This window comes from Streptomyces coerulescens (assembly GCF_042657965.1).
GTDB classification, from domain to species: domain Bacteria; phylum Actinomycetota; class Actinomycetes; order Streptomycetales; family Streptomycetaceae; genus Streptomyces; species Streptomyces coerulescens.
Genome location: NZ_JBHSKM010000046.1, coordinates 111439 through 166242, shown reverse-complemented (window position 1 = coordinate 166242; position 54804 = coordinate 111439). Strand labels below are relative to the sequence as shown.

The following is a 54804-nucleotide window of genomic DNA, read 5'->3' as shown; positions in this document are numbered from 1 at the left end:
ACCGATGCCCGAGAGGCCGCCATGGCCGACCGCGATCTCATCGTCCGGCTGGCGTTCGGGAGCATGGCCGCGCAGACCCTGCGCGCGGCGATCCGGCTGAGGGTGGTGGAACTGCTCGGCGAGACCGCCCGGCCGGCCGTCGCCGTGGCCGCGGACGCCGGTACGGCGCCCCAACCGATGACCCGGCTGCTGCGTGCCCTGGCCGCACTCGGCCTGCTCGAGGAGTATGCGCCCGGTTCGTTCTCGGTGACGCCCGCCGGTGCGCTGCTGCACTCCGGCCGTCCGGACTCCCTCGCCTCGTTCGTGGGGATGTTCACCGAGCCGGCGATCGTACGCGCCTGGGAGCACCTGGACGACAGTGTCCGTACCGGCGAGGTCGCGTTCGACACCGTATTCGGCACGGACTTCTTCAGCCACCTCGCCCAGCGTCCCGAGCTGTCGGCGGCGTTCAACGCGGCGATGAGCCAAGCCGTAGCAGAGACCGCCGCCGTGCTGCCGTACGCCTTCGATTTCGGCCGGTTCTCCGGGGTCACGGATGTCGGCGGGGGTGACGGGACGCTGCTGAGCGCGGTGCTGGACGCCCATCCGGGGCTCACCGGCGCCGTGTTCGACACGGAGCAGGGCCTGGCCGAGGCGCCGAAGACGCTGGAGCGGCACGGGCTCGGCGAACGCTGCTCCCTGCTCGCCGGAGACTTCTTCCGCTCCGTGCCGGGCGGTTCGGACGTCTATCTGATGAAGAGCATCCTGCACGACTGGACGGACGAGCAGGCGGTGACGATCCTGACCCACTGCCGTGCGGTGCTGCCGCCGGGCGGTCGCGTGCTGATCGTGGAGCCGGTGCTGCCCGAGGTCGTCGACCCGGTCGCGGAAGCCGGGGTGAGCGACGGCGGGATCACCTACCTCAGCGACCTCAACATGCTGGTGAACGTGGGCGGCAGGGAGCGCACCCGCCAGGACTTCGAGGATGTGTGCCGGCGTGCCGGCCTGACCGTCACCTCCGTGACCCCGCTGGCGGATGCCGAGCCGTTCTCCCTGATCGAGGCCGAGGCCGACTGACGTCCGGGGGCGCCGGAAGTTCCTAGCGGCGGCTGCGGACCAGCAGATGGAGGAAGTACGGCGTTCCGATCACCGCGGTCATCAGGCCGGCGCCGAGCTGGGCCGGCGCGATCACGGTGCGGCCCAACAGGTCGGCGGTGCACACGAGTACGGCGCCGAGGAGCACGGAGACCGGGACCACCCGGGCGTGTTGGCGGCCCACGAGCGCGCGGGCCGCGTGCGGGGCGACGAGTCCCACGAAGCCGATCGTGCCGGCGGCGGCGACGGCGGTGGCGCTGAGCAGGACGCTCAGCAGCAGGAAGCCGAGGCGGCCGCGTGCCAGGCTGAGCCCCAGCAGTCTCGGGGTGTCCTCGTCGAGCGAGACGAGGTCGAGTTCCACACGTCTGAAGGCCGCGACCGCCACGCCCACGGCGAGTACGGCCGCGAGCGGGGCGACGTCGGACAGGGATCGCCCGTAGGTGGAGCCGGACAGCCAGGTCAGGGCCTTCGCCGCGTTGAACGGGTCGGTCAGGACGATCAGCAGGCTCACCAGGGCGGTGGTGCCGGTGGCGATGCCGATGCCGACGAGGACCAGCCGGTTCTGCTGGAACCCGCCGCGCGCGGCGAGCCCGAAGACGACGACGGAGCTGATCGCGGCGCCCATGAAGGCCGCGCCCGCCACGCCCCACGAGCCGGCCGACGGCACGGTCGTCACGAGGAGCACCGCGCCGAGCGCAGCCCCGCCGGAGACGCCCAGGACGCCGGGCTCCGCGAGGGGGTTGCGCGTGACGGCCTGCACGAGGGTGCCTGCCAGGGCGAGCGCGGCGCCCGCGAGGAGCGCGGCGAGCACCCGGGGCACCCGGGTGTCCAGGATGAACGCGACGGTCCGACCCGCCCTGCCCTGCGCCCAGTTCACGACGTCGCCCAGCAACAGCTTGCTGTCGCCGAGCAGTACGGCTGCGATGGTGACGCCGACGAGCACCGCCACCAGGACGACGGTGGTGGTGAGGAAGACGGCCCGGCTGCGGATGCGCAGCCGGTCGGGGGCGGTGGACGCGGCCGTGTCCTTCAGCCGTGTGGCCATCACGACGAGGAACACGGCGCCGACGAGGCTGGTGACGACGCCCGTCGGCACGGCGACCGCCAGGTCCGACGGCACGAGGGCCCGCAGCAGCACGTCCGAGCCGAGGACCAGCGCCGCACCGGCCAGGGCGGTGACCGGCAGGTTCGCCCGCGACCGCACGAACCCGCGGAACCTGCGGGCCAGGGCACGTACGAGGGCGGGGGCGCACAGGCCGACGAAGCCGATCGGGCCGGCGAGGGTCACGGCGGCCGCGGACAGCAGCGTCGCGAGGACGACGGCGGTGACCCGGGTGGCCCGCACGGGGACGCCGAGCCCGCGGGCGGCGTCGTCGCCCAGGGCCAGTGCGTCGACCCGGCGGGCGACCAGCAGCAGCCCGAGGAGTCCGGCGACGCCGAGGGGCGCGATCTGGAGCACGCCGTCGAAGCCGTTCTGGGCGATGCTGCCCTGGTTCCACCGGTAGAGGCCCTGGGTCTCCTGCGGGAAGAGCAAAAGCAGCGCCTCCGTCACGGCGGTGAGGCCGAGGGCCAGGGCGCTGCCGGCGAGCACCAGGCGGACGGTGCCCGCGCCGAGCCCGGACAGTCCCAGCACGACGGCGGCCGCCGCGAGGCCGCCGACGAACGCGACGCCGGAGGAGGCGAGCAGCGGCAGCGACACACCGGTGACGGCGACCAGTCCGAGCGCCATGTAGGAGCCGGCGTTCACGGCGAGGGTGTCGGGCGAGGCGAGCACATTGCGGCTGACCGCCTGCAACGCGTTGCCGGCCATGCCGAGGAGGGCTCCGACGAGGAGTCCGGCGGTCATTCTCGGCAGCCGGGAGGCGATGACGACGGAGGCGTCGGCCGTGTCGGCCCGGCCGGTGAGGGCCTTGAGGACCTCACCGGCGCCGACGGCGGCCGTGCCCTGCGTGATGTCGACGACCGCGAGGGCCGCGACCAGCAGGACGAGAGCGGCCGTCACCGCGGCCGCGCCGGTCCGGGAAGGGACCGTCGGCGGACGGGTGGCGGGAGGTGTGGCGGTGACGGCCATGGTGTTACTTCGTCAGCTCCTTGACGAGGGCGTCGATGTAGGCGCCCATCGACTCCTGTCCGCCGAACATCCAGATGCCGTCGGGCAGTCGGTGGACGTTGCCCTTCTTCACGAACGGCAGCGAGGTCCACACCTTGTCCTTGGCGAGGGCGTCGGTGAAGGGCGTGCTGCTCTTGTCGCCGTCGTTGCCGATGTAGGCGAACCGCACGTCGTCGGCGAGCTTGGTGAGGCCCTCGACGTCGGTGGTGCCGAGGCCGTAGTCCTTGTCGCCCTCGACCTTCCAGGCGTTCTTCAGGCCGAGTCGCTCGTTGACCGCGCCGATGAGGGAGCCGTCGGTGAAGGGCCTGATGGAGATCTGGTTGGAGATGTCGTAGCCGTCGGCGAAGGCGATCGGGGCGCCGTCGAGCCCGGCGTCCGCGAGGGCCTTCTTGCCCTCGGCGACCTTCTTGTCGAAGGCGTCCTTGAGCTCCTCGGCCCGCTCGGTGGTGCCGGTGGCCTCGGCGATGACGTCGAGGTTCTTCGTCATCTGCCCGATCGGGTCGGCGGCGCTGGCGGAGCGCACCTCCAGGACGGGGGCGACCTTGCGCAGCTGCTTCACTGCGGCCGGCGGCAGGTCGGTGCTGGCGACGATGAGGTCCGGCTTGAGGGCGGCGATGGTGTCCATGCTGGGCTCGCCGCGGGTGCCGATGTCCTTGGGCTCGTTCTTCAGCGGGACCGCCTGGTCCCAGGTCTTGTAGCCCTTGACGTCGGCGACGCCGACCGGGTCGACGCCCAGCGATATCAGGAGCTCGACCTCGTGCCACTCGGTGCCGACGACCTTCTTCGCCGGTCCGTCGAGTTCGACCTTGGTGCCGGAGGCGTCAGTGAGGGTGATGCCTTCGCCGACCTTCTTCGCGTCGTCGCCGTCGGCGGCGGGCTCGGTAGTGCCGCATGCGGTCAGGGCGAGCGCCGCGGCGGTGGCGGCCGCCGCGGTCATCATCAGGCGTCTCATGAGGGTGTGCTGAGCCTTTCGCTTCGGGTGTGGTGGCGGCCGATCGCGCGGGTGCGCAGCCGTCCGGTCAGCGGGTCGGTGCCGACTTCGATGCGGATGCCGTAGACGTCGGTCAGCCGCTCGGCCGTCAGTACGTCCTCGGGGAGGCCCTCCGCGACGATGCGCCCTTCGTCGAGCAGGACGATGCGGTCGGCGAGGGCGGCGGCCTGGTCGAGGTCGTGCAGGACGGCGCCGACGGCGATGCCGTGGTCGTCGGCCAAGTCACGGACGAGATCGAGGAGTTCGATCTGGTAGCGCAGGTCGAGGTAGGTGGTCGGCTCGTCGAGGAGCAGCACCCCGGTCTCCTGGGCGAGGCAGCCGGCGAGCCACACGCGTTGGAGCTGTCCGCCGGAGAGGTGTTCCGCGCCGCGCTCGGCGAGGTCGGCGACGCCGGTCATGGCGAGCGCCCGCTCGACCGCGGTCGGGCCGTCCGGGTCGGCCCTGCCCCAGCGGCCCCGGTACGGGTAGCGGCCGAACTCGACCACGTCCCGTACGGTCAGGCCGCTGGGGGTGGGGCGTCCCTGCGTCAGCAGCGCGACCCGGCGTGAGAACTCACGAGGGGTCAGCGCCAGCCCGTCGGTGCCGTCGACGACGAGCGTGGCGGTCCGGGGTCGCTGCAACCGCGCGATGGTCCGCAGCAGCGTCGACTTGCCGCTGCCGTTCGGTCCGACCAGCACGGTCACTTCGCCCGGCCGCAGCGTCACGGACGCGTCGTGGACGACGTCGACGCCTTCGTAGGCCACGGTGACGTCCGTGGCCGACAGTTCATGACCGCGGGATCTCACCGCGGAGGTCTCTTCGCCTGCCTGCACGCGGCACAGGTTAGCCTAACCTAAATCCGATCTGTGAGGGGGTGGTGGTGACCGCCACAAGGGGAACTTCGGCCAAAGGCGACTCGCGCTACGAACCGTCCGCCGGCGTCACGTCGGTCACCTTGCCCTGGGGGGTCGCCTCCAGGTAGCCGGAGTCGCCGTACTCGTCGGACAGGTAGACGGCCAGGTGGGCCGGCGTGTCGAAGACGCTGTTGTCCGACTTCGCCAGGATGTAACGCATCTCCGGGTTCTTGACGTTGAGCTTTTTGTCGGCTTCGGCGAGCAGCGCGGGTACCGCGTCCCAGTCGAACCTGTCGAGGGTGAAGGGCTGGTCGCCGCCCGACAGGGTGCTCTTGATGATGCCCTTCTCGACTCCGCGCCCCGGGTAGTAGGTGTAGGAGTCGTACTTGCTGTCACTGCCGTCGACCATCACGTCGGCCGACACGAAGCCCTCGTAGACGCTGAAGGCTCCGTACCTGTTCCGGCCGGTCTCATTCTCCAGGGCCTTGATGGCGGCGCGGATGCCGTCCGGGGTCAGCACGGCGCCGGTGTCCGTGTCCTGCGACCGCTGGTCGTCCGGGGCCCCGGACGACCCTTGCGACGAGGTCGTGGAGGACGAGGTCGGCCTCGACGCCGAGGTGGTGGACGAGCCTCGCGCGCCGTCACCCGAGTCGCCCGCGCCGCCGCCCAGGGGCAGCAGCCACCACAGCAGCACCAGTGCGCCGGCGAGGGACGTCCCCGAAACGCTCAGCAGGACCGGCAGGTTGGGCGTACGCCGACTCCCCGCCCGCACGGGAGCGGTGATCGGCTGGGGCGTGCCGTACGCGGGGCCGGGGTGGATCGGCGGCCCGAACCCGGCGGGGGCGGGCACCGGCGTCGGGGCCGGGGTGGGCGCCCCGAACGGGACGGACGTGGTCGACGAGGCCGAAGTCCCCGGATATGAGGGGGAGATGGTGGTGGAAGGGGCCGGCGGGTCGAGCGGATAGGAGGTGTACGGGTCCGGCACGGCCGCCGCACCGGTCGGCCACGACTCGAACTCGGCCAGCCTGCGGTCCAGTTCGGCGGCCGACGGCCGTGCCGACGGGTCCCGGACGAGTACGGCCATCAGCGCCTGGCCCAGGGCGCCGCCCCGCACGGGGGCCGGAACGTCGTCGCTGAGGACGGCGGCGAGGGTGGCCAGGGGCGTGCCGCGGCGCAGCGGGTGGTGGCCCTCCAGGGCGGTGTACAGCATCATCGCCAGCGACCACAGGTCGGAGGCCGCACCTCCCTCGTGGCCCGATATGCGCTCCGGGGCCATGAAGTCGGGCGTTCCGATGATGGATCCGGTGGCGGTGAGGTGGGTCGTCGTCTCGCGGATCGCGGCGATGCCGAAGTCGGTGAGGACGGGCCGGCCGTCGGACCGCAGCAGGACATTGGCGGGCTTGACGTCCCGGTGCTGGATACCGGCGTCGTGCGCGGCGGTCAGCGCGGCCAGCACACCACGGCCGATCCGGGCGGCCTCGGCGGGCGGCATCGGGCCCTGCGCCAACCGGTCGGCCAGCGAGCCGCCGCTGACCAACTCCATGACGATCCACGGGTAGGTGGCTTCACCGCCGTCGACTATGTGATGGATGGTCACGACGTTCGGATGGTCGATCCGGGCCAGCGCCCGCGCCTCGCGCAGCACACGCTCGCGCAGCATCCGCGCGCCCTCGGGGTCGTACTCGGCCAGGTCCCGGTCGGGCGGCCGGACTTCCTTGACCGCCACCAGCCGGTGCAGCACCAGATCCCTGGCCCGCCAGACCGTCCCCATCCCGCCGCCGCCGAGACGGGCCTCCAACTCGAAGCGCCCGTCGACAACCCGTCTGCCGGGGCCTCTGTCTCCCTCACTCATGGGCGGGAGCTTAATGGCCGCCGCCGACACCGTTCGCCGGGCCCATGACGGCCCACATGACGCGGGTTGAACAGGGCGGTTGACTCGGCTGTGTCGCCGGCTGAGCAGGGGCCGAGCACCTCTCGGTACGCGGCCCCCCTTCGCATCCACCGGGAGATGGACTCGCCCGTCGCGTCCGGTGCCTAGCGGCCGACCGCCTGTGCGCCCGCCTGCGCGAACTTCTCGTCCAGGGCGCCGGACGGGGCGCCCGCGACGCCGATGCCGGCGATCGGGGTGTTGCCGGCGGTGACGGGGACGCCGCCCGCCAGGAACAGGGTGCCGGGGATGTCCTTCAGGGTCGGGGCCTGCTGGAGTCGCTCGGTCAGCTGGGACGTGGGGGCGTTCCAGGAGACCGCGGTGTACGCCTTGCGCTCGGCGGACTCGTAGGACTGCGGGCCGGCGCCGTCGCCGCGCAGGGTGACGATGGTGTTGCCGTTGCGGTCGACGACGGCGACCGTGACGCGCTGGTTCTCCTTCTCGGCGGCGTCGAGCGCGGCCTGCGCGGCCTCGGTGGCGGCGTCGATCGTCAGGTGGGTGGAGGTGGTGGTGGCACGGGCCGGGACGGCGGCCGAGGCGGCGGCAGCGGAGGTCGTGGCCGGCGCCGAGGCGTTCGCGTTCACCGCGCCGAAGCCCGCCAGGGCGACGACGGCGAGCACGGCACCGCCGGTGGCGACGCGGGCACGGCGGGAGAACTTCTTGTGCACGGGGTTCATGGGTCGGTCGACTCCTTCGGTGGGCGGGCGGCCCGGTTGCCGCCCCGCTTCGTCCGCTCTCCACCCTCGGCCCGGCAACGGCCCCGGACGGTCGACGTTCCGGCTGCCATAGGGCGACGGAACGGACGACACGGGGGTCATCCGATCGGTTGACACGCCCGGGGCCGCACCGGGCCACAATGGAGGTGTTTGCCCAGTTCAGCGCCCACGAGCAGGGAGGGAGGCGGCCCCGGATGGGGAACCGGTCGTACGAGCCGAGCACCGTGGACACCAGGTGGCTCGGGGTCGTGATGGACGCGGCGTTCTTCCTGCTGCTCGGCGGGGCGCTGGCCCGTTTCCTGCTGCGTCACCCCGGTGAACCGCGTACGCCGTGGATCATCGCGCTGTCCGTGGTGCTCGCGGCGCTGCATCTGCTGGGGCCCAGGGCCGGGGACTTCGGGCCACGGCCCACCCGGCGGCACACGGCGTGGCTGGCGCTGACCGTCGTGGTGTGGATGATCCTGGTCGTGCTCGCGCCCAGCTTCGCGTGGTGCGCGGTGCCGCTGTTCTACACGGGCCTGCGCACGCTGCCGCCGCGTGCGGCCCTGGCGCTCGTGGCGGTCCTGACCGTGTTCGTCGTGGCCGCTCAGGTGGAGCTCGCGGGCCGTTTCGACCCGAACCTGGTGCTGGCGCCGCCGGCTGTCGCCGCCCTCGCCACCGCCGTGTTCCTGCAGATGGAACGGCACACCGCACGCCAGCGCGTCCTGATCGACGACCTGATCCGCACCCGGCACGAACTCGCCGCCTCCGAGCGCCGCGAGGGCACCCTCGCCGAACGGCAGCGGCTCTCCATGGAGATCCACGACACGCTCGCCCAGGGCCTGTCGAGTCAGCGGATGCTGCTCCAGGCCGCGGACCGGGTGTGGGAGACCGAACCGGACAAGGCCCGCGTCCATGTCCGCACGGCCGCGTCCGTCGCCGAACACAACCTCGCCGAGGCGCGGCGCTTCGTGCACGACCTGGCGCCCGCCGACCTGGCCGGCGGCGAGGGCCTCGACGAGGCGCTGCGTGCCCTGGCCGCGCGGGAGTCCGGCGCCGATCTGGCCGTACGCGTCCACATCGACGGCGACGGCCGGCTCCCGCAGCTGCCCGACCGGGTCCGCTCGGCCCTGCTGCGGGTCGCCCAGGGCGCCCTGGCCAACGTCCGCGAGCACGCCGGCGCGGGCAGTGCCGCCCTCACCCTGACCGTCCTCGACGACGAGGTCGTCCTGGACGTCGCCGACGACGGCCACGGCTTCGACGCCGACTCCCTGCCCGACTCCCCCGACGGCGGACGCGGGCACGGGCTGCCCGCCATGCGGGCCCGGCTGCGCGCGCTCGGCGGCACGCTGACCGTCGAGTCCACGCCCGGCGAGGGCACCGTCCTGTCCGCAGCCGTCCCCCTGGAGGCGCCCCGATGACCCCCGACCCCGCTCCCGTGCGCATCCTGGTCTGCGACGACCACGCCGTCGTACGGGCCGGGCTGCTCGCCCTGCTCGACAGCGCCCCGGACATCGAGGTCGTCGGCGAGGCAGGCACCGGCGAGGAGGCGCTCGCGCTGGCCGCGAAGCTCGCCCCGGACGTGGTGCTGATGGACCTGCAGCTGGGCGAGGGCATCGGCGGCGTGGAGACCACCCGCCGGCTCACCTCCTCCCCCGGCGCCCGCACCCACGTCCTGGTCCTGACGACGTACGACACGGACGCCGACATCACCCGGGCCATCGAGGCGGGGGCGACGGGCTATCTGCTCAAGGCCGAGCGCCCCGACGAGCTCTTCGCCGCGATCCACGCCGCGGCCCAGGGACGGACCGCCCTGTCGGCCCCGGTCGCCGGCCGTGTCATGGCCGGTCTGCGCCGGCCCCGGCCCGCCCTCACCGACCGCGAGCGCGACATCCTGGCCCAGCTGGCCCGCGGCATCGGCAACCGTGACATCGCCCGCGCCCTGTTCATCAGCGAGGCCACGGTCAAGACCCATCTGCGCCGCATCTACGACAAACTCGGTGTCGACACACGCGCGGGCGCGGTGGCCGTGGCGAAGGAACGGCGACTGCTGCCCTGAGGACGGCACGGCCCGGAAAAGCTGTCGGTGTGCCTGTCGTATCCGCCGGGCCGCCGATCGTCTTCCTGGCAGCAGGGCATTCCCGCCCTGCGTACGCGTCGCACAAGGAGGCGAATCATGTCATCGACATCCGCGCCGAAGCCGATTCCCGATACCTATCGCCGGGTCACCCCGTGCCTGGTCGTCGAGGGCGCCGCGAAGGCGCTCGAGTTCTACCGCGAGGTGTTCGGGGCCACCGAGCGGATGCGGTTCCCGGGGCCCGGCGGGGCCATCGTGCACGCCGAGATCGAGATCGGGGACTCGGTCGTGATCGTCGAGGACGCCCTGCCCATGATGGGCACCGAGGCACCGCCGGCCGGCGGTCTGCCGGGCAGCCCGGCGTTCCTGTTCGTGTACGTGGAGGACGTGGACGCGGTCGTCGCCCGTGCGGTGGAGCTGGGGGCGACGCTGAAGCGGGCGCCGCAGGATCAGTTCTACGGGGACCGGGACGGGTCGATCGTGGACCCGTACGGGCACTGGTGGACCCTCGCCACGCATGTGGAGGACGTGGCACCCGAGGAGATGGAGCGGCGGATGGCCGCCATGCTCGACCAGGAAGAGGGCCAGGCGTGAAGTACGTGCTGTTGTTCGTGGACGACGAGAAGTTCTCCCGGGAGCTCCAGGCCATGGGCCCGGCGGAGCGGGCGCGGGCGTACGAGCGGGCCAACCAGTGGTTCGCCACGCACGCCGACAAGATCACCGGTGGGCAGAAGCTGCGCGATCCGCAGACGGCGACGACCGTGCGGCTGGGGGACGGGGAGCCGGTCGTGGTCGACGGGCCGTTCGTGGAGGGCAAGGAGATCGTCAGCGGATACGCCGAGATCGACGTCGCCGACCTCGACGAGGCGCTGCGCATGGTGCGGACCTGGCCCGGCTGCCCGATCGTCGAGATCCGCCCGGTGGAGACCGAACCCCTGAAGTGAGCGAGACGTGACCGCATCGCCGATTCCGGCGGCCGAGTCGCACGACCGGCTGGCCCGCGTGGTCCGGGAGCACGCGGGCCGGCTGGCCGCCGCCCTGATCCGGGTGACCGGCGACTTCGACACCGCCGAGGATCTGGTGCAGGACGCGGTGCTGGTGGCGCTGCGGACCTGGCCGCAGGACGGCATTCCGGAGCGGCCGGACGCCTGGCTGTTCACGGTGGCCAAGCGGCGCGGACTCGATCACCTGCGGCGGCAGGAGAACTACCGGCGCAAGCTCGCGCAGCTGCGGTGGCCGCCGGACGAGGGCGAGGCGTCGGTACCGGACGAGCGGCTGCGGCTGATCTTCACCTGCTGCCATCCGGCGCTCACGCGGGAGGCTCGGATCGCGCTCACCCTGCGGGTGGTGTGCGGGCTGACCACCGCGCAGATCGCCCGCGCGTTCCTGGTGCGGGAGTCCACCGTGGCCCAGCGGATCACCCGCGCCAAGCAGAAGATCACCAAGGCCGGGATCCCGTACCGCGTGCCCGCCGACGAGGAGCTGGGCGACCGTCTCACCGAGGTCCTCGCCGTCATCTATCTGCTGTTCAACGAGGGCTATCTCTCCACTGCCGGGCAGGCGCAGTCGCACGACCTCGCCGACGACGCCGAGTGGCTGGCCGCCCTGCTGCACCGGCTGATGCCGACCGAGCCCGAGGCGGCCGGGCTGCTGGCGCTGATCCGGCTGCACCGGGCCCGCACCGCAGCACGCTTCACCCCCGAGGGGACGCTGGTGCGGCTGGCGGACCAGGACCGTTCCGTGTGGGACCACGACGCGATCGCGGCGGCGGGCGGGCTGCTGGCGCGGGCCATCAGACGGCAGCGGCCGGGCCCGTACCAGCTGCAGGCCGCGATCGTCGCCTGCCACGCGGAGGCGCCGCGCTGGGAGGACACCGACTGGGAGCAGATCGTGCTGCTCTACGACATGCTGCTGCACCTGGCCCCCTCGCCGGTCACCCGTCTCCACCGGGCGGTCGCCCTGCGCTACACGGCGGGCCCGCGGGCGGCTCTGGCCGATGTGGACGCGCTGGCCCCGGACCTCGCCCGCTACTACCTGTTCCACGCCACGCGAGCCGACCTGCTGCGCGCCCTCGACCGCCCGGAAGAGGCCCGTACGGCGGACGGGCTGGCGTTCGATCTGACCACCAACCCGGCCGAACGCGTGCTGCTCCAGGACCGGGCTGATCTGTAGGCCGCCCTCGCCGGTCGCTCACCAGGGTGCGGGCCTGCCCTTGAGCTGCTGCCAGTACCGTCGATGGGCGTGCCGGGCCCGGTCGCCCGTCATCCCGGCGGGCAGTTCCTCGTCGAGGGGATCGGCGAGGGCAGCGATGTCCCGCAGCGCGGCGGCCTGGCAGGCACGCTTGGTGAAGGCGTACTGGTCGAGGCAGTCCTCCGGTGTGGTCCCGGCGACCTCGACGGCCCGGTCCAGCACCTCCTCGGCCGGCGCCAGTTCGTGCAGCATTCCCAGCGCGTACGCCTGCTGCGGGTCGAAGATCTCGCCCAGGAGGCAGGTGCGGGCCGCGACCGGCTCGCCCCACGCGTACGCGAGCATGCGGACGTACACCGCGGGCATCGGGATCCCGATGGGCACCTCGTTCAGCCCGAACCCGGCGCCTTCCGCGACCGCGACCCGGTAGTCGCACACCGCCGCCGTGATCAGGCCCCCGGCGAAGGCGTGCCCGTTCACGGCCGCCACGGTCGGACGGGGGTAGGTGAACAGCCGCACGTTGGTCGCCCGGTAGTCCGCGAACCATGACGCGACGGCCGACGCGTCGCCCGCGAAGAGCGGGAAGTGCTCGCCCAGGTCGAGCCCGGCGGAGAACCGGCCGCCCGTGCCGGTCAGCACCACGGGGCACTCTGCGTGATCGCGCTCGAGCCGGTCGAACGCCTCATGGAGATCGGCGAAGAACGCACGCCCCTGCGCGTTGACCGGATTGGTCGCCATGGTCACCACGGCGACCCTGCCACGCCGCTCGATCGTCCAGCTCATTCCGTCGCCCTCCGCTGGTCCCCGGGGACACCGGCCTCCGGGGAGTCCGGTTCCGTCCTTGCTGCGTGGCCGCCCGCTGTCCGGGCCTCCAGCGCATGGAGTACGGCCACCATGTCCTCGCCGCCGTGTCCCTGGTCGACGGTCTCACCGAACAGGGCGTGGCAGACGTCGAGCAGCGGGGACGCCATGTCGGCCTTGCGGGCGGCCTCGGCGATCAGCCGGTTGTTCTTCAGGACGTCGGCGGCGGCCGCCTGGACGGCGAAGTCCCGGCCCAGCAGCTTGGGCGCCTTGCCCCGGGAGACCGCGCTCGCCATGGGTCCGGCGTCCAGGACCTGCCGGAGGAGGCGCTGGTCGAGCCCGTACCGGTCGGCGAAGTGGAACGCCTCGGTCAGACCGGTGACCAGGGTGATCAGGAACAGGTTGACCGAGAACTTCATCAGCAGGGCGCCCGGGACGCCGCCGCACGCGAACATCTCGCGGCACATGGGCGCGAGGAGGGGGCGTACGGTCGCCACGGCGTCGCTGTCCCCCGCGAGCATCGCCACGAGTTCGCCCTGTTCGGCGGGGACCCGGGAGCCGGAGACCGGGGCCTCGACATAGCGGCCGCCCACGGCTCGTACGGCGTCCCGGAGGGCGGCCGAGTACTCGGGCGCGGTCGTGCCCATGTGGACGACGGTGCGGCCGACGACGTGGGCGGCGAAGTCCGGCGTGCCGCGCCCGAGGACGGTGTCGAGGGCGGTCTCGTCGGCCAGCATCAGGATCACGGTCTCCGCCCGCTCGAAGACCTCCGCGGGGCTCGTGGCGATCTCGGCTCCGGCGGCGCGCAGCGGTGCGCAGCGGTCGCGGCTGCGGTTCCACACGACGAGGGGCGTTCCCGCACGGGCCAGGTTGAGCGCCATGGGCTGTCCCATGACGCCGAGGCCGATGAAACCCACGTACACGATGCACCGCCGCTTCCGTTTCCGTCGTGGTCACGGCCACCGCCGCTATGACAGCGGTCATAGTACCGGCCGATATGACCGCTGTCATAGGATGGGGTGGGTAGCTTCTGGATCGCGGGTGGACGGGGACGGAGGTCGGGATGGCGGTGTCCGAACGGGGGCCACGCGAGCGGATGGTCTTCAGCGCGGCCCAGCTCATCCGGCGGGACGGGGTCGCCGCCACGGGAATGCGCGAGGTCGCCGCGCACGCTTCGGCACCGCGCGGTTCGCTCCAGCACTACTTCCCCGGCGGCAAGGAGCAGTTGGTCAACGAGGCCGTCGGGTGGGCGGGCCGGTACGCCGGCAACCGGGTCGCCCGCTTCCTGGCCGCACTGCCCGAGCCGACGCCGAGCGGGCTGTTCGCGGAGATGGTGCGCCAGTGGACCGACGAGTACGAGGCCGTGGGGTTCGCGGGCGGCTGCCCCGTGGCGGCGGCCACGGTGGACTGCGCGGAGTCCACGGATTCCACCCGGGAGGCGGTGGCCGCCGCATTCGCCACCTGGACCGGCCCGGTGGGCCGCGCCCTGGTGGAGACGGGCGTGCCCGAGGAGCGGGCCGCGGGGCTCGCCACCTTGATGATCAGCGCCTTGGAGGGGGCGATCCTGATGGCACGGGCGGAGCGGGACGTACGGCCGCTCACGACCGTGTCCCGGGAGCTCGGTCCGATGCTCGACGCCGCGGTGAGCAAGGCGGGTTGACCACCCGCGGACGGGGCATCGGGGCCATGCGGGCGCCCGGCGCCGCGAAATGACGGCACGTCGGTTCGCGGCCGTTCGGCATCCCCTCGCAGTCGAGCCGAGCGCCTCGGCCGTCACGTCCCTTGCTGATGATGCGACGTCCGCGCGTCTGTCGCAGACTGGACGGGTGAGTGGCACGTCTCCAGGGCGTGGCGGGACCACGTCCGTATCCCGGTCGGGACCACGACAGACCGTGGCGCTCGCGGCGATGATGTTCGCCGTGGCGATGACGTTCATCGATCAGACCATCGTCTCCATCGCCGCCCCCGACATCGTCCGCGAACTGGGTCTGTCGGCTTCCGGCATGCAGTGGGTCGTGAACGCCTATCTGCTGTCCCTGGCCGCGTTCTTCGCGCTGGGCGGCCGGCTGGCGGACCTGTACGGGCCGCGCCGGGTCGTCGTGGCCGGCACTCTGGTGTTCGTCATCTCGTCGGTGCTGTGCGGCTGTGTCCCCAAGGGCGACGCGGCACAGGGCTGGCTGATCGCCTTCCGGGCGACTCAGGGATTCGGTGCGGCCCTGCTCTTCCCCGCGGCGCTGGCCGTGGTGGTGGCGGTGTTCCCGCCCGAGCGGCGCGGCCGTGCCCTGGCGCTGTTCTTCGGGCTGTCCGGCGCGTTGACCGCCCTCGGCCCGCTGCTGGGCGGCTGGCTGACGGCGTGGACCTGGCGCGCGGTGTTCTGGGTCAACGTTCCCGTGGCGATCGTGGCACTCGCCCTCACCGCCTGGGCACGTATCGCGGACCGGCGCCGCCCCGGCACCCTCGACGTACCGGGCGCCGTACTGATGGCCGTCGGCATGGGCCTGTGTGTCCTGGGCTTCCAGCAGGCCTGGGCGTGGGGCTGGGACAGCGCCGCGACTTGGGGGTGCATCGCGGGTGGCCTGCTGATTCTCGCCGCGTTCGTCCGGTACGAACTGGGCGTGCGGAACCCGTTGATCGATCTGCGGGTGTTCCGGGACAAGGCGTTCACCGTGGACGCGGCGGTGCTGTTCTTCGCGATGCTCGCCTTCGTGCCGCTGTTCTTCTTCGCGTCCGTGTACGCCCAGGTGTCGCTGAGCGCCTCGCCCAACCAGGCGGCGCTGTTCCTGCTGTACTTCTTCGCCGGGTTCGCCATCGCCTCGCAGTGGGGCGGCCGGATCCTCGACAAGCAGGGCGCGCGCCCGGCGCTGAAGATGGGCACGATCGTGGGCGCCGTCGGATTCGCCCTGTGGGCGGGCAAGCTCACCGACCTCTCCATGCACGACCAGTGGCCGTACGCCGCCCTGGCCGGCGCGGGCATCGGCTTCATCCTGGCCCCCGCCTCCACGGACGCCGTGAACCGGGCCATCGGTCCCTCCTACGGCGAGGTCACCGGAGTCACCCAGACCGTACGCAACTTCGCGGCGAGCGTGGGCCTTGCCGTCTTCGGCACGATCCTGACCCACGTCACCAACAACAACGTGGTGAACACCCTGGAGTCCCGCGGCCTGCCCTCGAACGTCGCGCACGACGTCGCCCACGACATCACCGAGTCCATCACGGGCAACGGCGATTCCAGTGCGCCCACGGGGACGGGGCCCGCCGCGACGGCGACGCGGAACGCGATGAACGCGATCCGCATGGACTTCGCCGAGGCCAACCAGTGGGTGTTCTACGGCATGGCCATCGCCCTGGCCGTCGGCTTCCTGTGCGCCGTTCGCCATCCGGGTGGGCGCGCGGTGACGCCGAAGGAGGCGGAGGAGCCGGAGGGGACAGGGACGTTCACGGGGAGCTCGGAGCAGCGAACGTCCCCGGGGTCCGAGCGCCGGTCGCACCAGGCGGGTTCCTAGGCCCCGCGGCGAATTCCGGATGCGTTGCATGCCCGGTCGTGACAGGCTCCGCGCATGTCTGTCGTCGACGTGTCTCCCGAGGTGTCCCTCGCATACGAGACCTTCGGCGACCCCGGGGACCCCCCGATCCTGCTCGTGATGGGTTTCGGGGCGCAGATGCTCGCCTGGCACGGGGACTTCTGCCGGGCGCTGGCGGACCGCGGCCGTTATGTGATCCGGTACGACAACCGCGACTGCGGGCTGTCCACCAAGTTCGACGATCACCCCGTCGACATGGGCGAGTTCATCGCCGCCGTCAGCTCGGGGGACCTTCCCGCCGCCCTCGCGATGGTGCCCTACCGGCTCGTCGACATGGCCGGCGACGGACTCGGCCTGCTCACCGCGCTCGGTATCGAACGCGCCCATGTGGTCGGCGCCTCGATGGGAGGGATGATCGCCCAGACGATGGCCCTCTCCTGCCCGGAGCGGGTACTGACCCTGACGTCGATGATGTCCTCGACCGGCGAGAGCGAATACGGCCGCCCCAGCCCGCAGGCCCAGGCGGTGCTGTTCGGTCCGAGGCCCGCGGACCGCGCGGGCTACGTCGAGGCGGCGGGGAAGGAGCTGGTGTGGGCCTCCAAGCGGTACGGCGACGCTGCGAGGCTGCGTGAACCGGCCGCCGAGAGCTACGACCGCTCCTACTACCCCGCGGGGACAGGACGACAGCTCGGAGCGATGATCCTCAGCGGTTCACGCGCCGACGCACTCCGCGAACTGCGGGTGCCGACGCTGGTGATCCACGGCCTGGACGACACGCTCATCGACCCCAGCGGCGGGAAACGCACAGCGGAGCTCGTTCCCGGTGCCGAACTCCTGCTGATCCCCGACATGGGCCACGACCGCCCACGCGAACTGTGGCCCCGTCTCATCGACGCCGTGGTGACCCACACCGGTTGAGCGGCGGTCCGAGAGTGGCCCCATCGGCGTCCGTGCTCCTGAGCGCCCCCGGCCCCACTGCCACCAGGCGTGTCCGCTCCCGTACAGTCCGTGGCGTCGGTGCGCGCCGTCGCGCCTGACTCCAGCTGCTCACCCAGGAGATGGACCATGGACACCGAAGCCGGCCCCGGCTCCCTCCCGCACCCGCCCGGCACGGTCCGGCCGGTGCCCGAAGCCGAACCGGAGCTCGTGGAGCGGTGGCGTTCGACGGGCGGCGAACTGATCGAGCTGCTGGCCCAGGTGCGCGAGCGGGTCGGCGGGGTCGCCGCGTTCCGTATCGGGCCGGCCCGCACCGTTCTCGTCACCGAGCCGCGGGCCGTCCAGCATGTGCTCGCCCGCCACCCGGAGCAGTACGTCAAGCGCTCCCACCGCGCCCGGCTGCTGGTCGGCGACGGTGTGCTGTCCGCCGAGGGCGAGGCGTGGAAGCGGCAACGCCGGCTGCTTCAGTCCCAGTTCACCGGAACCGGGATGCGCCGCTACGACCGGCGGATCACCGCGGCGGCCCGGGTCACCGCGGAGCGCTGGGCCGGGTTCGCCCGTACCGGACAGACCCTGGACGTCGGGCGGGAGATGCACCGCTTCGCCCTGGACGCCATCTGGCGCTCCCTCACGGGCCACCCCCTCGACGACGAGACCCAGCGTGAGCTGGAGGCCGTGGAAACCGTGGGGGCCGCCCTGCCGGCCCTGCCCGCCGACGCGGAGGAGGCCAGGGCGGCCGTCGCCGCCGATCTCGCCCGGATCGACGCGGTGGCCCGGCACACGATCGAGGCCGCCCGCGGCGGGAAGGCCGGCCCCGACGGGCCGGGCCTGCTGCACGTCCTCACCGAAGCCGCCGCCGAGCGGCCCGAGTACACGGACCGGCTGATCCGGGACGAGCTGGTGACGCTGCTCGCGGCCGGTCATGAGACCACGGCCAGCACGCTGACCTGGCTGTACCTGCTTCTCGACCGGCATCCGGCGGCCCGCGAAGAGGCGCTCGCCGCCGGCGAGGAGGACTCCGAGGAACGCCGCCAGGCCATCCAGGCACTGGTCCACGAGACGCTGCGGCTGTACCCGTCCGCGTGGATCCTGCCCCGGCACGCCGCCGAGGACGACACCCTCGACGGCTACCGGGTCGAGGCGGGCACCGACCTCCTGGTGTGCCCGTATCTCACCCACCGCGATCCCGAACTGTGGCCGAATCCGGAGCACTTCGACCCTCGGCGCTTCCGCACCCCGGACGGCCGGCCCACCCACACCGGGGCCTACTTCCCCTTCGGCATCGGTCCCCGCACCTGCCTGGGCATGCAGTTCGCGCTCCGCGAATCGACCGTCCTGCTCGAACATCTGCTGCCGGCCCACGTCGTGGCGTTCTCCGCCACCCCCGCGAAGGCGACGTACGGCATCACGGTCCGCCCCGACGGCCCCACGCCCGCGACCCTGCGACCGCCGCTGGTCTGAAGCCCTCAGCGGCGCCCGCCGAACTCCCAGTCGTGGACCTCGACCTCGGCGTACAGGTCGGGCTTGAGTACGGTGCGCGCCGTCTCCGCGTCCGGTGCACGCACCAGTGCAGCCGTACCGAGCCAGGCGGTGCCGTCGTCGGACAGCAGCGGTCCGTACGCGATGAGTTCGTCGTTCTCGGGTGGTTCGGCCGGGTCGGCCGCGCGGTCCGGGCCGAGGCCCAGCACCAGGTACCGGTTGCCTTCGCTGCGTCCGCCGGGGAAGTCCCACATACTGCGGCCCAACATGTTGCGCCACCTGCGCAGCAGTACGTCCCGGTACACACCGGCCTGGTAGTTGGGCTCGTCGAAGGCGAACGCGCGGGCGGCGGTGGGGTCGGGCAGGTCGACGATGTGCACGCTGCCGGTCGGCGTCTCACCGTCCGACGCGAACGTCGGACCTCGCGCGATCAGCTGCTCCGCGAACAGGTCCATGTACGACCAGTGCTCCTCCACCAGCCGCTCGCGCAGAGGCAGTGAGTCGGGCCGGTCACGGTGGTAGCAGAAGAACTCCATTCCCCCAGTCTGGGCCAATACTTCACGCCTTGTGGCATGATCGGCTGCCATGCCCTCGTTACCGGCGTGGACTCCAAGGACCGTTGCCCGTCTGCTCGTTGTCCTGTTGGCGCTGCTCGTGACGCAGAGCGGAACCGGGTCCGAGGCCCGTACGACGGCCAGGACACAGGCCGACGGCGGCGAGCGGACGACACCCGATCGACCCCGCTACGACGTGACCCTGCGCGGCAACGCGGACGGCTCCCGCTGGACCGGCCGGCAGCGGATGTCCTTCCACAACGCCGCCACCGACCCGCTGCGGGAGGTGTACGTACGCCTGTGGGGCAATGGCGTGGACAAGTGCGGCACGACCAACGGCACACCACCCGCGGTCCGGGTGTCCAAGGTGCGCGGAGGCACCGCGGGCCGGCCGACGGTCGACTGCACGGCGCTGCGGATCGCCCTGCCGAGGCCGCTCGCGCACGGCGAGCGTGCCTCCGTCTCCTTCGACGTGTCGATCACCGTGCCCGAACGCAACGACCGTTTCGGCCGCGAGGGCGCCTTCCGCTTCCTGGGCAACGCGCTGCCCGTGCTCGCCGTGCACGACGCCGAGGGGTGGCACCTCGATCCGTATGTGACGACGGGCGAGAGCTTCTACACCCTGGCGAGCGACTTCCGCGTGGCGCTCGACCATCCCTCGCACCTCAAGATCCCCGCGACCGGCCGCACCTCGACCCGTGCCGTCACGCCCGGCCGCAGCCTGACGGTGAGCGTCGCGCGGCAGGTCCGGGACTTCGCCTGGGCGGCGGGCCCCTTCCGCACCGCCCAGGAGACCACGCCCGGGGGCGTGCGGGTGAAGTCGTACTGGGCGCCGGGGACCTCCGTGACGGGCGTACGCCTGTCTCGTGCGGACGGCGCAGCCGCCGTGGACCGGTTCGGCGAGGAGTTCGGCCGCTACCCGTACGGCGAGATCGATCTGGTGATGACCAGCGGGTTCGGCGGCGGCATGGAGTACCCGGGACTGGTCCTGCTGGGCACCACCGAGGAGGGCAGTGCCGTCGTCCACGAGGTGGCCCACCAGTGGTGGTACGGCATCGTCGGCAACGACGAGTACGGCGCGCCCTGGCTGGACGAGAGCTTCGCCCAGTACGCCAACGCGCGCTTCTACGGCTGGGACACCCGCGACTGCTGGTCGGAGGCGGACTGGCCGAACGACGGTGCGGCGCTGACCGACTCGATGGCGTACTGGGCCGCGCACCGGGGCGAGTACCACTTGGTCTACACGGCCGGCTCCTGTGCGCTCGCGGACCTGGAACGCACGCTCGGCGCGGACACCATGACCCGGCTCCTCGAGCGGTACGCCCGTGACCACTGGTACGGCGTCTCCACCACGGCCGCCTTCAAGAAGGCCGCTCAGTCCATGACGGACCAGGACCTCAAGCCCTTCTGGAAGCAGCACCGCATCCGGTGACGTCGGCCGGCTCCCGTCACTCCGGTGCGAAGCGGCGTCGCACGTCGGGCCGGGACCTGAGCCGCTCCGGGTAGCCGGGGCCGAGCCGGGCGACGGTGTCGTCGGCGTGCAGCGGTTCGCCGCAGGCGGAGCAGACCACCTCGGCGTGCGCGTCGTGGCCGCATGCCTCGTGGTGCAGGGTGATCGGCGGCCCCTCGGAGCCGGCGAGCCAGCGATCGCCCCAGTGGGCCATCGCGGCGAGCACGGGGAAGAGGTCCCTGCCCTGCTCGGTCAGCAGGTACTCGTGCCGGGGCGGCTCGCTCTCGTAGAGCCGTCTCTCCAGCAGCCCGGCCTCGACGAGCCGGCGGAGCCGGTCGGTGAGCGTGTTCCGGGCGATCCGCAACTCGCTCTGGAACTCGTCGAATCGGCGGCTGCCGTAGAACGCCTCCCTGAGGACCAGCGGGGTCCAGGCGTCGCCGACCACGTCCAGGGTCCGCGCGATGGAGCACGGCCAGTTCGCGAAGGACGTACGCGCGCTCATGCCCGCTCTCCGATCTCGTGGACCAGTTCGATCGCGCGGCCCAGGGTGTCTAGGCGGGCGGTCAGGTCGGCACCGGCCGGGTACAGGCGGACGGTGTCCACGCCGGCGTCGCGCCAGACGCGCAGCCGCTCACGGACCATGTCCTCGGTGCCGATCAGGGTCGTCGCGAGGACCATGTCGTCGGTGACCTGCGCGGCTGCGCCGTCCCGGTCCCCGGCCTGCCAGCGCTGCCGTACCTCCGCGGCGACGTCGGCCCAGCCCTGGCGGCTGTAGGCGCGGTTGTAGAAGTTGGTGGACGCCGAGCCCATGCCGCCGAGGCTGAAGGCGAGTTCCTTCTTGCGGCCGGCCACCATGGCGCCGAGCGCCTCCTCGTCGGGGGCGAAGGCCACCTCGGCGCCCTGGCAGACGTCCAGTTCGGCGCGGGTGCGTCCGCCGCGGGCCAGTCCCTCGTCCAGCGGGGCGAAGTAGGCGTCCGCCGCTCCCTCGGGCACGAAGCTGGTGCCGAGCCAGCCGTCGGCGACCTCGCCCGTGAGCCGGAGCATGGCCGGTGACAGGGCGGCCAGGTAGATCGGCACGGGGTGTTCGGCCCGCATCGACAGCTTCATGGGTACGGCGTCCCCGCCGGGCAGCGGGATGCGGTACTCCTCGCCGGAGTGGTCGATCTTGCCGCCGTCGAGGACCTGCCGCACGATCTCGACCGTTTCGCGGACGCGGGCCAGGGGGCGGGCGAAGGGGACGCCGTGCAGGCCCTCCATCACCTGGGGGCCGGAGGGGCCGAGGCCCAGCAGGAAGCGTCCCTGGGACAGGTTGGAGAGAGTGATCGCCGTCTGTGCGAGGGACACGGGTGTCCGGGTGCCGACCTGCATCACGCCGGAGCCCAGGAGCATGCGCTCGGTGCGGGCGGCGTAGTACCCCAGGGCGGAGGGCGCGTCCGAGCCCCATGCCTCGGCGACCCAGCAGATGTCGAGGCCGAGCCGCTCCGCCTCCGCGACGAAGTCCGCCTGCTGCCGCCAGGAGCCGAGACCGGACGCCTCGATCGTCGTCGCGGTCCTCATCGCTCCTCCGCCAGCCGCTTGATACGCCCCAGGGTGATGGTCATGTTGCGCTCGAACTCCCGCATACGCACGAACACGATCTTCTGCTCCTTGTCCGGCATCTCGTCGATGGCGAAGGACAGGCCGGACCGGCCGGGTCCCAGCTGCATCCACTCCGACAGTTCGGTCCCGTCGTCCTTGCCCTCGAGCCGGAAGCGCCATACGGCGGCGGGCCGGGACGGGTCGTCGACGGCCCAGGCGATGACGCGCGGGGACTCGCACTCGATGACGTGCGAGGTGGTCTCCCACTCCCCCAGGGCCTCGTGTCTGCTGCGGCCGACGAAGCGGGCGCCCACGGCGGGCCGGGACTCGCCGTCGAGCCAGTGGACCGACTGGAGCTCGTCACTCATGCCAGGCATCAGCGACACATCGGAGACGATCTCCCACACCCGCTCGGGCGGCGCGTCGATCCATGCCCGGACCTCGACCGTGGGCTTGTCCGCATAGCGTGCGCCCGTCCACTCCACCCCGCACCAACCCCTTCTTCATTGAAGGCCATTGACGTCCAGAGTTGCGTAACGAGACTGACTGCGTCAAGAGGAGGGACGGCGGGCGCCGGGAGCCCGCTCCGCTACGCCCCGGCGCCGCCCCTGTCCGTCTGCAGGACCGCCTTGTGCACCTGATCCTCGACGTCGCTGCGCGTCTGGCCCCGCTCCCTGGCGTAGTCGGCCATCGCGACCTGTACCTCCCGGGCCAGGTCCCGCCAGGCCCGCAGGGCGGTGTTGTAGGTCTCGGTCTGCCGGGGACTCCAGCCGCCCTGCTGGGTCGGCGGCCCATACATACCGCGCAGTTCCTCGACGCGGCTGTGGGCCTGCTCCGCCGCGCGCTCCTTCGCCACCAGCTCTTGGAAGATAGTCGTCACACAAATGGAGCATAGGCGGGCGAATCATCTGTCGCGCGCCGAGCGGCGGGGAGCTCAGGCCGACGGCGCCACCCGCGCGCGTGCCGCCCACTCCCGCGCGGACAGGGCGAGCAGTGCCTCCGTCTCGGCCGGGTCGGGCAACGGGCCGTGGTCTCCCGTCACTTGGAGGGCGGACGCGGCGGTGATGTGGCCCAGCCGCAGGGCCCCGGTCGTGCCCGCGCCCCGCAGGAGACCCGCGAGGAAGCCCGCTGCGAAGGCGTCGCCGGCGCCCACGCTCTCCACCACCGTCGCGCGCGGTGCCGGCACGATGACGGTGCCCTCGCCGGTGAACGCGGTCGCGGCGTTCGCCCCGTCCTTGACGACGAGGATCCGCGGATGCGGCAGCTCCTCCCGAATGGCCTGTGCGGTCAGATGCTCGCCCCACAGCGCCTGCGCCTCGTCCAGGCCGACGAAGACGATGTCGGCCCGGTCGGCCAGTTCCCGCAGCACCTTCGGGGCGGTGCCGTCAGGCCAGAGGGCGGCGCGGTGGTTGACGTCGAAACTGACCGCGTACGGGCGACCGCCGGGCCCAGCGGCCAGCGCCCGGTTCACCAGGTCGCTGCAGGACGCGGACAGCGCCGGGGTGATGCCGGTCAGATGCACCAGCGCGGCCGTACGCAGCGCCGGGCAGTCCAGCAGGCCGGGGCCGAGAGCGGAGGCGGCCGAGCCGCGCCGGTAGTAGTGCACGCGCGTTCCGTCGGGGCCCGGGTCCTTCACCAGCAGGCCGGTCGGGCGGCGGGGGTCGGTACGCACGTACGACACATCGACGCCCGACGCGGCGACCGTGGCACGGACGCGGTGGCCCAGCGGGTCGTCCCCGAGAGCGGAGAGCCAGGCGACGGGTATGCCGTGATCGGCAAGGTACATGGCGACATTGGATTCCGCACCTGCCACCGAGAGCCGCAGCTCCGGCGCACTCTGCAGGGGGCTCGGCGGGTCGGGGGCGAGGGCCGCCATCGTCTCCCCGACACAGACGACGGGGCCGGGTGCGGGGCGCCAGGGCGCGGTGGTCGGTGTGCCGGTCATGCCGACTCCCCGTGGGGCGAGCGTGGCCGGACCGTTTCGAGGCGCCACGCAGGCGTCGAAGCACCGGGCACCTCCATGCGGGTCGGCTTGACAGGCGCTGCGCCGGTCATGCCGGCTCCCCGAAAACCGAAGGGTGCCGAACCGTGTCCAGACGGCATGCGGGCGTCGGCGTACCCGGGGCCTCCACCCGGGCCGTGAACAGGGCACCGTCGTCCTCGGCAGGCGTCTCCAGTCCCACGCGGGCCGTAGTGATGTGCAGGACGTCGTGGGCCAGGCACACGCCGGCCGGTTGTCGTGCCGGCAGCCGCAGGATGCGGTCCGGCGTGCCGTCGGGCAGGTGGCGGCGTACGGTGCCGGTGCCCCAGACCGCGATCCACACGGCGCCTTCGGCGTCGACCGTCATGCCGTCGGGGCTGCCGTCGCGGATCGTCACGAAGTCCTCGGGCGCGCCGAGGTCGCCGGTGGCCGGGTCCACCGGATAGCGCCGGACCACGCCCCGGGCGCTGTCCGCCAGGTACATCACGCCGCCGTCGGGCGTGAACGCGGGCCCGTTGGGGACGGTGATGCCGTCCAGGACGCGTACGACCGTGCCGTCCGGGTCGACGCGATACAGGGAACCGGCGTCCTCGTCGGCGTCGTAGGCCATGCTGCCGGCCCAGAACCGGCCGAACGGGTCGGCGACGGCGTCGTTCATGCGCATCGGTACCGGCGCGTCGTCCTCGGGCCGGGCCAGCCAGTCGAGGGTGCCGTCGGCGTGCAGCAGCGCGATGCCGGTGCCGGCGGCAGCGATCCAGGTGTCGGGGTGTCCGGCGACGGGGGCCACGGCGCCCAGCGGGACGGGGAGTTGGGCCAGCGTGCGCAGAGGTGCCGTCGGCTCGTGCGGGGCAGCGAGGAGGCGGCCGGCGAGGATGTCGACGAGGACGATGTCCGTGCCGGTCCAGCGGATGCCCTCGCCCAGTTCGAGGCGGTCGGGGCGCGCGGCGCGCAGATCGGGGGTCATGGCGTCGCCGCCTCGGCCACGACGGTGCGGAACAGGCGGGCGCGTTCCCTCAGTTCGCCGATGCTGCCACCGTCGGCCGCGTCCCCGATCAGGGGTGAGCCGATGCCGACCGCGAGGGCACCGGCCGCGAGACAGGCACGGGCGACGGCCTCGTCGACACCGCCGACCGGGACGAACGCCGCGTCGGGGAACGGGCCGCGCAGGGCCTTGAGATACGCCGCTCCGCCGAAGTGGGATATCGGGAAGACCTTCAGCGCGGCCACGCCAAGGGCGCGAGCGGCGACGACCTCGGTCGGGGTCAGCACCCCGGCGAGGACCGGCAGGCCCAACTCCTGTGCGGTGACGACACCGTCGCCGAGTCCCGGGGTGACCGCGAAGTCGGCTCCGGCACGATGTGCGGCGCGGGCGTCCTCGGCGGTCAGGACGGTACCGGCGCCGAGCGGGTGGTCTCGGCCGAGGGCGTGGCGGGCGCGTTCGATGACGGAGAGGGTGTCCTTGCCGGACAGTGAGACCTCGATCAGTTCGATGCCCTCCTCGGCCAGGGCCAGCACGGTGCGCAGCGCGGCGTCGGCGTCGTCGCCGCGCACGATCGCGACCAGGCGGTGGGTGGCCAGCGCGGCTTTCAGGTCCACGAACGGTGCTCCTTCGGTACGAGGGTCGAGAGGCAGCGGCAGGCCCCGGTGATCGTGAGCCGCCAGCGGACCTCGCCCGACGGTGGGACGCGCGCGGCGTCGCCGGGACCCGCCTCGGCGAGGTCGAAGACGCGCCCGAGCATGGGCTCCACGCCCGTGCTCCGATACGGGTGCGGCTGCGGGAAGCCGCCGAGGTTGCGCCACAGGGCCATCGACACGGGCTGTCCGTCCGCCCGCAGTTCGAGGGCGAGCCGGTCTCCGTCGTCGTGGACGCAGCACAGCGGTGTGTCCACGACGGCTCCCACGGCCGTGCCGTCGTCGGGGCCGAGTCGGTCCATCGGCACTCCGCGGGGTGCGGGCCACGGGCCGGTGATCCAGGGTGCGTCGGCGGGCCAGGGCTCGCCCAGGAGCGGGGCGGCCTCGGGGTACAGGCGGGTGGCGGCGCCGTCGGTCATGTGCAGGGTCGCACGCTCGGAGAGGTCGAGCAGGGCGTGCGCCGCCCACACGAAGCGGAACCCGGCCGCGGCGGTGAGAAGGTAGTCGGCCCGCACGCCGTCGGCCGTGGCACTGATGGTCCGCGCCAGGGTGAACGACTCGCCCCGGACGTGTTCCGTGTCGCCGGTCCGGGTCCAGGCGCGGGACCAGACGTCGCCGTGGTCGGGCAGGCCACGCACGGTGGGGATGCACTCCTCCAGCCCGCCCGCGTCCACGAAGGCGTCGCCGGGTGCCGCCTTGTCCCGTTCCGGTGCCGGACGCTGCCAGAGCCATTCGCGCGAGGGCGAGCGCAGGGACGTCCAGCGCCCGCCGTGCGCGGCGTCGGTGGTGAAGGAAAGCACCTACGTCACCACTCGGCGAAGGAGTCGTCGGAATGGCGCCAGACCGGGTTGCGCCAGGCGTGTCCGGAGCGGTCGGCCGCGCGTACGGCGGCGTCGTCGATGGTGATGCCCAGGCCGGGGGCGTCGTTGCGGGGCGCGTGGCCGTCCACGAACCGGAACGGGGCGGGGTCGGCGAGGTAGGACAGCAGGTCCGCGTCCTTGTTGTAGTGGATGCCGCGGCTCTGCTCCTGGATGAGGAAGTTCGGTGTCGCGAACGCCACTTGGAGGCTCGCGGCCAGCGCGATGGGGCCGAGCGGGCAGTGCGGGGCGAGCTGCGCGCCGTAGGTGTCGGCGAGGGAGGCGATCCGGTGGACCTCGGAGATGCCACCGGCGTGGGACAGGTCGGGCTGGGCGACGGCTATGCCTGCGGAGAGGGCGGGCAGGAACTCGGCGCGTGAGTAGAGGCGTTCGCCGGTGGCGAGGGGGATCGGCGTCGAGGCGACCAGGCCGGGCAGCAGGTGGGCGTGCTCGGGGACGACGGGTTCCTCGACGAACAGCGGGTGCAGCGGGGCGAGTTCGGCCAGCACGCGGCGGGCGCTCGCGGCGCTGAAGCGGCCGTGGAAGTCGACGGCGACGTCCCGGTCCGGGCCGAGGGCCTCACGGGCGGCGGCCACGCGTGCGACGACGGCTGCGGTCTCGGCCGCGGTGGTGATCGGCGAGGTGGCGCCGGCCGCGTTCATCTTGACCGCGGTGAACCCCGCCTCGACCTGGGCGGTGATCTGCTCGGTGAGCTCGGCCGGTTCGTCGCCGCCGACCCAGGCGTAGACGCGGACCCGCTCGCGCACCGGCCCGCCGAGCAGGGCGTGCACGGGGGCGCCGTAGGTCTTGCCTGCGATGTCCCACAGGGCCTGGTCGATGCCGGCGACGGCGCTCGACAGGACCGGTCCGCCACGGTAGAAGCCGCCCTTGGTGAGCACCTGCCAGTGGTCCTCGATGCGCAGCGGGTCCTGACCGACGAGGTGCTCGGCGAGGACGTCCACGGCGGCGCGGACCACCTCGGCCCTGCCCTCGACGACGGGTTCGCCCCAGCCGACCACGCCGTCGTCGGTCTCGATCCGGCAGAACAACCAGCGCGGCGGTACCAGGAAGGTTTCTATGCGCGTGATCTTCACTTGCCGCCGGTGCCTTTCGTGTCGTCGGGGCCGTCGATACGGTCCAGGTCGCGCCCGGCCTGCACGAGCAGGGCCCGCATCGCCGTCTCGGCGGCGGCCGCGTCCCGCTCGCGTACGGCGTCCAGGACGGCGCGGTGGGCCGGTACGGGATCCTCGCTGTGGGGGTGGCTGTGCACGATGCGGTCGCGGTGGGCGAGACCCGGTTCGATGACCATCTCCATGCGTTCCAGCAGTTCGTTGTGAGTGGCCGTCAGCAGTGCACGGTGGAAGGCGAGGTCGGCCTCCACGGCCTGCCCGGGGTCGGTGTCCTGCCCGCCCATCGCGTCCAGGGCCGCTTCCAGGGCCGCGAGGTCGGCGTCGGTGCGGCGTTCGGCGGCCAGGCGCACGGCGGCCGGTTCGACGATGGCGCGGACCTCGGCGAGATTGCGCAGCAGCGTCCGGTCGGCGTCGGTGCCTTCGTCGGCGCCCTCGAACTGCCAGCGCAGTACGTCGGCGTCGAGGAGGTTCCAGTCGGCGCGGGCGCGGACGAACGTGCCGCGTTTCTGCCGGGCGTCGACCATGCCCTTGGCGGCGAGCACCTTCAGGGACTCGCGCAGCGCGGTGAGACTGACGTCCAACTCGCTCTGGAGCGCCACCAGGTCGAGTGTGGCTCCCTCGGGGATCCTGCCGCCCAGGATGCGGCGGGCGAGGGCCTCCACGGTCTGGCCGTGCACGCCGCGGCGGGCGTAGGGCGTCATGTCGTACAGCCTTTCTGCTGAAGGGTGCGCAGGGGGGTGCCGGTCATGCCGAGGCCTTCACGACGCTCCAGCCCCCGTCCACGACGAGGCTCGTGCCGGTGATGTAGGAGGCTTCGCCGGCGCTCAGGAAGGCGATGGCCGCGGCCACCTCCTCGGGGGTGCCGAAGCGGCGGGCCGCCGTCTCGGCGACGCTGCGCTCGCGGTCCTCGGGCGGCACCCGGTCCCAGGCGGCGGTCAGGATCGGCCCGGGGACGACGGCGTTGACGCGGACCTCGGGCCCGTACTCGACGGCGAGCTGACCGCACAGGGAGAGCAGTGCGCCCTTGGACGCGGCGTAGGCGGGGTGTCCGGGGATGCCCACGCGCGCGTGGACGGACGAGGTCAGCACCGTCGCGCCGCGCCGCTCGCGCAGGTCGGGCAGGACCGCCCGGAAGCCGAGGAAGCTCGCGGTGAGGTTGACGGACAGCTGCCGCTGCCACGACTCCAGGGTCATCTCGTCGGCCGGGGCGACGTCGACCGTGTAGGCGTTGCTGACGAGGACGTCGACGGGCCCGAAGTCGTGGGCGGCGGCCACGATCCGGCGCCAGTCGTCCTCGGCCGCCACGTCGGCCCGCACGAACCGGGCCCGGCCACCGTCCTTCGCGATCCGTACGGCCACCGCCGTGCCGTGCTCCTCGGCGATGTCGGCGAGCACCACGGCGGCGCCCTCCTCGGCGAGACGGACGGCGGTGGCGGCGCCGATGCCGGAGGCCGCGCCGGTGACCACGGCGGTGCGGCCGGCGAAGCGGTCACCGTGCCGGCGTGGGGACTGGTCCATCGTCAGGTCGGCTCCTTCGTGAGCGGGTGCGGGCGGGGGCGGGCCGTCCGGGAAACATATGCGGCTCACCGGCGTCTCAGTACCACCAGGTCGGCGTCATGATCGCGACTCCAGGCGAAAGGCAGCCCGTAGTGCAGCAGATGGGCTCCGCTGTACGTCGTCCCGGTCGCCGTGTCCCGATAGTGCGCCGCCGGGTCCAGGTCGCGCAGCCGGAGCCGGTCGGGGCGTCCGGGCACGAGCGGTGCGCCGTCGAGGCGGCCCGTGCTCAGCGCGGCGACGACCGTGCGCTCACCGGCGTCGTACTGCACACCACAGGTGGTGTCCGCCGGGGTGCCGAGCAGGCGTGCCTCGCCGTGGTGGATGACGTCGCGCACCTCTTTGTAGCGGGCGATCCACCGCGCGGCCTCGGCCCGCTGGTCCGGGGTCCAGGCACACAGGTCGGCGCCGATGCCCAGCACGCCGCACATGGCGTTGACGAAGCGGAACGCGAGACTGCGCGGGCGCGGGTCGAAGATGCCCGGCGCGTCGGTGACCCAGGAGCTCATGACGTGCGGCGCGTGAGCGTGCAGGAAGCCGTACTGGACGCTCAGCCGGTCCAGCGGGGCGGTGTTGTCGCTGGGCCAGACGACGTCGGTGCGGGCCAGCGTCATGTGCTCGATGCGGGCGCCCCCGCCGGCGCAGCCCTCGACGGTGACGTCGGGGTGGGCGGTGCGCAGGTGGTCCAGGACACGCAGGTATCCGGCGACGTGCTCGGCGTCGAGGTCGACGTGCCCGGCGCCGGGGCGGCCGCGTTCGGTGGGCGGCCGGTTCATGTCCCACTTGAGGTAGCCGATGGCGTAGGTGCCCAGGAGCCGGTCCAGGGTGCCGATCACGAAGTCCTGGACGTCGCTGCGGCCGAGGTCGAGCAACAGCTGGTTGCGGACCAGCCGGGCGGGCCGGCCGTCGACGCGGTAGACCCAGTCGGGGTGTTCGGCGTGCAGCCGGCTGCCGGGGCTGACCGATTCGGGCTCGACCCACAGTCCGAAGTCGAGGCCGAGGCCGCGTACGTCCTCGACGAACCGGTCGAAGCCCTGCGGGAAGGCGGCCGGGTCCGGGTACCAGTCGCCGAGTCCGCCGGTGTCGTCGCGGCGGCCGGTGAACCAGCCGTCGTCCACGACGAACAGTTCGGCGCCGATGTCGGCTGCCGTCTTGGCGAGTTCGAGCTGGCCGGCGGCGTCGACGTCGAAGCCGGTGGCCTCCCACGAGTTGTAGAGGACCTTGCGGGTGCGGTGCAGACGGTCGCCGGAGAGGTGGCGGTCGTAGCGGTGCCAGACCCGGGACAGTCCGTCGAGTCCGTCCGGGCTGAACGCGCAGGCCAGACGGGGCGTGGCCAGGGTGGCGCCCGGCGCCAGGGTCACGGCTCCCTCGTGCGGGACGCGTCCGGCGCGCACCCGGATCGCGCCGCCGGGCTCGGCCTCGGCGGTGATGTGCCAGTTGCCGGACCACTCCAGGGCCACACCGTAGGCGGGGGCGTCTTCCGAGGCCAGGTCCTGTACGGCGAGCCAGGGGACGTAGGCGTGGCCGGGTACGCCCTGGGTGCTGCCCATGGTGAACGTGCCTCGGGTCAGGGCGAGTTGGGTGCGCTGAAACTCCTGTGACCACTGGCCGGTGAGGTAGGTCAGGCGTGCCCCGGTGGTGACGGGCACATTCACGGCCGCCGAGTCGAGGCGTTCGAGGCGCAGTTCCCGCGAGGCGGTGTGCTCGGTCCAGCGCAGGATCACATCGGTGCCCGGCACGGTCTCGTAGCAGAGGACCGTGCGCAGCCCGAGGGTCTCGTCGGTGAACGCGAGCCGCAGCTTCCCCTCGGTCTCCTCCACCCCTTCGAAGTCCCACCAGACGTCCCGCTCGCCGTCCGTACGCTCGGCGACGAGGTCCGCTCCGTTGAACGGCCGTAGCCCGTGCGGCAGATACTCGGCGGGGGCGGCGTCGGCGGGCGTGATGAAGTGGGTGCGGTGCGACCAGTCGAGCGCCGACGGTCCGCTCTCCACGCCGTGCGGTCCCCAGGCGTCCAGCTCGGCCCATGGGCCGTCCGGGGACAGCCGGACGGTGTAGCCGGTGTTCTCGGTGCGCAGGGTCCAGCGCTGGTACGGCGTCACTTGACTGCTCCGAGGTTCAGGCCGGCCACGAAGTGGCGCTGGAAGCGCAGGAAGACGGCCACGGTGGGGGCGGCGGCGATGACGGAGCCGGCGGCGATCACGTTCCACATGGAGACGTACTGGCCCTGGAGGCCGATGAGCGCGGCGGTGATCGGCATCTTGGTGTCGCTGCGCAGCACGGTGATCGCCCACAGCAGGTCGTTGAAGATCCAGGTGAACGACAGGGCACTGAGCGCGGCGAGGGCGGGCCGGGTCAGGGGCAGGATGATCCGCCAGAAGATCTGCCAGGGCCCGGCTCCGTCGACGACGGCCGCCTGCTGGATCTCGGCGGGGATGGACCGCATGAACCCGTGCAGGACGAAGACGTAGAAGCCGACGCCGAATCCGATCTGCACGCCGATCAGGGCGGGCAGCGTGTCGTAGACGCCCATCAGTTCGCTGAGCTTGGAGACGGGGATGAGCAGGATCTGCGGTGGGAGCAGGTTGCCGCCGAGCATGAGCAGCAACAGGAAGCGGCGCAGGGGAAGTTCGTAGCGGCTGAGCGCGAACGCGGCCATCGCCGCGAGGGCCAGTGTGACCAGGACGCAGGGCACGGTGACGATCAGGCTGTTGATCAGGGCGCGCTGCTGGCCGCCGTCGACCCAGGCCAGGCGGAAGTTGTCGAGGGTGAAGGAGTGGGGCCAACTGCCGAGCCCGTTCGCGGCGATGTCGTCGAAGGAGCGCAGGCTGGTCACCACGACCAGGGCGATGGGCAGCAGCCACAGCAGCGCGAGAGCGCCGGCGGAGAGATGGAATCCGGCGGTGGTGGCCCGCTTGCGGCGCACCGCCGTGGAGTTGGCGGACATCAGTCGGCCTCCCGGAAGGCTCGCACGAGGTAGGAGGCGATGACGCCGAACGCCAGCACGAAGATGACGACGGCCAGCGCGGAGCCGTAGCCGAGTCGCAGGGACTGGAAGGCCGTCGAGTACATGTAGGTGCTCAGCAGTTCGGACGAGTGGTAGGGGCCGCCGCGGGTCAGCGACCACACGACGTCGAAGGAGCGCAGCGAGTCGATGATGATGACCGACAGGACGACCGCGTTGACGCTGCGCAGCTGGGGCAGGGTCACGTGTCGGAAGCGCTGCCAGGCGCTCGCGCCGTCGACCTTGGCCGCCTCGTACAGGGCGGGGTCGATGCCCTTGAGGCCGGCGAGGTACAGGACCATCACATAGCCGATCTGGCGCCACAGCGCGGGCACGATGACCGCGTACAGGGCGGTGTCCTGGTCGGCGAGCCAGGCATGCCGCAGGCCGCCGAGGCCGACGGACTCGAGGAGCTGGTTGAGGACGCCGTCGGGCTGGTAGATGGCCTGCCAGACCAGGGCGGTGGCGACGAGCGAGAACACGACGGGCAGGAAGAGGGCGGCGCGGTAGAAGCCGACGCCGCGCCGCTCCTGCTGGAGCAGCATCGCGGCGGCGAGGCCGAGCAGGGCGGACAGGCCGCCGAACAGCACCAGCCAGAGCACGGTGTGGCCGACGGCGCCGCGGAACACGTCGTCGCCGGCCATCTCGCGGAAGTTGTCCAGGCCGACGAACTTCGGTGCCGACACGCCGTCCCAGCTGGTCAGGGCGAGGTAGAAGCCCTGGAGCGCGGGCCAGAACACCCACACCGCCTCGGCGAGCAGCGGGACGAGGACGAAGGCGAGCACCAGCGGGGGTGTGCGCCGGGGTCCCCGGGCCCGGCCGCCACGGGACGGCGCCGGGACCGGAGACTTGCGGTGGGGGGCGGTCAGGACGGCCATGTCAGGCGTTCCAGATCTTCTCGGCTTCGCGCTGCCAGTCGGTGAGGATGGAGCCGATCTCCTTGGGCTTGGCGAGGAACTTGGTCAGCGCGGTGTCGGCGGTGGGCTGGAGGGCGTCGCTGGAGTCGCGGTTGAAGAACTGGGTGATCTCGGCCGCCTCCTCGATGTGCTTGCGGCCCTTCTTCACCAGCGGGGTGCCGGAGTCCTTGGCGTCGGGGTGGCAGGGCAGGACGGTGCCGGAGGAGCCCTTGATGTAGATCTCCTGCGCCTCGGCGGTGGCGAGGTAGCCGAGCAGGTCGAGGACTCCGTCCTTGCGGCCGGTGCGGGCGCTGGCGAAGTAGCCGTCGGTGGGGGCCTCTTCGGCGAGCGGGACCTTCGGGTCGATGATCGGGAAGCGGAAGAAGTCGATGTCGTCGAGGGCGTCCTTGGGGGCCGCGTCGGCGAAGAAGGTGCCGATCAGCATCATGCCGCTGCGGCCGTTGAGCAGGGCGGTCGTGGCGTCCTGGAAGGCGCCGGCGGTGCCGTTCGGATCGAAGTACGGCAGCACCTCCTGCCAGCGGTCGAAGACCTTGCGGACCTCGGGGTCGTCGAAGCGGTGCTTTCCGGCCAGCAGTTCACGGTGGTACTCGGCGCCGTTGATCCGGATGTCGAGGTAGTCGAACCAGGCCGAGGCCACCCAGGCGGTGTTGCCGCCGGCGCCCAGGCCGATCGGGGGGATGCCCTTGCTCTTGAGCTTGTCGCACAGGTCGAGGAAGTCGTCCCAGCTCTTCGGCTCGCTCACACCCCACTTGGCGAAGTTGGACTTCCGGTAGAACATGCCCCACCAGTAGTAGGTGGCGGGGACGAAGACCTTCTTGCCGGAGCTCGACGTGCACAGCGTGTTCAGCGCCTTGGAGTAGCGCTTGAGGTCGGTCGAGCCCCAGAGGTCGTCGAGGCCGAGCAGCAGGTCCTTCTTGGCGTAGGCGTCCGCCACCGAGCCCGGGTACCAGGTGTAGACGTCCGGCGGGTTGGCGGAGGTCAGGTACGTCGGCAGCTGGGTGCGGAAGGTCTCCGCGGCGACCGTGTTGAGGCTGACGTCGCCGGCGTCCTTCTTGCCGTAGGCGGCGACGAGGTCCTCCATCGCCGCCTTGGCCTGCGGTGCGGACAGGTTGGACTGGAGGGTGACCGCGCCGTCGGAGGAGGACTTCGACGACGAGGTCGAGGTGACGCAGCCGCTGAGCAGCGCGGCGGTGCCGGTGGCGCCGAGTCCGGCGAGGAAGCGCCGTCGGCTGGTGTGCGGGTTCGGCATGGAGGGCTCCCTGTGGATCCCCGCGGCGGGCCGGCCCTCCTGACGGCCGGGGGCCCGCTCGCGGCGGATCCAGGTTCGCGTGGCGCTTCCGCCACGTCAAGATTAATTACTAATTTATTTGAACTGGGTCCGGTGGACGTGCCCGTCGACCCCGCGGAACACGACGTCGATCGCTCCGTCCGCTCCCGCGACCGCCCCGAGCGCGCCGTCGAACGCGGCGCTGGGGAACTCCTGACGCTTCGTCCAGCCCTGCCAGGAGCCGCCTTCGTAGCGCTGCTGCCAGAGCGTGTAGTCACCCGCCCGTGCGTACAGCACGACGGCGTCCCCGACGGTGACCAGGGTCGGGCTGCCGCTCACGGTCCCGCCGAGCGAGGTCCACGGCGACCACTCCCCCGCGGCGTCCCGTGAGCGCGTCCAGATGTCGTCCGCCGAGGTGCGCACGGCGACATGGACCCGGCCCTGCGCGTCGACGGCGGCGGACGGTCTGCCGTAGACGGGCCGGTCGCCCGGTGCGCCCATCGACGACCAGTCGGTCGCCGGCCCGCGCTGCACGACCCGTCCGTCCGCCCCGCGCGCGACGAGCGTCCAGTGCGTGGGGTCGGTGAACGCGACCGACGGCGCGTCGGTCACCCGCCCGCCGAGGCTCTGCCAGCCGCCCCAGCGGCCGTCGGTGAACACCCGCCGGTGGACGCGGGAGTCGGCGCCGCGCACGAAGACGTCGATACGGCCGCCGGCGGAGGCGTAGGCGGCGGGCTGGCCGAGGATGCCGCCGCCCAGGTCCCTCGTACGTGAGGTACCGTCGGCGGCCACCGTGTGCTGGACGAGGGTCCCGCGCGGCCCGCGGAAGAAGGTGGTGAGCGTGTCGCCGGAGCGCACGACGGCCGGGCTCGCCGTGGCCCGCTCGCCCAGGCTCGTGCCGGGCAGCGCCTCCTCGCCGGTGAGTTTCAGGAAAGCCGTGCCGTGCGCGGGAACCTCGACCGTGTACGACCCGGTGTGCGTGCCGCGGTCGGCGCGTGCCCTGAGGTCGCGCACCTTGACCGCCCCGCCGAGCGCCGCGTCGGCGAAGTTCACGGTGCGCTGGACCGGCTGGTCGGAGCGGTTCAGCAGGACGACCGCTCGCTGTCCGCGCCCCGCGAGGTCCTTGCTGTAGACGTCACCGGTGGAGTCGGTGGCCACCCGGACGCCCTGGACGGCGAGCGGGTCCTGGTTCACGGCGATGATCTCGGGGTTGCGCAGCGTCCTGATCATCGACGCGGACAGGGTGCGCGGGTCGGAGCCGAGGACGAGCGGTGAGGCCATCTCGGCCCACATCACGAACTGGGTGGTCGACTCCTCCTCGGTCAGCTCCAGCGAGCCGTCGGCCATGCGGCGCGTGGGGATGAGGTAGTCGGGGTCGTTGTAGTGGCCGGGTCCCTGCGCCTCGGGGTGCCAGGCGTTGGCGTCCATGTTGCGCAGCACGTTGGGCCACTGGCCGGGGCTCGGCGTGCCCCAGGCGATGTCCGTTCCGGTGCGCCAGGAGTCGGCGATCGTCGGGGCGTAGGCGTAGGTGTTGTGGGCGTCCTGCTCGGGCGTGTGCGGCAGGCCCCAGTCGTCGGTGAGCGGGTTGCAGAGGTTGAGCAGCATCCTGCGCCCGGACTTGGCGACGGCGTCGCTGAACTCCTTGAACGCGGGCCCCGGATCGAGCTTCGCACCGATGCCGCACAGGAAGTCGACCTTGATGGCGTCGACTTTCCAGTCGGCGAACTGCCGGGCGTCCTCGGTGTAGTGCCCGCGACTGCCGAGCCCGCAGGTCCTGCCGCCGTCGTACTCGCCGGCGTCGGTGTAGATGCCGGCCTTCAGTCCACGCTTGTGCAGGTAGGAGACCAGGGCGGGGATGCCGGAGGGGAAGCGGTCCGGGTGGGCCGTCAACCGCCCCTGCTCGTCACGGGGGTTGTCGGCCTGCCAGCCCCCGTCCAGCCAGACGATGTCGTAGCCGCTGTCGCGCAGACCACTGTTGACGAGCTTGTCGGCGACCGCGCGGACCTCCTTCTCGGTGGGCGCGCCGAGCCCGTAGTAGGTGTTCCAGCCCATGTACGGCGTCGGCGCGAGACCGCTGTCGTAGTAGGCGGGCGCTCCTTGGTCCACGGTGTCAGCGGAGGTGTCCGCGGCGCCGGCAGGGGTGGCCGAAGCGGTCAGGACCACGGAGATCGCGGTCGCGAGGGCGAGTGAAGTCACGTGCCTCTCCCGGAGGTTGGGAAGCAGGAGGAGGTGTGACGCGGGCCGCTCCGGTGGCGGGACCTTCGGCGTCACGGCGAAGACTGTGGCGCGTGGCTGGAACCGTGTCAATATTAATTACTAATTTACAGAAACAAGGGTGCGGGGACGCCGGACGCCTTGACGGGCCCGCGGCACCCGGCATTCAGAAACGGCGTCGCTGAATCCGATGAAAAGGATGCGTTGGACGTCAGAATCAGGCAGGAGCACAGTGAACACGTCCCTCACCCGGACCGAACCACCCCGACTGCACCTTGCGGAGAACACTCGATGAACCACGTCGCTGATCCCGAGCGTTACAACGGCACCATGCGGTACCGGCGCACCGGACGCTCAGGACTCGACCTGCCCGTGCTGTCCCTGGGGTACTGGCACAACTTCGGTGACGACAAGCCCTTCGAGAGCCAGCGCGAGATCGCTCTGCGCGCCTTCGACCTGGGCATCACCCACCACGACCTGGCCAACAACTACGGCCCGCCCTACGGCGCCGCCGAGATCAACTTCGGCCGTCTGATGAAGCAGGACCTCGCCCCTCACCGGGACGAGCTGGTGATCTCCACCAAGGCCGGCTGGGACATGTGGCCCGGCCCCTACGGCCAGGGCGGCGGCTCCCGCAAGTACGTGCTCGCCTCCCTGGACCAGTCGCTGCGCCGGACGGGGCTGGACTACGTCGACATCTTCTACTCCCACCGGCTCGACGCGAGCACGCCGTTGGAGGAGACGATGGGCGCGCTCGACACCGCCGTCCGCCAGGGCAAGGCCCTGTACGTCGGCATCTCCTCGTACGACGCGGAGCGCTCCCGGCAGGCGGCGGCCATCCTGCGGGAGCTGGGCACGCCGCTGCTCATCCACCAGCCGTCGTACAGCATGCTCAACCGCTGGATCGAGACCGAGGGCCTGCTGGACACCGCCGAGCAGGAGGGCTTCGGGGTGATCGGCTTCACGGCGCTGGCCCAGGGTCTGCTGACCGGGCGCTACCTCGACGGCGTCCCCGCCGACTCGCGCGCCACCCAGGGCAAGTCGTTCGACGAGACCTGGCTGACGGACGACATGCTGGGCCGGCTGCGCGCGCTCAACGACATCGCCGCCCGGCGCGGACAGAGCCTCGCCCAGATGGCGCTGGCCTGGGCGCTGCGCGACCGGCGGGTGACCTCGCTGGTGATCGGCGCCTCGCGCACCGAGCAGTTGGAGCAGAACGTGGCCGCGCTGGAGAACGCCGACTTCAGCGACGAGGAACTCGCCGAGATCGACAAGTACGCCACCGACGGCGGCGTCGACCTGTGGCGGGAGGCCCGCACGGGCCAACTCGGCTGAGGCACGAGCCGCACCCTTCCCGCGCGCACCCCGGATGCCCCACGGCATCCGGGGTGCATGTGGTATGGACCTGACACGCCACCGTGGCTATGCTCTGCCCGACCCCGATTGAGAGCGCTCTCAGCTTGCGGTTGTTCCACCCCACCTTGTTGGAACGACGAAGGGCAACTCCCTTGAGACGCACAAGACTCAAGTACGCCGGCCTGGCCGCACTCCTGCTGTTCGGCGGCATGACCGCGGGCGGCACCGGGCAGGCCTCGGCCGACGACTCCCCCACGGCGGCCGAGGCCGCACCCGCCTCCGCCGGACTGCTCCAGGCCATGCAGCGCGACCTCGGGCTGTCGAAGGCGCAGGCCCAGACGCGGCTCGCGGCGGAGCGCACCGCCATGGACCTCACACCGAAGGCACGCAAGGCGGCCGGATCCGCCTACGGCGGCTCGTGGTTCGACGCGAAGAGCGAACGGCTCACGGTGGCCGTGACATCGGACGCCTCCGCCACGACCGTACGGGAGGTCCGGGCCACCGGAGCGACCGTACGCACCGTCACGCACAGCGCCCGGGAACTCGACGCGACCAAGGCACGCATCGACCGCCTCTTTGCGCCTGCGGGCGTCAGCGGCTGGCATGTCGACCCGATGGCGAACACGGTCGTCGTGAACGTCGTCGAGGGCGAACGCGCTGACAACGATGTCCGCGGCTTCGTCTCCCGTGCTCGCGCGACCGGACCGGTCACCGTCAAGTCGGTTCCCGCAGCCCCGCGCACCTTCGCGGCGGGCACGGTCGGCGGCGACCCCTACTACACCGGCAACGTCCGCTGCTCCATAGGCTTCTCCGTGCACGGCGGCTTCATCACCGCTGGGCACTGCGGACAGGCGGGCGCAGGCGTACGGGGCTGGGACGGCAGCTACATCGGCAACTTCCAGGGCTCCTCGTTCCCGGACAACGACTACGCCTGGGTGAACGTCGGCAGCGGCTGGTGGACCGTACCGGTCGTGCTCGGCTGGGGCACGATCCCGGACCGGCTCGTGCGCGGCTCGGCCGAGGCACCCGTCGGTACCTCCATCTGCCGGTCCGGCTCCACCACGCACTGGCACTGCGGCGCCGTGCTGGCCAAGAACGAGACCGTCAACTACAGCCAGGGCGCGGTGCACCAGATGACCAAGACCAGCGTCTGCGCCGAACCCGGTGACTCCGGCGGCTCCTTCATCAGCGGCGACCAGGCACAAGGCGTCACCTCGGGCGGCTGGGGCAACTGCTCCGGCGGAGGGGAGACCTGGTTCCAGCCCGTCAACGAGATACTCGGCCGCTACGGCCTGACCCTGCACACGGCGTGATCCGCAGCGGGGAGGGGCACTCCCGGCGCTCCCCCGCCGTACCGCCCCTCCCCGCCGAGTGACCCCGCCTGCCCCGAAGCCCTGGCGGTCGGCCAGGACATCGGGGCAGGCGGGGGATGTCAGGCCGCCGGGTCAGGCGTTCACGATCGCGCTCGCTCGCATCCGTGCCCCTCGGCTCCCGGGCCACAGAGGGCCAGTTGGGGCCGGTCGGACGCCGACCTGCCCCGGTCAGTGCCCGTGCGGTCCGGCCGTCGTCTGTGGTTTGCCACGCGGCACGAGGCCCATGGAAACGATGGCGCCGACTGCGGCGGTCGCTGCACACACCGTGAACGCGTCGCTGAAGCCGCCCGCCGATCCTCGTTCGAAGCCGGCGGCCGCGACGGTGGAGACGACGGCGACACCGATGGAACCGCCCACCTCGTGGAAGGTGTTGACCACTCCGGAGGCGAGCCCCGCCTCGCGGTGCTCCACCATGGCCAGGGCGGTCGTACTGGCCGTGACGAAGACCGTGCCGATGCCGAGCGAGGCGAGGGCGAAGCCCGGCAGCAGCCCGGCGTACACGCTGCCGTTCTCCGACAGCCGGGTCAGCGGAACGGTTCCGGCGGCGGCGACGGCCATGCCCGCGACCGCCGTCGGACGGCTGCCGATCCGGCCGACGAGCCGGGAACCGACGTGGGCACCGACGCCGGTGGCCACGGCGACGGGCAGGAACAGCAAGCCTGTCCGCAGCGGGCTGAACCCGCGGATGTGCTGGAGATAGGCGGATCCGAGGAAGAAGAACGAGATCAGCAGAGCGGTGGCGACCAGCATCAGGAAGGCTCCGGCAAGCACCGGCCGCCGGGTGAACATCCGCAGGTCCATCAGCGGCGCCCGGGAGGCCCGTTCCACCACCGCGAAGGCCGCGTAGGCGACCAGGGAACCGGCCAGCGGCAGCAGGGTCGAGGCGTCCGTCCACCCGGCGTCACCTGCCTCGACCAGGCCGTGGATCAGGGCGGCGGTGCCCGTGGTGACCAGCAGCGCGCCCGGTATGTCGAGCCGCGCGGGCATCGGAGGCCGGGCCGGGACGAGGGCCGGCAGGGCGGCCAGCAGAAGGAGGCCGACGGGCACGTTGACATAGAACACCCATGGCCAGCCCGGGCCGACGGTGAGTGCGCCGCCGAGGACCACACCCGCGGCCGCGCCGGCGCCGCCGATGGCCGACCAGACACCGAGCGCCTTGTTGCGTTCGGTGCCGTGGAAACTCGTGGTGACGACGGACAGCGCGGCCGGGGACAGCAGGGCCGCGCCGACGCCCTGACCGATCCGGCCGCCGAGCAGCACGGGCGCGCTCGGGGCCAGACCTGTGATCAGTGAGGCCGTGGTGAAGAGCGCGAGTCCGGCGAGCAGGGTGCGGCGCGCGCCGAGGGCGTCGGCGAGCCGGCCGCCGAGCAGCATCAGCCCGCCGAAGCAGAGGGTGTAGGCGGTGACGACCCAGGTCAGCGTGGCGCGGCCGAGGTCGAGGTCGGCCGCCATGTCGGGCAGCGCGACGTTCACGACCGTGACGTCCAGGACGAGCATGAACTGCGCGACGCAGATCAGCGCGAGGGCGAGCCGGCGGCGCGGGTCGGCGGGCGGTGGATGGTCGTGTTCGGCCGTGTGCGGTGCACCGGCGGTGGAGTGGGCCATGACGGGTCCTTCCGGTGTGCGGTTCGTGGGGTTCGTGCGGGTCCGAGTGGTCCGAGGGTCCAACCGGGACGTAACTGAACCATACTGTTCAGTTCACATGAACTCAACTGTACAGTTCAGATGAGTGCTAAGGTCGGGGTCATGAGCGTGGACAGCGTGAAACAGCCGCCGAGCGGACCCCGTGCGGAGCTCAAGCGGCAGGCCATCGTGCGGGCCGCTCGCACACTCTTCCTGCGGGATGGCTTCGGCGTGGGGATGGACACCATCGCCGCCGAGGCGGGCGTTTCGAAGGTGACCGTCTACAACCACTTCGGCAGCAAGGAAGCCCTGTTCACGGCGGTCATCACGGACGCGCTCGACGAGCCGCTCGCCGGGGAGTCGTCGGCCGCTCTGGAAGGCCTGGTCGAGGCCGAGGACCTGCGTTCCGCCCTCGTCGACGCGGCGCGCACATGGGTCCATGCCGTGCGCACCAACGACGAGGTCACCGCGCTGCACAACCTCGTCGCCGCCGAAGTGCACCGCTTCCCCGAACTGGGCGAGGCCTGGCGGAACCGCGGCACGGCGAGCCACCATCCCGCGGTCGCCGGCGCCCTGACCGGCCTCGCCGAGCAGGGTCGACTGGAGATCCCCGACCTCCAGGTGGCGATCATTCAGTTCTACGGCCTGCTGGTCTTCCCCCACATGGTCTTCACCTCCCACGGGGCGCACATCGACGAAGACCTGACAGACCGTCTCGTCACCAGCGGTGTGGACATGTTCTTGACCCACTACGGCCCGCGAGGCAGGTAGCAGAGCCCCACAGGGGCGGGGCACGATGCCCCGCCCCTGGCTCGGAGGGCTGGTGGGTCAAGCGGTGACGCGCAGCGGCGCGGCGACCGGTGCCGTCAGCCGGCCGGTGCGGTGCAGGCCGTACAGGGCCGTCGCGCAGGCCAGACCGAGCGCGCACAGCGCGATCCACGGCAGCGCGGGAATCCCGGCGGCCCTGGCGGCGTCGAGCGCGGCGCCCGTGCCCAGGTTCCCGACGGTGATTCCGATGCCGCAGATGGTGTTGTAGAGCCCGTAGTGCGTGGCGACGAGCCGGTCACCGGAGAGACGGACGATGGTGTCCATCTCGAACGGATAGGCGATCATCGTGCCCAGCGCGAGCAGCAACGCGGCGAGAGTCGGCGGAACCGCCGCGAGCAGCCACAGCGCGATCCGGGACTGCGGTACCGGTACGGCCGTGGCCAACAGCAGCGGTACGAAGGCCAAGCCCATCGCGGTCAGCCCGCGCACGAGTGCCTGTCCGGATGCGTACCGCGCCTTGCACCATGCCGTCACCCGCGTCTGACCGAGGATCGTGCTGAGTCCGGAGACGGCGAACAGCACCGCGACGGCCGCCGTGCCGAACTCCCCGTCGCCGCCGAGCCGGCGCACCTCGAGCGGTAGCGCCAGATAGACCTGGAACGACAGGACGTACGAACCGATCATGGCGAGGGAGAAGAGCAGGAACGGCCGGTTGGCGAGGATTCCGCGCCACTGGGCGAGCACGCCGTCGGTCGTTCGGCGCTCGGTGTCCTCGGCCCGCCGGGCGGGCAGGGCACGGATCTGTACGACGCTCAGCAGGGCGAAGATCCCCGCCGCCACCAGACAGGTGATGCGGAAGTCCACCCCGGTCAGCACCATCCCCACCAGCGGTCCGAGCAGGATGCCGGCCTGGTAGAACACGTTGAACAGGGCGAAGGCCTCGACCCTGCGTTCCCCTGCGTCGGCGGCGAGGTAGGCCCGTACGGCCGGGTTGAACAACGCCCCGGCCAGCCCGGTGGCCGCGGAGGCCGCGAGCAGTGCGGGCAGCGAGTCCACCAGCCCGAGTGTCGCGAAGCCGAGGGTGCGCAGCACGCATCCGGCGACGATCATCGGCTTGTAGCCGAGCCGGTCGGCGAGCGTGCCGCCGACCAGGAACATGCCCTGCTGGCTGAAGTTCCTTATGCCGAGGACGAGTCCGACGACCCAGCCGGCCAGGCCGAGGGTGCCGGAGAGGTGGGCGGCCAGGTACGGCATCAGCATGTAGAAGCCGAGGTTGATGGTGAACTGGTTCACCATCAACAGCTGGACACTGCGCTCGTACGATCGGACCTGGGTGAGCAGGCCCGTCACCGGTCCTCCTCCGGGAAGTCGGCGCCGGAGGCCGACCCGTCCGCGGCGACCTCCTGTTCCGCGCCTCGCAGGGTGAGGGGGTCGAGCACGGTGGTGCACCGGGTCCAGCAGGTGACCTCCTTCTCGTCCAGCCGGCCGATCAGTTCGGGTTCGGGCGGCGGCGGAGAGGCGAGGAGACCGTGTGCGGTGCAGTAGTCGTCGTCGTAGACCGTCCCCAGGTATCGCTGCGGACCATCGGGGAAGATCGCGACGATCCGTGCGTCGGCCGGCATCGTCCGGGCCAGCCAGCCGGCCACCAGCGCGACCGCTCCGACGCTCCAGCCGCCGGTGGCGTAGTGCGAGGCGGCCAGTTGACGGCAGGTCCCCACCGCCTCGGCCGGGGCGACCCAGTGCACCTCGGAAAAGTTCTCGTAGGCGACGTTGCGGGGGTAGATGCTGGAGCCGAGGCCGCGCATCAGGCGAGGCCGGGCGGGCTGGCCGAAGATCGTGGAGCCGATCGTGTCCACGCCCACGACGGTCAGCTCCGGGTAGAGCTGGCGCAGGACTCGGGAGACGCCGGCCGAGTGTCCTCCGGTGCCGACACTGCACACCAGCACGTCGATGTGGCGCATCTCGGAGGCGAGTTCAAGGGCCAGGGGCGTGTAGGCGGCGACGTTGTCCGGGTTGTTGTACTGGTCGGGGCACCAGGAGTCGGGGTGCTGCGTCAGCAGCTTCTGCACGCGCTCACGGCGGGCCTGCTGCCAGCCGCCGGTCGGATGCGGCTCGGAGACGACGTTGACCTGGGCGCCGTACGCGGTCAGCAGCCGGGTCATGGACAGCTCCATGCCCGGATCGGTGACCAGCGTGACCGGATGGCCGTACACCATCCCGGCCAGCGCCAGTCCCAGGCCCAGGGTCCCGCTGGTGGACTCGATGATGCGTCCGCCGGGCCGCAGGTCGCCACGAGCGCGGGCCCGCTCCACCATGTGCAGACCCGGACGGTCCTTGATACCGCCGGGGTTGAACCCCTCGAGCTTCGCCCAGAATCCACGTCCGGTCGGGGCGAGCGGCTGCGACACCCGCAACAGCGGGGTATTGCCCACCAGCCCGGACAAGGCGGCCCGGCCCGAGGTGACCGCGGCCTTGGTCAATGACTGCATGTCTGTGTTTTCGCTCTCGCTCGATGAATGCACTGTGTGGTGTGGGTTCATCTCGCGCCCATGGCGACACGGCGGACCGCAGGGCCCGCGTGCAGGCCATGGATGCGCGGCAGCCGACGAGGTCTTCGGCTGCGGGCGAGTGGTCTAGATACGCCAGCGAGACGTACGCGCGAGCGCCACTCGGCCGGTGCGTGCGCTACGACGTCTGCGGGGTTCACGCCGTACGAGGGGTCCTCCGACCACCACGGACACCGTGGTGAGCACGACCAAGGCCGTCGCCCCGAGCGGAAGGTCCTCGGCCGTCGAGGATGCGCTGCGGACGATCGCGTCCGCCGCACAGTCCTCTGTCTCGTGCGGGCCATGGGGGTGGTCGTGGGAGTCCCCACCTGTGGTCATGGCCGACGGAACGGCAGCCGGGGACACCGCGGCGTGCGTCTGCTCGGTCATTCCGTGGACGACGGCGCACAGCATGAGCGCCACCACCAGGGCGGCACGGGTCGCCGAGCCGAACCGGCGCCACCGGGACGAGCCGCACGGGGCGCCGGTCGCCGGTGCGGGCGTAGGGGAAGAAGTCGGCACAAGTCCTCCGCGCTGCCGGCTCGCCGCCGTGTTCCGGGACGGAGCGAGACGCAGGCATGGGTGGGGGCAGGACGGCATCGACGAAACGTGACGGCCCGTCATGAGCCTGGGCCACGGCACTCGTCGCGCGATAGCGGCCGAACCGGTGACACCCGGCAGGCCGGTCGAAGAACCGCGTACTACTAGACCTGCTGCACCACGGACACCGCTCTCAGACCTGCCGGTGACGCCCCCGCGACGGGCCGACTTCCGGCGGGCAAACGCAGGGGTTGGTCACCAGCACCGGTTGACGCGCGAGCCCACGCCCCGACGCAGGGAGCCACCAGACCAGAACCCTGCTGAGGCTGCCCCGACAGGCACTGCTCGCCGGGAAGTGACGGCGCATGGCCGCCCCGGTGATCGTCGGTTCCGGAGGCGAGGAGCGGTGCGGATCCGCCGGACGTATGCAGGAGGCCCTCAGCGGACAGCGTCGAGGGGGCCAATGTGCTGGTCGACAGGTGTCCCTCGGCGCTCTCCATGTGCCCGCCATGCGTGATCAGGACGCCGAACAGGAGAACGGCCAAGGCCAGCAGACGCAGCAAGGGACCCGCGTCAGCGCGGGGCGCGCCGATGCACCAAGGCGACCGAGCCGTAACCATGCCGTGATCGTAGCGGGTCGCCGACCGCCCTCGACTCGCCGTCCTGCCACATCGGTTGAACCCGCCAGATGAATGTCTTGTTTGCTGCGGCGAGTGTGCAGAGCGATCGTCCTCGCGACGCTCGGCCCGGCTGATGTAGGAGACTGCACGCACAGTGTCGAGACCAGGGGCCCAGCCCGGCCCCCGTAGTTCCAGAGGTGTCACGTGCCCAGTGTGGTAAAGATCAACGTACTGACCGTCCCCGCCGAGCAGCGCGAGACGCTGGAGAAGCGCTTCGCCTCCCGTGCGCACGCCGTGGAGAACTCGGACGGGTTCGAGTGGTTCGAGCTGCTGCGGCCGGTCGAGGGCACCGACACCTATCTGGTGTACACGCGCTGGCGGGACGAGGAGTCCTTCCAGGCCTGGATGGAGGGTCCGATGAAGTCGGCCCACCAGGGCGGTGGCGCGGAGGGCGAGCGCCCGAAGCCGGCGGCCAGCGGGTCCACGCTGTGGTCCTTCGAGGTCGTCCAGCAGGCGGGCCCGAAGGGCGAGTAGCGCAAGGCGTGTTGCGAGTGATGGCGGGGCCGGGCCCTGCCATCACTTCGTCCCGGCCTCCGGGGCCACGGCCTTCCCGCGCTCGCGACGCGATCGGGCGACCGCCGCAAGTACGAAGGTGACGCTGATCAGCAGGGACCAGGCACCGAACTTCTCCACACCCACGGGCTGCCAGCCGTCCATCTGGTAGGGGTAGCGCCAGGCGCCCACGTAGGTGGCGAGGTTCTCGGCGACCCACAGGAAGAAGCCGATCAGGACGAACGACAGCGCGAGCGGCATCCGGAGGCGAACACCGCGCACGGTGTACCGCACGGAGGTGCCGGCGGTGACGGCCAGCAGCAGTGCCGCCAGCAGCCAGCGCGCGTCGGGCAGCCAGTGGTGGCTGAAGAAGTTGATGTAGATGCCCGCGGCGACCAGGGCGGTCGAGCGGGGACGGTAGCGGACCAGCTCCAGGTCGAACAGCTGCCAGGCCCGGCAGATGTAGCTGCCGACGGCGGCGTACAGGAATCCGCCGTACAGCGGGACGCCCGCGAACTTCAGGACGGCCGGCTCCGGATAACTCCATGAGCCCAGGGACACCTTGACCAGCTCGAACGCCAGGCCGATCACATGGCAGACGGCGATGACGCCGACGTCCCGGCCGTTCTCCCAGCCGCGCAGCCAGAACAGCAGCGTCAGCAGCACGCCGTAGACGACGAGCAGGTCGTAGCGGGCCACGGGGAGGCCGGGCAGCAGGGTGGACGCCGCCACGCCGGACATCAGGGCGATGGCGAAGGCGCAGGACCGGGTCTGGAGCCACGCGAACTCGAGGAGCTGGCGCAGCGCTGCGCCCAGGGGGCCGACGATGCCGATGGTGAGCATGATCCGTAGGACGAGTACATGGCCCGGTCGGTTGCCCCCGCTCCCGACCGGGCCATGTCGGCGCCGTGGCGCCGTCCGGTGTCAGTACCAGTTCGTGTGCGTCAGGAGATGCCCGTCGCACGTCAGCAGGGCACGTGAGACACGGCCGCTGAGGTTGTTCCCGATCTTCGTATAGGCGTAGTCGATCCCCGAGTCGACGGTCTCCGAGACCCAGCCGTCAGCGCGGCCCGCCCCGTTGTTCGAGCGCTCGATGACGGCGGCGCAGTTGGTGCGGGAGTTGTCGATACGGGCGTAGGAACCGCACCTGGCGGAGTAGAAGTACTTCAGGGACATGCCGGCGGCGGTCTTGGTCGGCCCGACCTGCCGGAAGGTGCCGGTGCAGCCGCCGACGGTCGGGTACTGGCCCTCGAATCCATAGGCCCCGTAGTTGCCGCCCGAGAACGGTTCGGCGCCGGCGGTGACCGGGGTGAGCGCCAGCATCGCGGCGGCGCCCGATGTGGCCAGCAGGGTCTGGAGCGTACGGCGGCGCATGCGAGCCCCCTTCATGGGTGGGTGGTGTCGTCGTGACGGTGCTGTCTGCCGTCGTCCGGCTTCGCGTTCCCCGTCATCAGGACGGTAGGAGCCGGTGCCGCCGGGGCGGCACCTGAGAAGTGTCAGGGTCCCTTGCGCTCGGCGCTGGGCAGGGGAAGGCGGGCGGGCGGCGAAATTGCGTTGCGGCCGCCTCGTCCTCCCCCGGACCCTGGGGCCATGCCCTACGTCCTTCGTCCGGCCGACCTCACCGACGCGGCCGCCGTCACCGAGCTCCTCAACGAAGTCGACCGGATCGAGATCGGCCGACCCGAGACCGATCTGCATACCGTCGAGGCCGATCTGAAGCGGCCCGACATCACCCTGGAACGCGACTCATGGCTGGCCTTCGACGGCGACCGTCTGGTGGCGTACGGGCTGTTGTGGGACGAGTCGGGGGGCGAGCGGGTCGACGTCGACCACTATGTGCTGCCCGATCACCAGCGGGCCGGTGAGCTGATCCTGGACGCCATGGAGGCGCGGGCCCTGGACAAGGCGCGGGAGAACGGTGCGGCCAGGGCGGTGGTCCATCTGCACCTCAACACCGAGCCGACCCTGGACACGGACCTGATCACGCGCCGCGGCTGGTCTGTCGTGCGGCGCTATCACGTGCTGCAACGGCCTCTGGACGCCGCCGAGGATTGCGTGCCGGAGCCCCCGGCCGGCGTGACGCTGCGGCCGTGCGCCGACGAGGCCGACCGTGCGCGCGTCCATGCGCTGTACCAGTCGACCTTTGCCGAGCACTTCGACTTCCAGCCGCGCGCCTACGACCAGTGGCTGCACGACGTCGACGCGGACACCCTCGACTGGTCCATGGTGTGGATCGCGGGTACGGCGGAACTGGGCGACGCCGGCTTCCTCATGGCGCGCGACGACCGCGAGGCCATGGGCTGGATCCGGAGCATAGGCGTGCGCCGTGACGCGCGGGGCGCGGGTCTCGGCGGCCTGCTGCTGAGGCACGCGTTCGCCGCCTTCGCGGGGCGCGGTCGGGAGACGGTGGGACTCGGCGTGGACACCTCCAACGCCACGGGCGCTCCGGCGCTGTACGAACGGCACGGGATGGCCGTGCACTACGCCGTCGACACCTGGGAGACGGTCCTGAAGTGACGGGGCCCGGTGCCCCCAGGCTTCCGCGCCCGTGGGTCAGGCCGCCGGGTCCACCTCCATGTCCCGTGCGGGTGCCCGTCGTTGCTCGTGGCGGAGGGCGGCGCCCGTGACGATCGCGCCGATGCCCTCCCAGACCCCCACGCCGAGGAAGCCGGACGGTGCCCGGCCACCGATCACCGCGAGGGTGAAGACCGCACAGGTCAGCAGGCGGAAGGGCACGGTCCAGCGGAAGAACGCCTTCCAGTCGGAGAGCGCGGCCAGCACGTAGTAGACGCCCGTGTTGAGCGCCGCCATGGAGGACGCCGTCAGGAAGACCGTCGTGTGGTCCCCTGCGGCACGCCGGGAATCGGCCACGGGCGAGAAGCCCATCAGCGTGAGCAGGGCGTCCGGGGCGACCAGCCCCACCGCGCCCAGGCCGGCGGCGAGGACACCGAACACGGCCATGGTCCAGCCGGACGGTGAGCGGGGCAGGAGTCGCACGAAGTCCTCCATGGACCAGGGAAGTCGAGCATCGGACACCCCTTGCATACCGTGCGCCCGCCCCGCCGTCGAGGCCGGTCAGCGGTCTCCCGCGCCCGCCCGGGCACTGCTTCTTCGGGCGTTGTTGTACAGCCGCAGCAGATGCTTCGCGACCGGGCACGGGACGCTGTCGGCATAGCACTGGCGGCAGGTCCGCATGTGCTGCTCGTAGTCGGTGTGTGCCCGCTGGAGGGCATCGCCTTGAGACGACATGGAAGTCCTCTGGGTGATCGAAGGAAGGGGGCGGCCGAGCGGGTGCCGCGGTGACCGTGAAGTGCACCGGGAGAAAAGTGGATCATGTTACTTGTGGTACGGGAAAGTCGCGGTTTCGCCTGTCCCGTACGCCCCCCACGCACTACCGCCGGCCCGGAAAACGCTTGGACTGCGCGACCACAGCTGCGGGACACTGCGCATTCGACCTGCAACTCTACGTAGTCGAATCACAGGGGTGGAATGGGAACGCCTGAATCACGCAGGGTTCTGCCGGGCAAGAGGTCGGTGCTGCTCGCACTTCGTCACTACGGACGGGAGTTGGCCCGTCTGAGGTGGCTGGCGGTGCCGACGATGCTGCTGTCGGCCGTCGGCAACATCGGAATCAACTATGTGGCGCCGCTGATCGTCGCCAAGCTCATCGGCGAGATCGCCGGCGACGCGGACGTCACCGTCACCTCGACTCTGCCGTACGTCCTCGGCTTCGTCGGTGTGCTCCTTGTCGCAGAGGCGCTGTGGCGTGTCGCACTGCACTGTCTGAACCGCCTGGACGCCCTGGGCATCGAGCATCTGTACGTGGTCGGGATGGACGAGCTGTTCGCCAAGGACGCCGCGTTCTTCCACGACAACTTCGCCGGTTCGCTCACCAAGCGGGTCCTCAGCTTCGCCTCGCGCTTCGAGCAGTTCGTGGACACGCTGACGTTCCAGATCGTGGGGATGTTCGTGCCGCTGGCCTTCGGCGCGGTGGTGCTGTGGCGCTACGAACCACTGCTCGTCGTCGGTCTCCTGACGATGATCACGGTGACGGCGGTGTGCGTGGTGCCGCTCATCCGCCGCCGCCAGGCACTCGTCGACCAGCGTGAGGAGGCCATCGCCCGGGTGTCGGGGCATGTCGCCGACAGCCTGATGAACATGGACACGGTGCGGGCGTTCGCCGCCGAGGAACGCGAGGCCGCCGAGCACCGCTCCCGGGTCGCCACGTCCCGGCGGCTCACGCTGCGGTCGTGGGACTACGGCAATCTGCGCATCGACACCTTCGTCGCACCGATGTCGGTCCTGACCAACGCGCTGGGCCTGCTGCTCGCGGTGACGCTCGGCGGGGGCGCGCACGGCGTGGAGGCGATCGTGGTGGCCTTCACCTACTACAGCAACGCGACGCGGATCATGTTCGAGTTCAACCAGATCTACCGTCGGCTGGAGAGCTCGATGACGGAGGCCGCGCAGTTCACCGAACTGCTGCTGACCCCGCCGACGGTGCTCGATCCACCGTCGCCGGAACCGCTGTTGACCGACTCCTCCGACGTTCGCTTCGAGAAGGTGACCTTCGCCCACGCCGGCGGCCGGCCCCTGTTCGACGGGCTCGACCTGGCCGTGCCCGCCGGCGCGAAGATCGGCCTCGTGGGCCGGTCGGGCGGCGGCAAGACCACGCTGACCCGGCTGCTGCTGCGGATGACCGACATCGACTCCGGGCGGATCCTGATCGGCGGTCAGGACATCAGCCGACTGCGCCAGATGGACCTGCGCGGCCAGATCGCCTATGTCCCGCAGGACCCGGCGATGTTCCACCGCACGCTGCGGGACAACATCGCCTTCGGCCGGCCGGACGCGGACGACGCCGAGATCCGGCGCGCGGCTCAGGCGGCGCATGTCACGGAGTTCGCCGACTCGCTGCCGCTCGGCTTCGACACCATGGTGGGCGAGCGCGGCATCAAGCTGTCGGGCGGGCAGCGCCAGCGGGTGGCCCTGGCCCGGGCGATTCTGCGCGACGCGCCGATCCTGCTGCTCGACGAGGCCACCAGCGCCCTGGACTCGGAGAGCGAGATCCTCGTCCAGGAGGCGCTGTGGCGGCTCATGGAGGGGCGGACGGCGCTGGTGGTGGCGCATCGGCTGAGCACGGTCGCCACGATGGACCGGCTGGTCGTGCTCGACCACGGGCAGATCGTCGAGCAGGGCAGCCACGACGAACTACTCACGCGGGGCGGCGCCTACGCCAAGCTGTGGCAGCACCAGTCGGGCGGCTTCCTCGACGACAGCCCGGAACGGGCCGAGCTGCCCTGAACTCAACCAAGGAGGGGGCGCGGGGGCGCATCCGGCCGACGTCCTGGGACACCCGCGTTTCGCTCCTGCGCCTCAGTCCCAACTCACCTAGGATGACCCGGACTTGGTGATTCCCGATAGTTCGTGAGGTGGCCGAACATGTCCCACACGCCGTCGCGACGTACCGTTCTGCGCGGACTCACGGTCACCGGCGCGGCCGTGATCGGCTTCGCCCCGGCCACCGGCAGCTGGGCCACGACCTCGCCCGCGGACGGACCGGAGCTGGTGGGGATCCCGCCGCTCGACGGCACGCTGAGCACGGACGAGGCGTCGCTGGCGGCCGCGTCCGACGACTTCGGCCATATCGTGCACCGCCGCCCGGTCGCCGTACTGCGCCCGGGATCGGTCCGCGACGTCGTGACCATGGTCCGGTTCTGCAACCGGCACCGTCTGCCGGTGGCGCCCCGCGGGCAGGGGCACGCCACCCAGGGTCAGGCGCAGGTCTCGGGCGGTCTGGTCATCGAGACCGCGCCCCTCACCCGCATCGGCCCCCTGGGACCCCACAGCACCACGGTCACCGTCGGCGCCGGCATCAGATGGAGCGAGCTGGCGAAGGCCACGATCGCGCACGGCCTCACCCCGCCGGTCTTCACCGACTATCTCGAACTGTCCGTCGGCGGCACCCTCGCCGTCGGCGGCATCGGCGGCCAGACCCATCGGCAGGGCGCCCAGGTCGACAACGTCACCGAGCTCCAGGTCGTCACCGGCGCCGGCAAGTTCGTGCGCTGCTCCCCGTCCCGGCGCCCCGACCTCTTCCATGCCGTCCTCGCCGGGCTCGGGCAGTGCGCCGTCATCGTCGCCGCCACCGTCCGCCTGGTGCGCGCCCCGCGGACCGTACGCCACTACCTGCTGCCGTACGACGACTTGGAGACCTTCCTGGAGGACCAGCGCACCCTGGTGCGCGAGGGGCGTTTCGAGTACGTCGAGGGCCAGGTCTCGGCGGACCCCGAGGGCGAGTTCCGCGTCCACACCCTGGAGGCGGTGGCGTACGGCCCACCCGCCGGCCCCGCACCGGACGACGCGGTCCTGCTGCGCGGCCTGCGTCACAACGCCTCCGGGGTCCAGATCGCCGACCTGTCCTACTACGAGTTCCTCGACCGGCTGGCCCCGTCCGTCGCCGCGCTCAAGGAGGCCGGACTCTGGGACTGGGCCCACCCCTGGCTGAACCTGCTGCTCCCCGGGAGGTCGACGCCCGCTCTCGTCGGGCGGATGCTGGATGCCCTCACCCCGGCCGATCTGGGGCCCGGGGTCGTCCTCGTCTACCCGATCCGGCGCGACCGCCTCAGCGCTCCGCTGCTGCGGGCGCCCGACGACGCGACGCCGTACCTCTTCGCCGTCCTGCGCACGACCCCGCCCGAGGACACCGCCACCGTCGACCGGCTGCTGGCGGCCAACCGCTCCGCCTACGAGCTCGCCGCGTCGGCCGGCGGCACCCAGTACCCGGTCGGCAGTATCCCCTTCACCCGCGCGGACTGGCGCACCCACTTCGGCCCCGCCTGGCCGCGGCTGGCGCGGGCCAGGCGCACATACGACCCATGCGGGATCCTCGTCCCCGGCCAGGGGATCTTCTGAGCCCACGCGGTGGATGTTCGCCGTAGGTTGTCTCAGGGCTAAGATTTCTGCGGTGGTGCGCAGGGCCACGGAGCCCCGCGTTTCACGACACGACCAGCCGTGAAGGGACGACATGGCTCAGCGCAGGGCGAAGCGGCCGGACGCCGTGGCGCGCATCGTGGAGGACTGGGCGCGCGAGCGCCCCGGTCTTGACACCTCGCCGCTGGAGGTGCTCGCCCGGCTGCACCGCGCCTACCTCCAGTATCAGTCGCGGCTCACCGCGCAGATCGAGAGGCACGGACTGTCCGTCGCCGGGTTCGACGTCCTCACGGCGCTGCGCCGGGCCGGCGCGCCCTACCGGCTCACCGCCGGGCAGCTGGCCGCCTCCGGTCTGATCTCGTCGGCCGGTGTGACGCTGCGTCTGGACCGGCTGGAGAACGACGGGCTGCTCGTGCGCGAACGCGACGCGGTCGACCGGCGCGTGGTCTACTCGCGGCTCACCGAGGCCGGGTTGAAGAAGGTGGACGAGGTGTTCGCCGAGCACCTGGAGAACGAGCGGCGGATGCTCGGCGGGCTCTCGCTCACCGAGCGCCGTCAGCTCGCCCGGCTGTTGTCCGGGCTGGAGCTCTCCATCGTCGAGTCCGATACGGCGCCGGAGGACGCGGCGGGCTGACGAGCGGCCCGCCCCTCCCCACGGCATCAGACGGTCGCGGCCGCCTTGGACTGTTCGGTCGCCCGGGCCTGGTACAGGCGCCGCAGGCGGACCACGCCCAGGTCGTGCTGATACAGGTTCTCCTGCTGGTCGGCGTCGGCGGGCATGGCCTCCAGCATGACGCGGTCCTGCTCCAGGACCTGCCAGTGCCGTTCCTCGATGAGGGTCCTGTAGAGGAAGCGCCAGGTGTCGCGCTGCCAGCCGGTGACCCTGCGGTAGCGCCAGAAGAAGACGCCGGTGCGTCCGGCGTCCACCGGGCAGGCCATGCCGACGATGCCGAACGGTCCGCCCGGTCCCGCCGACGGCGGGTAGGGGATGGACAGATCCACCCAGTCGACACCGGTGCGGCACAGCTCCACCCAGTCGAAGTTGACGCCGCGCTGGTCGGTCTTCTCGAAGAAGTAGCCGCGCTCGGTCTCCCGGATGCGGAACTTGGCCTGGGTGTCGCCGTCGTACATGGTGTGCGACTCGTGGTGCAGGAACGCGCCGTGCATCGGGTCGAGGAGGTTCTCCATGGCGTACCGCCACGGCACGTTCCACTCGGCGAAGCACAGGAAGGCGGACACTTCGGGGTCGGTGAGCGGCTCCGGGAGGGTCAGTGCGACGGGCTCCGGGTGCTCCTCATCGCCGAAGTAGGCGAGGATCGCGCCGCCGACCTCGCGGACCGGGAGGGAGGTGACGAGGGTCTTGCCCTCCAGGTTGCAGCCGGGCAGGCCGGGCACCGAGGTGACGGTGCCGGAGCCGTCGACCTCGACGCCGTGGTACCAGCACGCCACCCGGTCGCCCAGGTGTTTGCCGAGGGAGAGCGGCGCCCCGCGGTGCGGGCAGCGGTCGGCGAGCATCGACAGGGTGCCGTCGGCCTTGCGGAACAGCAGCCAGTTCTCGCCGAGGGCGGTGACCTTGCGCAGTCCGCCGGGGGCGACGAAGTCGGAGGGGACGACCGGGTGCCACTGGTTGCGCAGTCCGTGGGCATAGATGTGGGACGCGGTGTCGGATACGGAAAGTGGCATCTCAGGCTCCCAGGCGCTGCATCTCGGTACGGAAGGTCTCCTCG

General features: G+C 71.7%; 52 protein-coding genes and 1 pseudogene (1 of these 53 only partly in view). 19 read left to right on the top strand and 34 right to left on the bottom strand.

The genetic code is table 11. The features are described 5' to 3' along the window. The first annotated feature begins 21 nt into the window (after positions 1-21). On the top strand, positions 22-1056 hold the full coding sequence (locus tag ACFPQ9_RS41225) for a methyltransferase (RefSeq protein ID WP_380864991.1): 1035 nt from the start codon (positions 22-24) through the stop codon (positions 1054-1056). Positions 1057-1078: 22 nt separating this feature from the next. Here ACFPQ9_RS41225 and ACFPQ9_RS41220 read toward each other — a convergent pair whose 3' ends face one another. The 5 genes and pseudogenes from ACFPQ9_RS41220 to ACFPQ9_RS41200 all read right to left on the bottom strand — a co-directional run bounded on the left by ACFPQ9_RS41220 (position 1079) and on the right by ACFPQ9_RS41200 (position 7612). Continuing rightward, positions 1079-3145 carry an iron ABC transporter permease gene (locus tag ACFPQ9_RS41220; protein WP_380864825.1) on the bottom strand — a complete coding sequence of 689 codons (2067 nt, stop codon included), beginning with the start codon at positions 3143-3145 and terminating at the stop codon, positions 1079-1081. Positions 3146-3149: 4 nt separating this feature from the next. Further along, positions 3150-4136 (bottom strand): iron-siderophore ABC transporter substrate-binding protein, encoded by a 987-nt coding sequence (locus tag ACFPQ9_RS41215; protein WP_380864824.1) that lies wholly within the window; start codon positions 4134-4136, stop codon positions 3150-3152. Further along, positions 4133-4930: pseudogene (locus ACFPQ9_RS41210) on the bottom strand (ABC transporter ATP-binding protein); the annotation flags it as partial. The gene ACFPQ9_RS41215 and the pseudogene ACFPQ9_RS41210, both read right to left, overlap by 4 nt. A 145-nt stretch (positions 4931-5075) precedes the next feature. Continuing rightward, positions 5076-6860, bottom strand: a complete 1785-nt coding sequence (locus ACFPQ9_RS41205; RefSeq protein WP_380864820.1) for a serine/threonine-protein kinase — start codon at positions 6858-6860, stop codon at positions 5076-5078. Between the two features lie 182 nt (positions 6861-7042). Further along, complete coding sequence (locus ACFPQ9_RS41200; protein WP_380864819.1) at positions 7043-7612, bottom strand: GlcG/HbpS family heme-binding protein; 570 nt, start codon at positions 7610-7612, stop codon at positions 7043-7045. Between the two features lie 233 nt (positions 7613-7845). On the opposite strand from ACFPQ9_RS41200, the gene ACFPQ9_RS41195 reads away from it, so the two are divergent. From ACFPQ9_RS41195 to ACFPQ9_RS41175, 5 genes are all read left to right on the top strand, one after another. Then, the gene (locus tag ACFPQ9_RS41195) at positions 7846-9051 is read left to right on the top strand and encodes a sensor histidine kinase (protein ID WP_380864817.1); all 1206 of its coding nucleotides are present in this window, start codon (positions 7846-7848) and stop codon (positions 9049-9051) included. Beyond that, on the top strand, positions 9048-9689 hold the full coding sequence (locus tag ACFPQ9_RS41190) for a response regulator (protein ID WP_380864816.1): 642 nt from the start codon (positions 9048-9050) through the stop codon (positions 9687-9689). The genes ACFPQ9_RS41195 and ACFPQ9_RS41190 overlap by 4 nt, the downstream gene beginning before the upstream one ends. Positions 9690-9806: 117 nt before the next feature. Then, positions 9807-10301, top strand: a complete 495-nt coding sequence (locus ACFPQ9_RS41185; protein WP_380864814.1) for a VOC family protein — start codon at positions 9807-9809, stop codon at positions 10299-10301. After that, positions 10298-10651: a YciI family protein gene (locus ACFPQ9_RS41180; protein ID WP_380864812.1), complete on the top strand. Its 354-nt coding sequence runs from the start codon at positions 10298-10300 to the stop codon at positions 10649-10651. The genes ACFPQ9_RS41185 and ACFPQ9_RS41180 overlap by 4 nt, the downstream gene beginning before the upstream one ends. 7 nt (positions 10652-10658) lie before the next feature. Continuing rightward, entirely contained in the window at positions 10659-11879 is a 1221-nt protein-coding gene (locus tag ACFPQ9_RS41175; protein WP_380864811.1) for an RNA polymerase sigma factor, read from the top strand. A gap of 18 nt (positions 11880-11897) precedes the next feature. Here ACFPQ9_RS41175 and ACFPQ9_RS41170 read toward each other — a convergent pair whose 3' ends face one another. Continuing rightward, positions 11898-12677: an enoyl-CoA hydratase/isomerase family protein gene (locus tag ACFPQ9_RS41170; protein WP_380864809.1), complete on the bottom strand. Its 780-nt coding sequence runs from the start codon at positions 12675-12677 to the stop codon at positions 11898-11900. Then, a complete protein-coding gene (locus ACFPQ9_RS41165) occupies positions 12674-13618 on the bottom strand; it encodes an NAD(P)-dependent oxidoreductase (RefSeq protein ID WP_380864807.1) in 945 nt (314 codons plus the stop codon). The genes ACFPQ9_RS41170 and ACFPQ9_RS41165 overlap by 4 nt, the downstream gene beginning before the upstream one ends. A 140-nt stretch (positions 13619-13758) precedes the next feature. On the opposite strand from ACFPQ9_RS41165, the gene ACFPQ9_RS41160 reads away from it, so the two are divergent. From ACFPQ9_RS41160 to ACFPQ9_RS41145, 4 genes are all read left to right on the top strand, one after another. Continuing rightward, positions 13759-14355 carry a TetR/AcrR family transcriptional regulator gene (locus ACFPQ9_RS41160; protein WP_380864805.1) on the top strand — a complete coding sequence of 199 codons (597 nt, stop codon included), beginning with the start codon at positions 13759-13761 and terminating at the stop codon, positions 14353-14355. A 247-nt stretch (positions 14356-14602) separates the two neighbouring features. Continuing rightward, complete coding sequence (locus ACFPQ9_RS41155) at positions 14603-16198, top strand: MFS transporter (protein WP_380864989.1); 1596 nt, start codon at positions 14603-14605, stop codon at positions 16196-16198. 54 nt (positions 16199-16252) lie between these two features. Beyond that, the gene (locus ACFPQ9_RS41150; RefSeq protein ID WP_380864803.1) at positions 16253-17134 is read left to right on the top strand and encodes an alpha/beta fold hydrolase; all 882 of its coding nucleotides are present in this window, start codon (positions 16253-16255) and stop codon (positions 17132-17134) included. Positions 17135-17281: 147 nt separating this feature from the next. Then, a complete protein-coding gene (locus tag ACFPQ9_RS41145; RefSeq protein WP_380864801.1) occupies positions 17282-18613 on the top strand; it encodes a cytochrome P450 in 1332 nt (443 codons plus the stop codon). Positions 18614-18618: 5 nt separating this feature from the next. Here the strand turns inward: ACFPQ9_RS41145 and ACFPQ9_RS41140 are convergent, their stop codons facing one another. Next, complete coding sequence (locus ACFPQ9_RS41140; RefSeq protein ID WP_380864800.1) at positions 18619-19167, bottom strand: YciI family protein; 549 nt, start codon at positions 19165-19167, stop codon at positions 18619-18621. A 49-nt stretch (positions 19168-19216) separates the two neighbouring features. Between ACFPQ9_RS41140 and ACFPQ9_RS41135 the strand changes: the two genes are divergently transcribed. Further along, positions 19217-20617, top strand: a complete 1401-nt coding sequence (locus ACFPQ9_RS41135; protein ID WP_380864798.1) for a M1 family metallopeptidase — start codon at positions 19217-19219, stop codon at positions 20615-20617. A gap of 16 nt (positions 20618-20633) precedes the next feature. Here ACFPQ9_RS41135 and ACFPQ9_RS41130 read toward each other — a convergent pair whose 3' ends face one another. The 16 genes from ACFPQ9_RS41130 to ACFPQ9_RS41055 form a co-directional block, all read right to left on the bottom strand. Further along, positions 20634-21137 carry a winged helix-turn-helix transcriptional regulator gene (locus ACFPQ9_RS41130; RefSeq protein WP_380864796.1) on the bottom strand — a complete coding sequence of 168 codons (504 nt, stop codon included), beginning with the start codon at positions 21135-21137 and terminating at the stop codon, positions 20634-20636. After that, positions 21134-22192: an LLM class flavin-dependent oxidoreductase gene (locus tag ACFPQ9_RS41125; protein WP_380864795.1), complete on the bottom strand. Its 1059-nt coding sequence runs from the start codon at positions 22190-22192 to the stop codon at positions 21134-21136. Before ACFPQ9_RS41125 ends, ACFPQ9_RS41130 begins: the two co-directional genes overlap by 4 nt. Next, entirely contained in the window at positions 22189-22698 is a 510-nt protein-coding gene (locus ACFPQ9_RS41120) for an SRPBCC family protein (protein WP_380864793.1), read from the bottom strand. The genes ACFPQ9_RS41125 and ACFPQ9_RS41120 overlap by 4 nt, the downstream gene beginning before the upstream one ends. Positions 22699-22802: 104 nt before the next feature. Further along, complete coding sequence (locus ACFPQ9_RS41115) at positions 22803-23093, bottom strand: hypothetical protein (protein WP_380864792.1); 291 nt, start codon at positions 23091-23093, stop codon at positions 22803-22805. A gap of 54 nt (positions 23094-23147) precedes the next feature. Beyond that, positions 23148-24158, bottom strand: a complete 1011-nt coding sequence (locus ACFPQ9_RS41110; RefSeq protein WP_380864790.1) for a sugar kinase — start codon at positions 24156-24158, stop codon at positions 23148-23150. Positions 24159-24264: 106 nt separating this feature from the next. Next, the gene (locus ACFPQ9_RS41105) at positions 24265-25158 is read right to left on the bottom strand and encodes an SMP-30/gluconolactonase/LRE family protein (RefSeq protein WP_380864788.1); all 894 of its coding nucleotides are present in this window, start codon (positions 25156-25158) and stop codon (positions 24265-24267) included. After that, positions 25155-25790 (bottom strand): bifunctional 4-hydroxy-2-oxoglutarate aldolase/2-dehydro-3-deoxy-phosphogluconate aldolase, encoded by a 636-nt coding sequence (locus tag ACFPQ9_RS41100; RefSeq protein WP_380864786.1) that lies wholly within the window; start codon positions 25788-25790, stop codon positions 25155-25157. The genes ACFPQ9_RS41105 and ACFPQ9_RS41100 overlap by 4 nt, the downstream gene beginning before the upstream one ends. Then, on the bottom strand, positions 25781-26626 hold the full coding sequence (locus ACFPQ9_RS41095) for a hypothetical protein (RefSeq protein ID WP_380864784.1): 846 nt from the start codon (positions 26624-26626) through the stop codon (positions 25781-25783). Before ACFPQ9_RS41095 ends, ACFPQ9_RS41100 begins: the two co-directional genes overlap by 10 nt. 5 nt (positions 26627-26631) lie before the next feature. Beyond that, a complete protein-coding gene (gene dgoD, locus ACFPQ9_RS41090; protein ID WP_380864782.1) occupies positions 26632-27777 on the bottom strand; it encodes a galactonate dehydratase in 1146 nt (381 codons plus the stop codon). Further along, the gene (locus ACFPQ9_RS41085; protein ID WP_380864780.1) at positions 27774-28514 is read right to left on the bottom strand and encodes a FadR/GntR family transcriptional regulator; all 741 of its coding nucleotides are present in this window, start codon (positions 28512-28514) and stop codon (positions 27774-27776) included. Before ACFPQ9_RS41085 ends, dgoD begins: the two co-directional genes overlap by 4 nt. Before the next feature lie 43 nt (positions 28515-28557). After that, on the bottom strand, positions 28558-29331 hold the full coding sequence (locus ACFPQ9_RS41080) for an SDR family NAD(P)-dependent oxidoreductase (protein WP_380864779.1): 774 nt from the start codon (positions 29329-29331) through the stop codon (positions 28558-28560). A 65-nt stretch (positions 29332-29396) separates the two neighbouring features. Further along, positions 29397-31466 carry an alpha-galactosidase gene (locus ACFPQ9_RS41075; protein WP_380864777.1) on the bottom strand — a complete coding sequence of 690 codons (2070 nt, stop codon included), beginning with the start codon at positions 31464-31466 and terminating at the stop codon, positions 29397-29399. After that, positions 31463-32311, bottom strand: coding sequence for a carbohydrate ABC transporter permease (locus ACFPQ9_RS41070; protein ID WP_380864775.1), 849 nt, complete (start codon positions 32309-32311; stop codon positions 31463-31465). The genes ACFPQ9_RS41075 and ACFPQ9_RS41070 overlap by 4 nt, the downstream gene beginning before the upstream one ends. Next, positions 32311-33246 carry a carbohydrate ABC transporter permease gene (locus ACFPQ9_RS41065; protein WP_380864773.1) on the bottom strand — a complete coding sequence of 312 codons (936 nt, stop codon included), beginning with the start codon at positions 33244-33246 and terminating at the stop codon, positions 32311-32313. The genes ACFPQ9_RS41070 and ACFPQ9_RS41065 overlap by 1 nt, the downstream gene beginning before the upstream one ends. A gap of 1 nt (position 33247) precedes the next feature. Next, positions 33248-34534 (bottom strand): ABC transporter substrate-binding protein, encoded by a 1287-nt coding sequence (locus ACFPQ9_RS41060; protein ID WP_380864772.1) that lies wholly within the window; start codon positions 34532-34534, stop codon positions 33248-33250. A 114-nt stretch (positions 34535-34648) separates the two neighbouring features. Continuing rightward, on the bottom strand, positions 34649-36748 hold the full coding sequence (locus ACFPQ9_RS41055; protein ID WP_380864771.1) for a DUF8189 domain-containing protein: 2100 nt from the start codon (positions 36746-36748) through the stop codon (positions 34649-34651). A 309-nt stretch (positions 36749-37057) separates the two neighbouring features. On the opposite strand from ACFPQ9_RS41055, the gene mgrA reads away from it, so the two are divergent. After that, positions 37058-38101 carry an L-glyceraldehyde 3-phosphate reductase gene (gene mgrA, locus ACFPQ9_RS41050; RefSeq protein WP_380864770.1) on the top strand — a complete coding sequence of 348 codons (1044 nt, stop codon included), beginning with the start codon at positions 37058-37060 and terminating at the stop codon, positions 38099-38101. A 173-nt stretch (positions 38102-38274) separates the two neighbouring features. Beyond that, complete coding sequence (locus tag ACFPQ9_RS41045; protein ID WP_380864768.1) at positions 38275-39435, top strand: S1 family peptidase; 1161 nt, start codon at positions 38275-38277, stop codon at positions 39433-39435. 228 nt (positions 39436-39663) lie between these two features. Here ACFPQ9_RS41045 and ACFPQ9_RS41040 read toward each other — a convergent pair whose 3' ends face one another. Further along, a complete protein-coding gene (locus ACFPQ9_RS41040) occupies positions 39664-41100 on the bottom strand; it encodes an MFS transporter (RefSeq protein ID WP_380864767.1) in 1437 nt (478 codons plus the stop codon). Positions 41101-41241: 141 nt separating this feature from the next. Here ACFPQ9_RS41040 and ACFPQ9_RS41035 point away from each other — a divergent pair, with 141 nt between their 5' ends. Further along, a complete protein-coding gene (locus ACFPQ9_RS41035; RefSeq protein WP_380864765.1) occupies positions 41242-41889 on the top strand; it encodes a TetR/AcrR family transcriptional regulator in 648 nt (215 codons plus the stop codon). 57 nt (positions 41890-41946) lie between these two features. Here the strand turns inward: ACFPQ9_RS41035 and ACFPQ9_RS41030 are convergent, their stop codons facing one another. The 3 genes from ACFPQ9_RS41030 to ACFPQ9_RS41020 all read right to left on the bottom strand — a co-directional run bounded on the left by ACFPQ9_RS41030 (position 41947) and on the right by ACFPQ9_RS41020 (position 44954). After that, positions 41947-43236 carry an MFS transporter gene (locus ACFPQ9_RS41030; protein ID WP_380864763.1) on the bottom strand — a complete coding sequence of 430 codons (1290 nt, stop codon included), beginning with the start codon at positions 43234-43236 and terminating at the stop codon, positions 41947-41949. Continuing rightward, complete coding sequence (locus ACFPQ9_RS41025; protein WP_380864762.1) at positions 43233-44375, bottom strand: PLP-dependent cysteine synthase family protein; 1143 nt, start codon at positions 44373-44375, stop codon at positions 43233-43235. Before ACFPQ9_RS41025 ends, ACFPQ9_RS41030 begins: the two co-directional genes overlap by 4 nt. 144 nt (positions 44376-44519) lie before the next feature. Next, positions 44520-44954: a hypothetical protein gene (locus ACFPQ9_RS41020; protein WP_380864760.1), complete on the bottom strand. Its 435-nt coding sequence runs from the start codon at positions 44952-44954 to the stop codon at positions 44520-44522. An 842-nt stretch (positions 44955-45796) separates the two neighbouring features. Here ACFPQ9_RS41020 and ACFPQ9_RS41015 point away from each other — a divergent pair. After that, positions 45797-46126, top strand: coding sequence for an antibiotic biosynthesis monooxygenase family protein (locus ACFPQ9_RS41015; protein WP_380864759.1), 330 nt, complete (start codon positions 45797-45799; stop codon positions 46124-46126). 42 nt (positions 46127-46168) lie between these two features. On the opposite strand, the gene ACFPQ9_RS41010 is transcribed toward ACFPQ9_RS41015, so the two are convergent. Then, a complete protein-coding gene (locus ACFPQ9_RS41010; RefSeq protein ID WP_380864758.1) occupies positions 46169-46987 on the bottom strand; it encodes a DUF817 domain-containing protein in 819 nt (272 codons plus the stop codon). Positions 46988-47068: 81 nt separating this feature from the next. Continuing rightward, positions 47069-47518, bottom strand: a complete 450-nt coding sequence (locus ACFPQ9_RS41005; protein ID WP_380864756.1) for a hypothetical protein — start codon at positions 47516-47518, stop codon at positions 47069-47071. 216 nt (positions 47519-47734) lie between these two features. Between ACFPQ9_RS41005 and ACFPQ9_RS41000 the strand changes: the two genes are divergently transcribed. Beyond that, positions 47735-48661, top strand: coding sequence for a GNAT family N-acetyltransferase (locus tag ACFPQ9_RS41000; protein ID WP_380864755.1), 927 nt, complete (start codon positions 47735-47737; stop codon positions 48659-48661). A gap of 36 nt (positions 48662-48697) precedes the next feature. Here the strand turns inward: ACFPQ9_RS41000 and ACFPQ9_RS40995 are convergent, their stop codons facing one another. After that, positions 48698-49105 (bottom strand): hypothetical protein, encoded by a 408-nt coding sequence (locus ACFPQ9_RS40995; RefSeq protein WP_380864988.1) that lies wholly within the window; start codon positions 49103-49105, stop codon positions 48698-48700. Positions 49106-49219: 114 nt separating this feature from the next. Continuing rightward, entirely contained in the window at positions 49220-49393 is a 174-nt protein-coding gene (locus ACFPQ9_RS40990; RefSeq protein ID WP_380864753.1) for a hypothetical protein, read from the bottom strand. A gap of 240 nt (positions 49394-49633) precedes the next feature. Here ACFPQ9_RS40990 and ACFPQ9_RS40985 point away from each other — a divergent pair, with 240 nt between their 5' ends. The 3 genes from ACFPQ9_RS40985 (at position 49634) to ACFPQ9_RS40975 (ending at position 53711) form a co-directional block, all read left to right on the top strand. Beyond that, positions 49634-51448, top strand: coding sequence for an ABC transporter ATP-binding protein (locus ACFPQ9_RS40985; RefSeq protein WP_380864751.1), 1815 nt, complete (start codon positions 49634-49636; stop codon positions 51446-51448). Positions 51449-51586: 138 nt separating this feature from the next. After that, positions 51587-53059, top strand: a complete 1473-nt coding sequence (locus ACFPQ9_RS40980; RefSeq protein WP_380864749.1) for an FAD-binding protein — start codon at positions 51587-51589, stop codon at positions 53057-53059. Between the two features lie 112 nt (positions 53060-53171). Continuing rightward, on the top strand, positions 53172-53711 hold the full coding sequence (locus ACFPQ9_RS40975) for a MarR family winged helix-turn-helix transcriptional regulator (protein ID WP_380864747.1): 540 nt from the start codon (positions 53172-53174) through the stop codon (positions 53709-53711). Between the two features lie 26 nt (positions 53712-53737). Here ACFPQ9_RS40975 and ACFPQ9_RS40970 read toward each other — a convergent pair whose 3' ends face one another. Together ACFPQ9_RS40970 and ACFPQ9_RS40965 are read right to left on the bottom strand one after the other, a co-directional pair. Continuing rightward, on the bottom strand, positions 53738-54760 hold the full coding sequence (locus tag ACFPQ9_RS40970; RefSeq protein ID WP_380864745.1) for a Rieske 2Fe-2S domain-containing protein: 1023 nt from the start codon (positions 54758-54760) through the stop codon (positions 53738-53740). Between the two features lies 1 nt (position 54761). After that, a protein-coding gene (locus tag ACFPQ9_RS40965; RefSeq protein ID WP_380864744.1) for a recombinase-like helix-turn-helix domain-containing protein crosses the window boundary here: on the bottom strand, positions 54762-54804 show its final stretch. It continues 179 nt past the right edge of the window; 43 of the gene's 222 nt are visible here — the last part of the coding sequence; the start codon falls outside the window, past its right edge; its stop codon occupies positions 54762-54764.

What these genes read in the sequence shown, in the direction of transcription:
- ACFPQ9_RS41225 (WP_380864991.1), top strand. Translation starts at nt 22, where the DNA reads ATGGCCGACCGCGATCTCATCGTCCGGCTGGCGTTCGGGAGCATGGCC.
- ACFPQ9_RS41220 (WP_380864825.1), bottom strand. Translation starts at nt 3,145, where the DNA reads ATGGCCGTCACCGCCACACCTCCCGCCACCCGTCCGCCGACGGTCCCT.
- ACFPQ9_RS41215 (WP_380864824.1), bottom strand. Translation starts at nt 4,136, where the DNA reads ATGAGACGCCTGATGATGACCGCGGCGGCCGCCACCGCCGCGGCGCTC.
- ACFPQ9_RS41205 (WP_380864820.1), bottom strand. Translation starts at nt 6,860, where the DNA reads ATGAGTGAGGGAGACAGAGGCCCCGGCAGACGGGTTGTCGACGGGCGC.
- ACFPQ9_RS41200 (WP_380864819.1), bottom strand. Translation starts at nt 7,612, where the DNA reads ATGAACCCCGTGCACAAGAAGTTCTCCCGCCGTGCCCGCGTCGCCACC.
- ACFPQ9_RS41195 (WP_380864817.1), top strand. Translation starts at nt 7,846, where the DNA reads ATGGGGAACCGGTCGTACGAGCCGAGCACCGTGGACACCAGGTGGCTC.
- ACFPQ9_RS41190 (WP_380864816.1), top strand. Translation starts at nt 9,048, where the DNA reads ATGACCCCCGACCCCGCTCCCGTGCGCATCCTGGTCTGCGACGACCAC.
- ACFPQ9_RS41185 (WP_380864814.1), top strand. Translation starts at nt 9,807, where the DNA reads ATGTCATCGACATCCGCGCCGAAGCCGATTCCCGATACCTATCGCCGG.
- ACFPQ9_RS41170 (WP_380864809.1), bottom strand. Translation starts at nt 12,677, where the DNA reads ATGAGCTGGACGATCGAGCGGCGTGGCAGGGTCGCCGTGGTGACCATG.
- ACFPQ9_RS41160 (WP_380864805.1), top strand. Translation starts at nt 13,759, where the DNA reads ATGGCGGTGTCCGAACGGGGGCCACGCGAGCGGATGGTCTTCAGCGCG.
- ACFPQ9_RS41155 (WP_380864989.1), top strand. Translation starts at nt 14,603, where the DNA reads ATGATGTTCGCCGTGGCGATGACGTTCATCGATCAGACCATCGTCTCC.
- ACFPQ9_RS41150 (WP_380864803.1), top strand. Translation starts at nt 16,253, where the DNA reads ATGTCTGTCGTCGACGTGTCTCCCGAGGTGTCCCTCGCATACGAGACC.
- ACFPQ9_RS41145 (WP_380864801.1), top strand. Translation starts at nt 17,282, where the DNA reads ATGGACACCGAAGCCGGCCCCGGCTCCCTCCCGCACCCGCCCGGCACG.
- ACFPQ9_RS41140 (WP_380864800.1), bottom strand. Translation starts at nt 19,167, where the DNA reads ATGGAGTTCTTCTGCTACCACCGTGACCGGCCCGACTCACTGCCTCTG.
- ACFPQ9_RS41135 (WP_380864798.1), top strand. Translation starts at nt 19,217, where the DNA reads ATGCCCTCGTTACCGGCGTGGACTCCAAGGACCGTTGCCCGTCTGCTC.
- ACFPQ9_RS41130 (WP_380864796.1), bottom strand. Translation starts at nt 21,137, where the DNA reads ATGAGCGCGCGTACGTCCTTCGCGAACTGGCCGTGCTCCATCGCGCGG.
- ACFPQ9_RS41125 (WP_380864795.1), bottom strand. Translation starts at nt 22,192, where the DNA reads ATGAGGACCGCGACGACGATCGAGGCGTCCGGTCTCGGCTCCTGGCGG.
- ACFPQ9_RS41110 (WP_380864790.1), bottom strand. Translation starts at nt 24,158, where the DNA reads ATGACCGGCACACCGACCACCGCGCCCTGGCGCCCCGCACCCGGCCCC.
- ACFPQ9_RS41105 (WP_380864788.1), bottom strand. Translation starts at nt 25,158, where the DNA reads ATGACCCCCGATCTGCGCGCCGCGCGCCCCGACCGCCTCGAACTGGGC.
- ACFPQ9_RS41085 (WP_380864780.1), bottom strand. Translation starts at nt 28,514, where the DNA reads ATGACGCCCTACGCCCGCCGCGGCGTGCACGGCCAGACCGTGGAGGCC.
- ACFPQ9_RS41080 (WP_380864779.1), bottom strand. Translation starts at nt 29,331, where the DNA reads ATGGACCAGTCCCCACGCCGGCACGGTGACCGCTTCGCCGGCCGCACC.
- ACFPQ9_RS41070 (WP_380864775.1), bottom strand. Translation starts at nt 32,311, where the DNA reads ATGTCCGCCAACTCCACGGCGGTGCGCCGCAAGCGGGCCACCACCGCC.
- ACFPQ9_RS41065 (WP_380864773.1), bottom strand. Translation starts at nt 33,246, where the DNA reads ATGGCCGTCCTGACCGCCCCCCACCGCAAGTCTCCGGTCCCGGCGCCG.
- ACFPQ9_RS41060 (WP_380864772.1), bottom strand. Translation starts at nt 34,534, where the DNA reads ATGCCGAACCCGCACACCAGCCGACGGCGCTTCCTCGCCGGACTCGGC.
- mgrA (WP_380864770.1), top strand. Translation starts at nt 37,058, where the DNA reads ATGAACCACGTCGCTGATCCCGAGCGTTACAACGGCACCATGCGGTAC.
- ACFPQ9_RS41040 (WP_380864767.1), bottom strand. Translation starts at nt 41,100, where the DNA reads ATGGCCCACTCCACCGCCGGTGCACCGCACACGGCCGAACACGACCAT.
- ACFPQ9_RS41035 (WP_380864765.1), top strand. Translation starts at nt 41,242, where the DNA reads ATGAGCGTGGACAGCGTGAAACAGCCGCCGAGCGGACCCCGTGCGGAG.
- ACFPQ9_RS41025 (WP_380864762.1), bottom strand. Translation starts at nt 44,375, where the DNA reads ATGCAGTCATTGACCAAGGCCGCGGTCACCTCGGGCCGGGCCGCCTTG.
- ACFPQ9_RS41010 (WP_380864758.1), bottom strand. Translation starts at nt 46,987, where the DNA reads ATGCTCACCATCGGCATCGTCGGCCCCCTGGGCGCAGCGCTGCGCCAG.
- ACFPQ9_RS41005 (WP_380864756.1), bottom strand. Translation starts at nt 47,518, where the DNA reads ATGCGCCGCCGTACGCTCCAGACCCTGCTGGCCACATCGGGCGCCGCC.
- ACFPQ9_RS41000 (WP_380864755.1), top strand. Translation starts at nt 47,735, where the DNA reads ATGCCCTACGTCCTTCGTCCGGCCGACCTCACCGACGCGGCCGCCGTC.
- ACFPQ9_RS40995 (WP_380864988.1), bottom strand. Translation starts at nt 49,105, where the DNA reads ATGGCCGTGTTCGGTGTCCTCGCCGCCGGCCTGGGCGCGGTGGGGCTG.
- ACFPQ9_RS40990 (WP_380864753.1), bottom strand. Translation starts at nt 49,393, where the DNA reads ATGTCGTCTCAAGGCGATGCCCTCCAGCGGGCACACACCGACTACGAG.
- ACFPQ9_RS40985 (WP_380864751.1), top strand. Translation starts at nt 49,634, where the DNA reads ATGGGAACGCCTGAATCACGCAGGGTTCTGCCGGGCAAGAGGTCGGTG.
- ACFPQ9_RS40980 (WP_380864749.1), top strand. Translation starts at nt 51,587, where the DNA reads ATGTCCCACACGCCGTCGCGACGTACCGTTCTGCGCGGACTCACGGTC.
- ACFPQ9_RS40975 (WP_380864747.1), top strand. Translation starts at nt 53,172, where the DNA reads ATGGCTCAGCGCAGGGCGAAGCGGCCGGACGCCGTGGCGCGCATCGTG.
- ACFPQ9_RS40970 (WP_380864745.1), bottom strand. Translation starts at nt 54,760, where the DNA reads ATGCCACTTTCCGTATCCGACACCGCGTCCCACATCTATGCCCACGGA.